The organism is Mycoplasma sp. 332 (assembly GCF_052378275.1).
GTDB lineage: Bacteria > Bacillota_I > Bacilli_A > Mycoplasmatales > Metamycoplasmataceae > Metamycoplasma.
On sequence record NZ_CP198998.1, the window covers coordinates 692,058 to 749,728 of the forward strand.

General features: G+C 27.0%; 40 protein-coding genes (2 of these 40 cut by a window edge). 15 read left to right on the forward strand and 25 right to left on the reverse strand.

Going from position 1 to position 57,671, the window contains the following annotated elements:
- Together ACT1UH_RS02815 and ACT1UH_RS02820 are read right to left on the reverse strand one after the other, a co-directional pair.
- On the reverse strand, positions 1-1,507 hold the 5' end (the start) of the coding sequence (locus ACT1UH_RS02815; RefSeq protein WP_444704901.1) for a PolC-type DNA polymerase III. Its footprint begins 2,828 nt before the window's first position; only the first 1,507 of its 4,335 coding nucleotides appear in the window; it begins with the start codon at positions 1,505-1,507; the stop codon falls past the left edge of the window.
- A 17-nt stretch (positions 1,508-1,524) separates the two neighbouring features.
- Positions 1,525-2,493: a phosphatidate cytidylyltransferase gene (locus tag ACT1UH_RS02820; protein ID WP_444704902.1), complete on the reverse strand. Its 969-nt coding sequence runs from the start codon at positions 2,491-2,493 to the stop codon at positions 1,525-1,527.
- A 122-nt stretch (positions 2,494-2,615) separates the two neighbouring features.
- Between ACT1UH_RS02820 and ACT1UH_RS02825 the strand changes: the two genes are divergently transcribed.
- Together ACT1UH_RS02825 and ACT1UH_RS02830 are read left to right on the forward strand one after the other, a co-directional pair.
- A complete protein-coding gene (locus tag ACT1UH_RS02825) occupies positions 2,616-3,566 on the forward strand; it encodes a hypothetical protein (protein ID WP_444704903.1) in 951 nt (316 codons plus the stop codon).
- A 228-nt stretch (positions 3,567-3,794) separates the two neighbouring features.
- Positions 3,795-3,884: a hypothetical protein gene (locus tag ACT1UH_RS02830; protein ID WP_444704904.1), complete on the forward strand. Its 90-nt coding sequence runs from the start codon at positions 3,795-3,797 to the stop codon at positions 3,882-3,884.
- 434 nt (positions 3,885-4,318) lie between these two features.
- Here ACT1UH_RS02830 and ACT1UH_RS02835 read toward each other — a convergent pair whose 3' ends face one another.
- From ACT1UH_RS02835 to ftsY, 4 genes are all read right to left on the reverse strand, one after another.
- Complete coding sequence (locus ACT1UH_RS02835) at positions 4,319-4,870, reverse strand: ribosome-recycling factor (RefSeq protein ID WP_438340511.1); 552 nt, start codon at positions 4,868-4,870, stop codon at positions 4,319-4,321.
- 7 nt (positions 4,871-4,877) lie between these two features.
- The gene (pyrH, locus tag ACT1UH_RS02840) at positions 4,878-5,606 is read right to left on the reverse strand and encodes a UMP kinase (RefSeq protein ID WP_438340512.1); all 729 of its coding nucleotides are present in this window, start codon (positions 5,604-5,606) and stop codon (positions 4,878-4,880) included.
- A 91-nt stretch (positions 5,607-5,697) separates the two neighbouring features.
- Positions 5,698-5,916 (reverse strand): sigma factor-like helix-turn-helix DNA-binding protein, encoded by a 219-nt coding sequence (locus tag ACT1UH_RS02845; RefSeq protein ID WP_438340513.1) that lies wholly within the window; start codon positions 5,914-5,916, stop codon positions 5,698-5,700.
- Positions 5,916-6,971 (reverse strand): signal recognition particle-docking protein FtsY, encoded by a 1,056-nt coding sequence (ftsY, locus tag ACT1UH_RS02850; RefSeq protein ID WP_444704905.1) that lies wholly within the window; start codon positions 6,969-6,971, stop codon positions 5,916-5,918. The genes ACT1UH_RS02845 and ftsY overlap by 1 nt, the downstream gene beginning before the upstream one ends.
- A gap of 90 nt (positions 6,972-7,061) precedes the next feature.
- On the opposite strand from ftsY, the gene ACT1UH_RS02855 reads away from it, so the two are divergent.
- Positions 7,062-8,651, forward strand: a complete 1,590-nt coding sequence (locus ACT1UH_RS02855) for an MATE family efflux transporter (protein WP_444704907.1) — start codon at positions 7,062-7,064, stop codon at positions 8,649-8,651.
- Positions 8,652-9,140: 489 nt separating this feature from the next.
- Here ACT1UH_RS02855 and ACT1UH_RS02860 read toward each other — a convergent pair whose 3' ends face one another.
- Positions 9,141-9,986 carry a leucine-rich repeat protein gene (locus ACT1UH_RS02860; protein WP_444704908.1) on the reverse strand — a complete coding sequence of 282 codons (846 nt, stop codon included), beginning with the start codon at positions 9,984-9,986 and terminating at the stop codon, positions 9,141-9,143.
- Positions 9,987-10,064: 78 nt separating this feature from the next.
- On the opposite strand from ACT1UH_RS02860, the gene uvrB reads away from it, so the two are divergent.
- From uvrB to ACT1UH_RS02910, 10 genes are all read left to right on the forward strand, one after another.
- Positions 10,065-12,041, forward strand: coding sequence for an excinuclease ABC subunit UvrB (gene uvrB / locus ACT1UH_RS02865; protein ID WP_444704909.1), 1,977 nt, complete (start codon positions 10,065-10,067; stop codon positions 12,039-12,041).
- A 134-nt stretch (positions 12,042-12,175) separates the two neighbouring features.
- A complete protein-coding gene (locus tag ACT1UH_RS02870; protein ID WP_444704910.1) occupies positions 12,176-13,501 on the forward strand; it encodes an MnuA family membrane nuclease in 1,326 nt (441 codons plus the stop codon).
- 112 nt (positions 13,502-13,613) lie between these two features.
- Positions 13,614-15,269, forward strand: coding sequence for a ribonuclease J (locus tag ACT1UH_RS02875; RefSeq protein WP_438340519.1), 1,656 nt, complete (start codon positions 13,614-13,616; stop codon positions 15,267-15,269).
- A gap of 278 nt (positions 15,270-15,547) precedes the next feature.
- On the forward strand, positions 15,548-16,492 hold the full coding sequence (locus ACT1UH_RS02880) for a hypothetical protein (protein WP_444704911.1): 945 nt from the start codon (positions 15,548-15,550) through the stop codon (positions 16,490-16,492).
- A gap of 14 nt (positions 16,493-16,506) precedes the next feature.
- On the forward strand, positions 16,507-18,387 hold the full coding sequence (locus tag ACT1UH_RS02885; protein WP_444704913.1) for a hypothetical protein: 1,881 nt from the start codon (positions 16,507-16,509) through the stop codon (positions 18,385-18,387).
- A 29-nt stretch (positions 18,388-18,416) separates the two neighbouring features.
- Positions 18,417-19,082: a LemA family protein gene (locus tag ACT1UH_RS02890; protein ID WP_444704914.1), complete on the forward strand. Its 666-nt coding sequence runs from the start codon at positions 18,417-18,419 to the stop codon at positions 19,080-19,082.
- A 625-nt stretch (positions 19,083-19,707) separates the two neighbouring features.
- Positions 19,708-21,675 carry a DNA topoisomerase (ATP-hydrolyzing) subunit B gene (gyrB, locus tag ACT1UH_RS02895; protein WP_438340523.1) on the forward strand — a complete coding sequence of 656 codons (1,968 nt, stop codon included), beginning with the start codon at positions 19,708-19,710 and terminating at the stop codon, positions 21,673-21,675.
- A 9-nt stretch (positions 21,676-21,684) separates the two neighbouring features.
- Positions 21,685-22,440, forward strand: a complete 756-nt coding sequence (locus tag ACT1UH_RS02900) for a phosphotransferase family protein (RefSeq protein WP_444704915.1) — start codon at positions 21,685-21,687, stop codon at positions 22,438-22,440.
- A 9-nt stretch (positions 22,441-22,449) separates the two neighbouring features.
- Complete coding sequence (locus tag ACT1UH_RS02905; RefSeq protein ID WP_444704916.1) at positions 22,450-23,922, forward strand: hypothetical protein; 1,473 nt, start codon at positions 22,450-22,452, stop codon at positions 23,920-23,922.
- Between the two features lie 20 nt (positions 23,923-23,942).
- Entirely contained in the window at positions 23,943-24,773 is an 831-nt protein-coding gene (locus tag ACT1UH_RS02910; RefSeq protein ID WP_444704917.1) for a hypothetical protein, read from the forward strand.
- A 364-nt stretch (positions 24,774-25,137) separates the two neighbouring features.
- Here ACT1UH_RS02910 and ACT1UH_RS02915 read toward each other — a convergent pair whose 3' ends face one another.
- From ACT1UH_RS02915 to ACT1UH_RS02975, 13 genes are all read right to left on the reverse strand, one after another.
- Positions 25,138-25,626: a hypothetical protein gene (locus ACT1UH_RS02915; RefSeq protein ID WP_444704918.1), complete on the reverse strand. Its 489-nt coding sequence runs from the start codon at positions 25,624-25,626 to the stop codon at positions 25,138-25,140.
- Positions 25,627-25,678: 52 nt separating this feature from the next.
- Positions 25,679-26,668 carry a tyrosine-type recombinase/integrase gene (locus ACT1UH_RS02920; RefSeq protein WP_444704919.1) on the reverse strand — a complete coding sequence of 330 codons (990 nt, stop codon included), beginning with the start codon at positions 26,666-26,668 and terminating at the stop codon, positions 25,679-25,681.
- A 346-nt stretch (positions 26,669-27,014) separates the two neighbouring features.
- Positions 27,015-27,668: a hypothetical protein gene (locus ACT1UH_RS02925; protein WP_444704920.1), complete on the reverse strand. Its 654-nt coding sequence runs from the start codon at positions 27,666-27,668 to the stop codon at positions 27,015-27,017.
- Between the two features lie 44 nt (positions 27,669-27,712).
- A complete protein-coding gene (locus ACT1UH_RS02930; RefSeq protein WP_444704921.1) occupies positions 27,713-29,482 on the reverse strand; it encodes a hypothetical protein in 1,770 nt (589 codons plus the stop codon).
- Positions 29,473-30,891: a hypothetical protein gene (locus tag ACT1UH_RS02935; protein WP_444704922.1), complete on the reverse strand. Its 1,419-nt coding sequence runs from the start codon at positions 30,889-30,891 to the stop codon at positions 29,473-29,475. The genes ACT1UH_RS02930 and ACT1UH_RS02935 overlap by 10 nt, the downstream gene beginning before the upstream one ends.
- Complete coding sequence (locus ACT1UH_RS02940; protein WP_444704923.1) at positions 30,891-31,778, reverse strand: hypothetical protein; 888 nt, start codon at positions 31,776-31,778, stop codon at positions 30,891-30,893. Before ACT1UH_RS02940 ends, ACT1UH_RS02935 begins: the two co-directional genes overlap by 1 nt.
- 21 nt (positions 31,779-31,799) lie before the next feature.
- Positions 31,800-32,333: a hypothetical protein gene (locus tag ACT1UH_RS02945; protein WP_444704924.1), complete on the reverse strand. Its 534-nt coding sequence runs from the start codon at positions 32,331-32,333 to the stop codon at positions 31,800-31,802.
- Between the two features lie 56 nt (positions 32,334-32,389).
- Positions 32,390-34,540 (reverse strand): hypothetical protein, encoded by a 2,151-nt coding sequence (locus ACT1UH_RS02950; RefSeq protein ID WP_444704925.1) that lies wholly within the window; start codon positions 34,538-34,540, stop codon positions 32,390-32,392.
- A complete protein-coding gene (locus ACT1UH_RS02955) occupies positions 34,512-35,651 on the reverse strand; it encodes a hypothetical protein (RefSeq protein WP_444704926.1) in 1,140 nt (379 codons plus the stop codon). Before ACT1UH_RS02955 ends, ACT1UH_RS02950 begins: the two co-directional genes overlap by 29 nt.
- A gap of 3 nt (positions 35,652-35,654) precedes the next feature.
- On the reverse strand, positions 35,655-35,909 hold the full coding sequence (locus ACT1UH_RS02960) for a hypothetical protein (RefSeq protein WP_444704927.1): 255 nt from the start codon (positions 35,907-35,909) through the stop codon (positions 35,655-35,657).
- Positions 35,893-36,459: a hypothetical protein gene (locus ACT1UH_RS02965; RefSeq protein WP_444704928.1), complete on the reverse strand. Its 567-nt coding sequence runs from the start codon at positions 36,457-36,459 to the stop codon at positions 35,893-35,895. The genes ACT1UH_RS02960 and ACT1UH_RS02965 overlap by 17 nt, the downstream gene beginning before the upstream one ends.
- On the reverse strand, positions 36,446-38,125 hold the full coding sequence (locus ACT1UH_RS02970; RefSeq protein WP_444704929.1) for a hypothetical protein: 1,680 nt from the start codon (positions 38,123-38,125) through the stop codon (positions 36,446-36,448). Before ACT1UH_RS02970 ends, ACT1UH_RS02965 begins: the two co-directional genes overlap by 14 nt.
- 117 nt (positions 38,126-38,242) lie before the next feature.
- Positions 38,243-39,136, reverse strand: coding sequence for a DnaB-like helicase C-terminal domain-containing protein (locus tag ACT1UH_RS02975; RefSeq protein ID WP_444704930.1), 894 nt, complete (start codon positions 39,134-39,136; stop codon positions 38,243-38,245).
- 161 nt (positions 39,137-39,297) lie between these two features.
- On the opposite strand from ACT1UH_RS02975, the gene ACT1UH_RS02980 reads away from it, so the two are divergent.
- Complete coding sequence (locus ACT1UH_RS02980; RefSeq protein ID WP_444704931.1) at positions 39,298-49,854, forward strand: hypothetical protein; 10,557 nt, start codon at positions 39,298-39,300, stop codon at positions 49,852-49,854.
- Positions 49,855-50,822: 968 nt separating this feature from the next.
- Positions 50,823-52,517: a hypothetical protein gene (locus ACT1UH_RS02985; RefSeq protein ID WP_444704932.1), complete on the forward strand. Its 1,695-nt coding sequence runs from the start codon at positions 50,823-50,825 to the stop codon at positions 52,515-52,517.
- A gap of 116 nt (positions 52,518-52,633) precedes the next feature.
- Here ACT1UH_RS02985 and ACT1UH_RS02990 read toward each other — a convergent pair whose 3' ends face one another.
- The 5 genes from ACT1UH_RS02990 to ACT1UH_RS03010 form a co-directional block, all read right to left on the reverse strand.
- Entirely contained in the window at positions 52,634-53,446 is an 813-nt protein-coding gene (locus ACT1UH_RS02990) for an HAD family hydrolase (RefSeq protein ID WP_444704933.1), read from the reverse strand.
- A 7-nt stretch (positions 53,447-53,453) separates the two neighbouring features.
- Positions 53,454-53,756 (reverse strand): thioredoxin family protein, encoded by a 303-nt coding sequence (locus tag ACT1UH_RS02995; RefSeq protein ID WP_444704934.1) that lies wholly within the window; start codon positions 53,754-53,756, stop codon positions 53,454-53,456.
- 17 nt (positions 53,757-53,773) lie between these two features.
- Positions 53,774-55,207: a proline--tRNA ligase gene (gene proS / locus ACT1UH_RS03000; RefSeq protein WP_444704935.1), complete on the reverse strand. Its 1,434-nt coding sequence runs from the start codon at positions 55,205-55,207 to the stop codon at positions 53,774-53,776.
- A gap of 69 nt (positions 55,208-55,276) precedes the next feature.
- The gene (locus ACT1UH_RS03005) at positions 55,277-56,461 is read right to left on the reverse strand and encodes a phosphopentomutase (RefSeq protein ID WP_444704936.1); all 1,185 of its coding nucleotides are present in this window, start codon (positions 56,459-56,461) and stop codon (positions 55,277-55,279) included.
- 9 nt (positions 56,462-56,470) lie between these two features.
- Positions 56,471-57,671 carry the 3' portion of a DUF1846 domain-containing protein gene (locus ACT1UH_RS03010; protein ID WP_444704937.1) on the reverse strand. 263 nt of this gene lie beyond the right edge of the window, so only the last 1,201 of its 1,464 coding nucleotides appear in the window; its start codon lies off the right edge, out of view; its stop codon occupies positions 56,471-56,473.

Here is a 57,671-nt window from a genome sequence, read left to right on the forward strand (position 1 = left end):
ACGCAGCATTGTGTGCTACACCAATGCGCCCGTTTAAAATAGAATGGATTTTTTTAATTCCCTCTTCAGGGGATAGCCCCCCTTCTAAAAGTTGTTCATTTATTTTGGTTAGTTCTTTGATTTTTTGGCTTAGTGTCTTTTTTGTTTTGATAAAAAACTGAATTTTTTCTACTATTATGCCATTTTTAATTATTGTAGCTCCAAACTCAATAATATCGTCAAAGCGGCATGATAGTCCTGTAGTTTCGAGGTCAAAAACAACGTACTCAGCTTCTTTTAAATCAAAATCCTTAAATTTTTCATATCCCTTAAAAATTAAATTTTTCTTTGAAATTGTAGATAGTGTTGCTCCGTATATAGGTTTAATTCTTTTTTCTTTTTTTAAGGCATTATAGAAAGATGGGAAACTTTGCACATTATCTAAATCCGTAATTGCGATAAATTCATGGCCATATTTTATGGCAGCTTTTATATATTCATTTGGGGAAGAAATTCCGTCTTGAACACTCATGTGTGTTCTTGTGGCTAAATCTATTCTTTTTTCAACCTCATTATCTTCGGCTAATGAAGTTATTGGCTCTGTTTTGGTAAACGCTTGCGCACCGTATGCCATTATAACCTTAGCTTGTGTAAATTTGTCATCAGTTAGCATACCTGTTACATAAATAGTATCGCCTTCATTGATAGAAGGTTTTTCTTCTGATTCGTTTTGAATAAAATTGACAGAAATAGCTTCGTTATAATCTGAAATTTTTAATGTTAAAAGGCGTTTGTTATTTTTTAACGATTTCCATTCTAAAAAATAAATTTCCCCTTTTACAATAACTCTTAGTTCTTCAAATGTTGTTAAGGCGGTAGCAATATCCATTTCAACTAATTTAGCCTTAGGTTTTGCGTAATATTTTTGACCGCTACTATTTGTTGTATTTTTATCTGGATTTTTTTGTGAAAAACTTAATTCCTCTTTTTGCTGAATTGAGTAGGAGTTTATTAAATTGTTTATGGTTTTTTTCTTACTATTATTTGAATTATCAGCTAATTTATAAATAGGTTTAAGAAATTCAAATCCTATTTTTTCTAGTCCTTGAACAATTAGGTTATTATTTTGTTTGAATTTCTCATATGCAGTTTTTAATGGAATAAGAAAATTTATTTCATTGTCAGTCACTTCTATATGAGCCGAATTTATAAAACCAGAAATGTCATTCAATGAAGGAAAACTTTTATCAATAACATATTTTAGATAGTCAGCAATGTTTTTTTTATCTAAAATAACATTTTGAATAATTAAATTAATGCGGCATTTTGGAAATCGAGACTCGACAGCTTTATGAAATTTCTTATATTCATTGATGTTAATATGTTGATCAAATTGTACATCAAAAACTCAGTTTTCAAATCCCTCTTTAATAGCAGGATGTACTAATAAAAGTTTAGCACCATCAAATTCATTAGATGGCTCAAATTTTACCTCTTTACATAGTTGTTTAAAATATTCATCCATCATATGAATTACCTCCAAATCTAATTAATAAATAATATTATTGAAGTCATGATTACAACAAATGAAGTTGAATCAAAACGATCCATAAAACCACCATGCCCTGGTATTAAATTTGAAAAATCCTTTATTCTATATAATCTTTTGATTAGCGAAAAAACAAGATCGCCTAGAATAGATATAAATGGTAAAAGGAATATGCCAGCTACTAATTGTTTTCAATTAGTAAAAATAGAAAATGTTTTGTTTTGTGTTATATGGCCTAAATACATTGTTATAAATACAAAAATCGATCCAAATATAAAACCTACAAAAGCGCCCTCTCATGACTTCTTTGGACTTATTTTAGGAGCCATCCCTCGTTTAATTAATTTTTTTCCAAATAAAGAACCGCCGACATAGGCCATTGTATCAGTGATAACTGGTATTATAATAATGGCGAAGACAAAATATAAATTTGCAGCGTTATATATAAACAAGCTTTTAAAAGCAAGTGGAATAAATCATGTTGAAAAAATAGCAATAAAATAAGAAAAAATAAAGTCTCTTTTTATGGTTTTAGTAATGAAAAGATTTACTAGAAATATGCAAGTTATAAAGAGAATTATTAGCAATAGCTGTAATGCTCTAAATTTAGATAGACTATCATATCCAAAAAAAATTGATTTTTTTATTTGTTTTGTTACTATTAATATATTTGAACCAGTTGTTTTTGCAAGACCTATAAAATTACTATGTTCTGGTTGCGCTGAGAACCAATCCAGTGGAAAAGCCCAAACTAATACTGTTAAAATAGCTATAAGAATATTTTCCCATCTTTTTAAAATGTTATGAGAAAGAACCTCATAAGTTGCTCATGCAGAAATGATAGCAAAGAAGGAGAAGCCAATAACTTTTCCTGGTATTTTTCCAAAATATGTTATAAATAAAAAAGGCAATAAAATTAATGCTAAAATCATTGCTGACTTTATTCTTAGCTTAATATTTTTCATATTTAATAATTATAGACACTAACAGTTTATTAATGATGTAAAAAAAGTTTTATATTTATATTTTTTATAGTAGATTTTGTAATAGAGGATATTAAAGTTACAAATATATTAATTTTATTAATTTGCAAATCAATAATATAACATCGGGTGGTTCTAAATCTATTTATGTTCCTTTAATCATATCAATCCTAAACAAATTAAACTTTTTTCCAAATGTTGATTTAGATGAAGAAAATCTTATTATTTTGTCTAAAGTACTATACAAAATTGAAAAATTTGACACATTATGGGGACTTGATTTTAAAGGCCAATCTCTAGGTAAATCAATAATTAATAAAACAAATAAATTGTTATTCAAAGGTAATAAACCTGTAGATGTTGAATTTGCTAATCAAATTTATAAAGAACTTATTAAGATGCTATCGTTAAATGATGAAGACGATAAAAATATTAAATTATTGCGCGAACATCTTAATAATAAATTTAATTATGAAATAACTGATGAGAATTCATCATTTAAACCAGTGTCAAATAAACTATATAAATTAATTATTGTACGCGTATTTAGCGGTTTCAAAAATATGCGCGAACAGCCGTTTTGATACGAAAAGTTTAGAAGTGAAGATGAACGTCAAAATGATTTAAGCTATTTAAAATTAAGTTATGAACACATAATTCCTCAAAAAGCTTCAAAGGAAGTGCGCGAAGATTCAAAGAAAATGAATAAGGATTTCAATACAGACTATATGACATTAGTTTACAAGATTGGTAATGGTGATTTAATGTTTAAGTCGGATAACTCAAGATTAAGTAATGAAATGGTTAAAGATCCAAGTAAATATAATATGGTATCAAAAACAAATTTTGCATTAAACACACCAATAATGTCCTTGCTACCGGATAAAGATGGTAATTTTACTGAAATATCTTTTAGTCCAACACTTGACTGAAAAGATATTAAAAGTGAAGAAGATTTTAAAAATCGAAAAAAATCTATTGATGAACGTACAAATCAAATTATTGAAGCCTATATTTATATTATGTTTAGCGATAAAGCAAATAAATTAAAGTAACATTAATAGAAAATGCACTATATAAAACATTAATTGTAAACAAAACAAAAATATCTATAGTCCCTAAGATGAAGTATCTAGATTCCTAGATATTTTCAAAGAAAAATGAGATTATAAGTATCACTATGTGCTTAAAAGTTGACAAAAAAACATCGATGAACTAATTGCTTTTTTAATTTTCTAACCGAAATTAGAAAGCTCATTTATACAACAAATATCATCGAAAATTTGAATAGAAACATTAGAAAAATATCAAGAAACAAAACTTCATTTCCTACTGATGACTCTTTAATAAAGATAGTTTATTTTGCAATCTAAAATCAATTAGAAAAATGAAATAAAGTTGTTTTTAATTGAGGTCCTGTTTTTGTATAATAAATTTACATTTGTGTAATTGCTATTCTCAAATCACTTACTAAAAAGTAAGTCAGGGATTAACTTACACATTTTTTTACACTACCTTTAGAATTTTGCGCAATGTTTTTTATTAAAAGAGACAATTTGTTAAAATCCCGTTTGTGAATTTATTAATAATTTAAGTTTAATTATTTCTTTTTTTATTTTTTATAATTAAAAGACCCTTCCTAATAAAATTTCTTAAGAAAGGTCTAATAGATTTACACAAAACTTTTTTAGTTTTAATGAGATACATTAATCTTTTATTATAGTTTTGCCTTTTTGCACAAGTATACTTCTTATAAATTTACTTATTTTTTTATTCTCAGTAATTCCGATGAACTATTTTAATTTTATTAAATTGTCATTAAATCTTTTTCTTTTATTTTGGTTAGTGAATTTATGTTTTCAATTGATTTGTCTATCTCTTTTTGGATTTGGTCCAAATAATTCTTTTGTAGATCTTCTGACAGTTCTTTATCTGCTTTGATGTGTTTATTAATATCCTGGCGGATTTGTCTTATCCCCACCTTTGCTTGTTCAGCGATTTGATTTAATAATTTAGTCATTTCCATACGTTTTTCTGTTGTCATTTGCGGATAAATTAATCTTAATTGATGTCCCATATTAATAATAGTAATATTTAGTTTTTGGTCTATAAGAGTTTTTTCAACTATTTTTAGAATTGCCATATCATAAGGTTTAACTAATAATTCTAATGGTCCATTTGAACTTATTGAAGCTAATTCATCTAAATTCATTCACGATTCATAGTAATTAATTTTAATTTTATTAATCAAAGCGGGGTTTGCTTTTCCGACAGCAACTTTTAATGATTGCACTTCAAAATTGTCGATTGTTTTTTTAATATTCTTTTTTAAATCTTCTATATAAAAACTTAACTCCATAATTCCTCTATTTTTTATTAGCAATGATTGTATTTGGTATCTTATTTTCAATTGCTCTTAATAATGCTTCATTTTCATTAATATCAAAAACTATTATATCAATATTATTTTCTTTTGCCATTGATGCAGCGGTTTGATCAATAACCTTAAGGTCTTTTTCAAGCAATTCATCATAAGTTAATGTATTGAATTTAATTGCATTTTTATTGAATTTAGGGTCACTATCATACACACCATCAATATTGTTTTTACCCATTAATATTGCATCAGCTTCTATTTCGGAAGCATATAATGTTGAAGCGGTGTCTGTTGTAAAAAAAGGTCTACCAGTTCCGCCAGCAAAAATTACTACCTCGCCACTTTTTAGGTATTTTTTAGCCTTTTCGTTTATATAAACCTCGCAAACCTTGGGATCTAGTGTTAATGAAGATAATACTCTAGTTTGTAATCCGTTATGTTCGAAACCTGATTGTAAGGCAAGTGCGTTCATAGTCGTTGCTAGCATACCAATGTAATCAGCTCTAACTCTTTGAATACCATTTTTCGCAGCGCTTGTTCCCCTTCAAAAATTACCGCCGCCAACAACAATTGCAACCTCGACATTATTGGCAATAATAACTTTAAGTTGTTTAGCAAATTTTTCAACTAGCTCATAGTCAATAGCTAAATGTTTTTCTTTATTTGCCAATCCTTCTCCTGAAAGTTTTATTAAAACCCTTTTATATTTATAAGACATTAAATAACTCCTCTAAAAAGTTTTACTATTTTTAAAATTATATATTTTTTAAAATTAATATAACTATTTTAACTCAACAAAATAAGTACTTTTAACCCAGTTTCTTATCAAGCAATATAAGTTTTTGCCTTGCTTTTTTAACAGCATCAAATGCGCCCGGTCTTGACATTGCCAACTCATCGGCAATTTCAGCAAAAGATAAATCTTCAATTAAATGGAGATATAGGGCTTGCTTTTGTGATTGTGGTAATAATTGCCCATATTTATCAAACAATTTAATAATTTTTTCTCTTTCTTCAATATCTTCCATTATTCATTTATACCCTTCATTAAACCATAAATATATGAATCAAGATCAAATTCGGCTAAATCATCTATCCCTTCCCCTAAGCCTATGAATTTTACGGCTAGATTAATTTCATCTTTAATTGTTAATACAATCCCTCCCTTTGAGGTTCCGTCCATTTTTGTCAAAATAATTCCAGTTAGATTTGTCGCTTCGCCAAAAGCTTTTGCTTGTGAAATACCGTTTTGGCCAGTTGTAGCATCTAAAACTAATAAACTTTCATGAGGAGCGCCTGGTATTTTGGATTGCAGTACTTTATTAATTTTAGCTAATTCATGCATAAGGTTAATTTTGTTTTGCAATCTTCCTGCAGTATCAATTATTAGAACATCATAATTATCGTTTTTAACTTTATCAATTGCGCGATAAACAACTGCCGCAGGATCTGTTTCATTGTTAAGCGGTTTTACTATATCTGCGCCAACTTTATTAGCCCATATCTCCAACTGTTCAACGGCTGCAGCTCTAAATGTATCCGCAGCAGCAATTAAAACTTTTTTTTGTTCTTGAATTAACTTGTGAGCGATTTTAGATATTGAAGTAGTTTTACCAGAGCCATTAACACCGACAACCAAAATTACATTAATTCGGTTGTCTTGAACATTAAGACTTGTATCAATAATTGAATTAGAGGCGTAGAAAGTGAATAATTTGTCTGCAATAATTTCATTAATCAATTTAGGGTCTTGAATATTTTCGTTTTTAACTTCTTTTTTACATTCGTTAATTATTATTTGAACTAATTTTATTGAAATATCTGACATAATAAGTAATTCTTCGAGTTCATCAAAGAAATTATCATCAATTTTATTATGCCTATTTTGTATTTGTTTAATGCTTTCAATGAATGAGGAATTTGATTTAGATAAACCTGCTATGTAATTTTCTAATTTATTTTTTTTGTTTAATTCTTTTGCAAGATTTTTCTTTTCCTTACTTTCTATTTTAGCTTGTTTTTTTGCAATTCTTTCCTCTTTTGTTCCAAAAAGTTTATCTTTTAGTTTTGACCAGAAACCCATAATTTCTCCTATATGTTTTGATATGATTTTATCTATATATTTTATTATAAAAATTATAATTATGTTTTTAGTAAAATTAATAGATAAACTATGAATATTAAAGCAATTGAAAACGACAAGTATTTTAAACAAAAATATAACTTCAAATATCTTTTAAGGTTATCTTTTCCCATTTTTATTCAGACATTATTTTTTGCCACAGTCACCATTGCGGGATCATTAGCTGTCAGTTTTTATAATCGTGTTTATCATGCTGATGGGTCTTACAATGGCTATTATTTTTATACTTTTGCAAAGATATTTGTTGTATATAAAATAATAACTTTCTTACCATTATTATTCCAACTTGGTGTTTTAGTTGTAGCATCCAATCTTTATGGTCAAGGAAAGCAAAAAGAAATTGCAAAACTTCTTTGATCAGCTTTTTATTTATCACTAATTTTGAATGGCGTAATATATTTAATTGTATTTTTTAGTGCTCCTAAACTTTTATCACTTTCAGGTGCTAAAAATACTTTTATTATTGGTTGAAAAAAGGAAGTTGACTATAACAATTTTATAAGTAATTTAAAGAAATCTAACTTAAAATTAGAGCAGGTTTATCAACTTGATTTAAATCATAAAATATTTGTTGGTGGATTTGCTGATGGGATCAATTATATTCCAACTAATGTTGAAGTAGAAGTTAAAAATGAACATAGTTTTGCTATAAAATTTTTAAGAATTGGTACTATTGATATTTTTATAACTTCCATTGCCTTTATAATGAATTCTTCATTACAAGCAATAAAGAAAAATAAACTTGCTATAATTGGCGTAATTGTTGGAACAATTGTTAGAACAATTTGAATTTTTATGATTCTATTTGTAATAAAAAATGCATTCCTAGCCTCACTTGAAATTATCATAGGTTCATTAATTAATATTGTGATATCTAGTATCTTAGTGAAAAAATATGTTGTCAAGAACCATAAAATTAAGTTTAAAGAAACATGGAATAATAAATATATTAAGGAAATTCTTAAAATTGGTTTCCCGATCTCACTAGAAACAGGGATTTGATTTGTTTCGCAATATTTATTATCCAAGGCTATTCCGGACGCTAAATTAAATGATAGGTTTATTGGTCTTTGAAGGGCTCTGAATAATATCTATGATTTATTCGCTGCTTATTTGCTAGCATTAAGTTATGTTACCTCATCTGTTGTGGCAACACAAATCGGAAAAAATAAACTTGAAAAGGCTAAAAAAATTGGTAATTTGGCTTATAAAACGGGTTTTATAGTTCAGCTATTATTCGGCATTTTGGGAATTATTTTAACTTACCCTTTGTTTAAAATATATTCAATAGAGACAAAATTAATAAACCAATATTGTTACATTTTAATGAGCATTTTTGCAATTAAATCATTGATGGATGTAGGGCCATTAACAACATTAAGATCTTTGTGGGGAGCCAATGATGTTTGAATGCCTAATTTAATTTCTATATTCACAATGATTGGATTACAAACTAGTTTTGTATATATTTTAATTCTTTTTGGAAGCAATAATATAAGTCAAGAAATATTTTTAATAAGTTTAAGTTCTATTGCAATAATTGATCCACTATTTAGGACTTTATTATATTTGTTACGCTGAAATACAGAAGCTTGGAAGAAATTTGCAAAAAAACTTTAAAGCAGCAAATATCTAAAATTAAATTATTGATTTTTTAAAAAAAGAATTATTATGTTATGTTCATAGTATAAAATAAGCGTTAATATAATAGCGGCGCACTATCTTTTTAAAAATACTATAATGTGCAAATGTTATTTTTCGTGGATATTTCCTCACCTTTTTGGGGAGCAGCATAATATAAGTGCCTTCTTTGTTATGCAATAGATAATAAAGATTAATGAATAATTTTTAAGAATTAATAGGCAAATAAAGCAAGGATATTTTTATATTGTTTCTTAATATTTAATTATGAAATTATATCGTTTAATAAAACAATCTTTAAGATTAAAATTTTAATGCTTATGATCAAATAAATTAAATATTTAATAAAGTTATTCCTAATTAATTTTGGATAATTAGGTTTTAGCTTAAAATCAGAATAATTAAATAGTTTTTAATCCGAAAAACAAAAAAATAAATAAAAAAATCAGCCATTTAGCTGATCAAAAATTATTTGATTGAATAGTGAAGATCATTATTTTCTTTAAGCGCGTTAGTTAGTTGTTTTTTAACAGTATCATTTTCAATGGTTAATTCTACGCTATGAGCATCACTATTTTTTCCAAAGAAGAAAAACATTTTTTCTGAAACACGAGTAACATTTTTTGGTAAGTTAAGCATTGCAAATTCATTTAGCGCCAATGCCGAGTCTTCAATAGTGTTAATGTTCTTTAAATTTATTTGAGTTAATTTATTTTTAGCGAGAACACCAAAACTTAGTTTTTTTAGTCTTGCCGCGGCTTCGATATTGATTGAAGTTATTTGATTGTTATAGAATGCTTTTTCATTTATTTCTGCAATTGATGATGGTAGTTCTACTTTAGTTAATCTGTTGTTTGCAAAAGCTTCATCTTCAATTTTTGTTAGGTTATTTGAAGAAATATCAAATTGAATTTCTTTTAATCCTAAATTGGCAAAAGCACCTTTTTCAATAATTTCTAAACTGCTAGGAAGAATAATTTTTTCTATATTAATCTCATTTTTTTTAATATCAAAGATTCCTGGTGCAGCAAGAAATTCAGGAGCTGCATGCGATTGTTCATTAGTGTTTAAAAACAAACCATGTAATGAATTTCCTGAGAAGGCTCCAGCTGGAATAACCTTTAGATTAGTTTTGCTTAAATCTAGTGTTTTAGTATCTTTTTTATAGTTTTCTCTACCAGCCGTTCCTAAAACGAATGCTTTCGCAAAATCATTCAATGATTCGCCTCTCGAACACGAAACAACAAGAGCAGTAGAGATGCAAGGAACAGAAATACTTGTTAATGTTAATAATATTTTTTTTGCTATCTTCATAATTAACTAATTGTATCATAATTTTATATAGAAGGGATGTTTCTGATAGATAAATATGCTTAGTATATAATTTAAATTATGAAGAATTTTAAACTTGTTTCTGACTATAAGCCATCTGGCGACCAACCCCAAGCAATTGATAAATTAATTCAGGGGTTAAAAGAGGGCAAAAAACATCAAGTTTTATTAGGCGTTACAGGGTCTGGTAAAACATTCACCTTGGCCAATGTTATTCAAAATAGCAATAGACCCGCTTTAGTGATTAGTCATAATAAAACTTTAGCTAGCCAATTATATAACGAACTTAAAGAACTATTTCCCGAAAATAAAGTTGAGTACTTTGTTTCATATTTTGATTATTATCGTCCTGAATCTTATTTGCCTAAAGATAATTTGTTTATTGAAAAGTCGTCTACAATTAATAAAGAAATTGAATCAATGAGAATTTCAGCTTTTAATTCATTGCTCAATAGAAGGGACACTATTGTTGTCGCATCTGTTGCAGCAATTTATGGCGCTTTTAATCCACATGAGTACAAGAAATATTTATTAAATATTTATGTCGGAATGGTCATAAGCATCAAGGAAATAAAATATTCATTAGTACAAATGGGCTATCAAAATAAAAAGATCTATCCTGATATTGATTTTGGTGAATTTTCTGCATATGGTTCTGTTCTAACAATATGCCCTGGTTATAAGCATAATGGCCAAATAAGAATAGAAGTTAATGAAAATAATATAATTGAGAGTATTAAAATAATTAATTCTATAACTAAGGATGTTATTGAAATTATTAGCAGTACTACCATTTTTCCATGTACCACTTATATCATGAATAAAGATTGAATTCAAATGATATCTGCAGAGATTAAAGATGAATTATCTAGCCAGCTAGATTTTTTCAAATCGAATAACAAACTTCTTGAGTATGAAAGGCTAAATGAGCGCATTAATGCTGACATTGCTTCTATTGAAGATTTTGGTTATACAAAAGGCATGGAAAATTATTCAAGATATCTTGATCGTAGACTGCCGGGTCAAAAACCTTATACAATGTTTGATTATTTGCCAAAGGATGCTGTGATTTACATCGATGAAAGTCACTTATTATTACCGCAATTGGAAGGAATGTATCTCGGCGATAAATCAAGAAAAGATACTCTTGTTGAATATGGTTACCGTTTACCATCTGCTCTTGATAATAGGCCATTAAAATATGAAGAATTTTTTGAGTATGATTTTCCTCGCATTTATATGTCTGCAACACCAAGCAAAAAAAGAGAAATTGAATATGCTAATGGTGAGGTTATTACACAGATTATTAGGCCAACTGGGCTGTTGGATCCAGAAATTGAGATTATGCTTAAAGAGAATCAACAAGCCAAAATATATGATTTACTAAAATCGCAGATTCAAAAAAACGAAAGAACATTAATATTAACCTTGACAAAAGAAAGCGCAGAAGAATTTTCGGATTTTTTAAAAGAAAAAAAATTTAAATCAGCTTACATTCATCATGAATTAGAAATTTTTGAAAGAAATGCTATTCTAGCGGGTCTTCGCATGGGAAAGTTCGACGTTGTAATAGGAATTAATTTATTGAAAGAGGGCATTGATTTACCTGAAGTTAGTTTAATTATTGTTTTGGATGCTGATTTAAACGGATTTTCAAGAGATACATCTTCGCTTATTCAAATTGTTGGTAGAGCCGCAAGAAACGACCATGGAAAAGTAGTTTTCTTTGCTGATAAAGTTTCTGAAGCAATGAAAGAAACTATAGATGATAATTTAAAAAAGAGAGAAATTCAAATAAAGTTTAACAAAGAACACAATATTATTCCAAAAACAGTTATTAAACCGATTCCCAAAATTAATGTTGATCTTATTTTAAATTCTAAATTTGGTAATGATTATAAATTAAAGGCTAAAAAGTCATACATTAATGAATTAATTAGAGAGATGCAGCTAGCTTCAAAGAAATGAGATTTTGCAAAAGCTCAGGAAATAAAGGATTTGTTATTTGAATTAGGTTATGATTTTGATAAAAAATAGCTTAAATTAAAAACAAAAATTTATAATTTTATTTTTTTAAAATTTTATAGTAAATATTGCAAATTTAAAAGAGGGCAAACCTAAACTATATATCTCCTAGATGATATTTTTTATAAAGTAGTAAAATTTATATTATGAAAAATAAAAGCAAAAAGATGAAAATATTATTATCACTATGTGCATCACCACTTGTGTTGTTGCCATTGATTGCTGCAAGTTGCGGTAATAAAAATAATAATGATGTTGATCATAGCAAAAAGCCAGAAGAAAAGGAAAGCCAAGAAAAAGATAATGGAAATAATTACCAGGACTTAAAACAAAATCCTGAAAAAGAAAAAAAAGAAGAAGAAAATAAGGATACAAAGGATCCTGGCCAAGGTAAGGGCAACGATAGTAAAGAACAAAATAATGGATCAAGTGATTCTTCATCTACTCCACTACCAAAGAATCCTGGTGAAACTGAGCATAATAAAGATGATGAAAAGAAAGACAAAGAACCTTTGCAACCTGATCCAAGTGGCGACAATAAGGTTAAATATGGACATTGAAATATTTTAAATTTCACGGGTGATTTAACAAAACAAGAAAAGAAAACCAAAAGAATTGCTTATCTAGCAAAACAAGAAAATTTTGATGTTTTGGGACTAACTGAGGTTGATAATGCCGATGGTGTTAAAAATATTGTTGATGAAATGAATAAATTATCAAGTTCAAATATGTATGCATACATAGCTTCAAAAAAATTGAAAGGCGATAAATTTGGACCTAATGTTGCAGAGCATGTAGCAGTTATATATAACACAAAGGAAATGGAACCAGAAGCATTCTCAAATGGCGAAATTGGTTATAGTTATACACAAGAATTCACTATTAATTCTAATAGTGAAAAGGCCCAATATGCAAGACCTCCCTATGGTATAAAATTTAAATATAAATTAAAACCAGATGTTAAACTAACTTTTGTATTCGATCATTTTGACGCTCCAGGGGTTTCTAGATCAAATAAAAAAATCGGTGAAAAAACAAAAAAAGGGGTTGGAACATTCGAATATAGAGAGGGCCAACAACTAGTTAATGTATTAGATTATTTTGATTCAATAGATGGACCTCAAAGCAATATTTTCTTTGGTGGAGACACTAATATAAAACACGGAAAACAATCATTTGTTTTTAGTACACTTGAAGGAAAATATAAGTCTGTGTTTGGTGACACTGAAAAATTCAGCACATCACTTGGTACAAGCAAAAGATTCTCAGAACCATATGATAAACTTTTTTATAAAACTGATTATAAACTTGAAGAATCTGGCATCTTTGATATTTATAAAACAAAAGAGGATAGCAAACTTGTTGAAGAATTAACAAAATTGGGAATTGAAATTGGTCAAGATGAAAAAATTCGAAACGGTTCTGTGCTTTCGGATCATACTTATGTGTGGGCTGAGTTCCTAATTAAATAAAGCGTAGACCGCTTTATTTTTTTTAATTTCTTATAGAAATAAAAAAAGTTGCTAAAATTATTTTAATTAAATTCTTATAAGATTTCAATGAATAATTTTGATATGGGGGAATATGAACAAAATAAATTTTTTTGCACTAGGTGGATTGGATGAAAATGGTAAAAACTCTTATGTTTTGGAGATTAATGAAAAACTTTTTATTATTAATTCAGGAACTAAGGTGCCAATAAATTCGCATAACGGGATTGATACTTTAATTTGCAATTATGATTACCTTGTAAAGAGAGAGAAAGATATTGTCGGAGTGTTTATAACCGACGTTAAAAATGAATCATTTTCTGCTATTCCTTGATTATTAATGAGAATTCCCAACCTAAAAATTTATACAAGTCCATTTAATCGTATTGTTATTATGGATAGAATTTCAAAATATAATATCAATAATCATAGTTATGATGTAAAAACAATTAGCATGCCTATTGAATTTAATGATGTAGTTGTTACTCCTTTTGATCTAGCTGGTGGATTGATTGGACAAATAGGTTTTAACTTCGAATATAAGGATGGAAATATTCTCTTTATGGCAAATTTTGTTGATGGAGACTTGGGCCCTTATGGGAAAACTGATGTTCCTAAAATTAGACAAATTATCAATAATGGAAAGAAATTGCAGTTATTAATCTTAGATTCCGGGCATTCGAATTACCCTGGAAGAAGTATAGATAAACTTTGAATTTCAAAAAAAATTGAATATAAATTCAAGGAAACCCCTAATAACAAGAGAATAATAGTTGGTTTGTATGATGAAGATATGATAACAGCACACGAAGTTTTAGTTCTAGCCAAAAGATATAATCGTCCTGTTGTTACATATGGAAGAAATTATTCGCAATTTATTAATTTAGTATCAAAAATTAATCCAGATCTTCAATTACCAGAATTCATTGATTATCGTGTTGCTAATGAAACAAAGAATGCAGTAATTCTTGTTACTGGTGCTATTGAAAGGCTATATTTAAGATTTATTAGAATCGCATCAAATAATGACGTTTATTTAAAACTTAGATCTGATGATGCAGTAATAATAATTGCGCCTCCTGTAAATGGCCTTGAAGTTAATTACGCATTGACATTAGATGAAATAGCCAGAAACACACCAAATTTAATTGAATTAAGCTCAGATCAGTATTATTCATGTAATCCTGCTAAAGAAGATATATACAATATAATCAAAACATTAAAACCAAAATATTTTATTCCTATACAAGGACTTTATCGTTATTTAGTGGTTGCATCTCATGTAGCGCGTGATGCAGGGATGAATTTTGGCAATTGTATAATTTTACAAAATGGTAAAGTGGCAGAATTTTTAAACAATGAGCTTATATCCCAAAAACATTCTATTAAATCTGTTGGGGATACAATTATCGACGGTTTTGGCGTTGGCGATATTTCTCAGGAAGTAATTAATGAACGCGAAAATCTTTCGAGAGACGGAGTTATTGCAATAAGCACTTTAGTTGATTATAAAACCAAACAACCAATTGGCCAACTTCATATTTCTTCTTATGGGATAATCACTAAAGACAACAAAGAAACTATTACCCTAATTGTTAATGACATGGTTTCTAAAGAATTTAAGGATAAAAAGGCTAATGATATTGATTTAAAAGAAATACAGGAAAAATTACGGAAAAGTATAAAAAGAAAAATATTTAAGGTGCTATCAAAAGAACCAATGATTGTTATAACTTTATATGAAATTTAGAGGATAATATGGCATCAGAAGCAAATATTGAAAATGATACAAAACAAGAGCAAATTCCTAAAAAAATAAAAAGAAAAAAGACATATTTTTGATCCAAAGACAAACCTTTTATTTGGACTATGATATGTTTTATAGTTGTGTTTTTTACTGTTGTATCTTTTTTAAATGTTAAGGGTTTGACGACAATACATACATACACTTTTGGAATGTTTTTTGGTTTATTTTCTCCTATTTTTTTTCTATATTTGTTTTTTTTAGCAATTAAGAATATCTTTAAAATGAAAAACACATATTCTGTTGGTGTTTTCCATTTTAGCTTATGGCGGCTTTTGTTTATTTTTATTGCGCTAATTTTATTGGGCACATCAATTTATTATGCTAAATTGAAGCCGGCACCATATAATTCTAAAAATGCTTTTTTAGCAATATTTGATAAATGGTATTCTGATTTTAAGAATGAACAAAATTTATGATTGCCAAATAAATGAAATGCAGGTTTGATTAATTCATTTATATATGTGGCGATGGCTTTTCCTGGTAATAAGATTGGAATCGTTTTATCGTTTATCATTCCTATCATTATTTTGGTAATTAGCTTATGTTTCTTTTTTATTAGTGATTTAAAATTGAAGAAAATATCACTAAGAAATAAAAAGCTAAAAAGAGATATGGAAGTAAATAATCTTAATGTTAACTTAGATAAGAAAGATATTTTTTCTGAAGATAATGCCACCAAGGAGACAATACTGATTGATGATACATCAATAGTGCAAAGTCAAGAAGTATACATTCTTGATGGTAACGCCTTAAGTGATTCGAGAGAGGTAACTGCTGATAGTATATGTATAATTCCAGATGAACCTGATTTTAGCACGCAGGAATTTGAAGCATCAATGTATGATGATCAAAATCGAGAAAATATTACTAATGGCTTAATTGATGAGCGAAACATTAGTACTCTAAATTCTGGTGATTTGGATATTAATCCGGCGGGCCTAAAAAAAATTGATGAGCAACAAAAAATATTGATTGATAAACAAGAAGAATCTGTTGTTTTAAAAAATGAGGAAGTTAATAAAAAAGAAAATATTTTTGATCAGGATGATCTAGGCATTGAAAAAAAGAAAGATTTTAAAATTAATAGTGCTATTAATAATAAGAAGCAATATGAAAAGCCAAAACAAAACTTTACTTTGATAAAAGATAAAGAGGATCTATTTTAAGGAATAATTAAGATATGAATGCAAGTACTTTAGAACAAAACAAATTCAAGAAAATAGACTGAAATAAAATTTTTTCCAACCAGATTAATACTTTATACGAACCATTAGCATTTAATATTAAGCCAGCTCTTGATAAAATTTTTGAGGAAGAAGTCTATAAGAATAATGAAAACGAAATTAAAATTGTTGATGAAAATATTAATAAAATAAAAGAACTAGAGCAAGAAATTATCAAGAACAAGAAGGAAAACAAAATTAATTCTAGGAAATTTGTTAATGGTTTGATAATTTTTCTTTTCTTTTTAATAATAGGTTTATTTTTTATCCGTATCTTTAATAATAACAAAAAAACTATTAAAGATTTCAAAGAATTTAAAAGTAAAAAGCTATCTATTATTCAAACAAAAATAAATGAAAATAATAGTATACTAGCAACAATTTTTAATAAGTATTCAATGTTGGAATGAAAAAATAAAGTTTTAGCACTAATGGATATTAAAAAAATATATGGAATTTGTGAAAAGGAATTTAGTCCTATTTTTAATAGAGATGACTTTTACGGTTTTAGTGCGATAGAAAAATATAAAGTTAGAAATTCTTATTTTTATGATGTTTTATATAACATTGAAGAATGAAGAGATGTTGTAACGCGAGGCGTTGGATATATTACTGTTAGGACTAAGGATTCGTGAGTAGAAGAAGCTGTTTATGCCTATCATACAGAGCCTACACCATTTATAGTGCCCATGCATGCCTTAAATATTCCAACAAATTATCGCTCTGATCTAAGCTTTATTGAAACTCGAGAATATTTAAACGAGAAAGAATATAATAAGCTTTTTAGAAAAGGAGAATTTTTACTCGAAAGACCTGAATTTTATAAAAATTACAATTTTAATTATGATAATCAAATTGGTTTTATAGACTATTTTAAGGTTAAAACGCAAGAAAATTTTATTAACTATGCGCAATATTTTGGTTATCCAGGACCACTATTTAGTAAGTATAAAAATAATATATTGCTTTCAAGAGTTTATAATGAGGAAAAAATCGGTTATTCCTCATTGCATAATTGGATGGGATTTTTATTTGATTTAAATAATCCGATTACTATTGGCGACATATATTCAAGAATGCTTTTAATCATTGCAAATAATTTAATACCTGTATTTAAGGCAATAACTAAGGCATACTTAAATCCAAATATTGCATCAGAAAAATATGAAAAACGGGGCGAGAGATATTTATCCGATTATGTTTATGAAGATGCTAGTGTTAGTGAGGATAAAACAGACTTTTTTAATTATTTTGATGTAATTAATAAAGCAATTACTGGAAATAAGTTTTCAATGAAAACAAAAGATAATGCTCGTGAATTATATGTTAAATATGTAGAACAAATTATTGATAGAGAATATAAGAAAGATACTGGAATAAAGCGCTCAAATGCCCTTATTTTAAAGATTAGTATTGATTCATATTGAAAAGAGCAACTTATTGATGAAGTATATAAAAGCGGGATTATTATTAAGGTGCCATTTGAAAGGTTTCATTTATTTACAGAAGAAAAATTCATTATTTGAATTCCTTCTGTTTCCTTAAATGAAGATAATGATTTTGTATCATATGGTGATCTGTTTCGAGAAAATTCAATTTCAAATTCATTTATGGATGCAGCGAAATATACAGATAAATATTTAGCCTTTAATAAGAGCTTGCATAATAATAGAAGTAATGAACTAGATGATTGCCTTTTGTTTGTTAACAGAATAAAAAAATCGCTTATTGCTAATAAAGATTATAAAATATCAATTGATAGCAACGGTACATATATTTATATAAATGAAAAAATTAGTGAAGATGAGATAAATAAAATTTTTGCTATGTTTAGATAGTATAATTATTTAATCATAAAGGAGGCAATATGCTATTTGATTCAAGAACACCTCAATCAAATGAAGGGTTTAAGCCTAATGTTGATAATTCAATCAAAATTCCACAACCAACTAAAGGCGAAAGAACGTTATTTATAATTTTATGTATTATAACAATCGGAATAATACTATTAGTTGCCATTCGCAAAAGAAATGAACTACTTGAAAGAATGAATAGAATTCAAGAGGCATCTTCTCTTATTCAAGCGGCTGAAAAGAAAAGAAGAGCAACATTGATTAAACAACTTGATGTTGTTAAAGGATATGCCGAATATGAACAATCAACTCAGAAAGAAATAATTAAACTACGTTCACAATTAGTTGACATAGAGGGAGAAAAAGACGTTGCAAAAGTATCAGATACGTTAAATTCAGTTCAAAGAGCAATTAATATTCAAATTGAACAATATCCAAATCTAAAAGCTGATAGATCATATCTTCAATTTCAAACCGAAATTGCTATTCAAGAAGATGAAATTTATGCAACTATTAGAAACTATAATGCTCAAGCAAGAAGTTTTAATGCTGAAATTTATAAATTTTGAACAAACATTGTTGCTAATAAGAACAATATTTATAACCAACCACTATTTCAAGCCAGTGAAGTAGAAAGACAAGATGTTGATACTAGCAGTTTAACAGGCGCGTTTAAATAATAAAAATATCAAAACAAATCAAACACGGTCAAAAAATCCAGACACACTTGTGCCCGGATTTTTTTAAATTAAATTTAATCATGTGCGATAGTCAAATATAAAAGAACAGATTAGATCTTTTTAAACAAATAAGGGATTGCGCCCATGGCATTTAAAAGCGCTATTTAAAAGAAGCTAACAGCTTTAATATATAAAAAAATATGTAAAAAATATATATTTTAGCAAAAGGTAATTTAATATAAAAAGTGACAAAGTCCTAAAAAGGAACTGGTTTCGAAAAGGCCAATAACTAAAAAATAATAACAATTTACGAAAAGTAGGAGAAGAAAAGGGTTTAAATTTTGCACTTGTTGATTATGCAAAGATAGATATATGTTAAATATTGTAGTTATTGATGTTTTTGTATATTAGAATACTAAAAAATATATTAATAAAGTTATGTTTATTTGCATTTTATTCCTTAAAATGAAAAGAAAAATATCACTTGTTAGGCGGAACAACATATTAATTAGAAAATTTTACATTTATTAATATTAACCATGCTTACATAAAACCATTTTTTCATGACTTTTTGATATAATTTATTTATTATAATTGCAAAGCAATTATATTGTAAGGAGAAAAAATGCCTGAGGAAAAAAAATATGTTGCTAGTGATATTCAAGTTCTTGAAGGGTTAGATCCTGTACGTGTTAGACCAGGAATGTATATTGGCTCAACCGGCTATCGAGGAATTCATCATCTTATTTGAGAAATTTTAGATAACTCGGTTGATGAGGCGATGGCTGGTTATGCTACTGAGATAAGCGTTACCTTGCATAAGGATAATTTTATTGAGATTGAGGATAATGGACGTGGCATGCCTGTCGACATCCATCCTTCAACACAAAAATCTGCTGTTGAAACAATCTTAACAGTTTTGCATGCTGGCGGAAAGTTTGACTCAAGCAACTATAAAGTTAGTGGTGGATTACACGGTGTTGGAGCCTCTGTGGTTAATGCCTTAAGTGATTCTTTTGAAGTTTGAGTAAAAAGAGCAGGTAAATTACATTATCAAAAATATGAAAATGGCGGAAAACCCATTGATGATTTAAGAGTTATTGGTGAAGTTCCTATCGGTGAAACTGGCACAAGAATTAAATTCCATCCTGATTATACAGTTATGGATAAAATAGATTTTGATTTTAGTACTATTAGCGATCATATTAAGCAGGTGGCTTATTTGAATAAGAGCCTTATGTTTAACCTAATTGATTTAACAAAAGATACTAAAAAAACTTTTTGTTTTGATGGGGGTATTGTTGACTACGTCAAAGAACTTAATAAAGGTAAAAAGACTATAAACCCAGAAGTTATTTATGCCTTAGGCACATTTAGTGATGTTGACAAACCAACTGAGGAGCAGATTGCTAATAACAAACCGCCAAAGCAAGTTGAAATTTTAGTAGAGGTTGCTTTTCAATATAATGAAGCCTATCAATCAACAGTTATTTCATATGCTAATAATATTCAAACTACTGAGGGCGGGACACATGAAAATGGGTTTTATGATTCTATAGTAAGAATCTTTAATAAATATGCTGAGGAAAATAGATTGTTTAAGGGAAATGAAAAAATAAGCAAAGAGGATTCTAAAGAAGGACTTATTGCAGTTATTTCTATTAAGCATAGTGATCCTGTTTTTGATGGTCAAACAAAATCAAAATTTGGCTCAGCAAATGCACGTTATGCAACGAACAAAGTCGTTTCAGAGTCTTTAGAAAGATATTTAGCTGAAAATCCTAATATTGCTAAAAATATTATTAACAAATGTTTGCAATCACAACGTGCTAGATTAGCTGCTAATGCTGCCAAGGAAGCTTCAAGAAAAAAAGATGGGTTGGAATTTAGCGGTCTTCCTGGGAAACTTGCCGACTGTTCATCTAAGAATGCGGAAATAAGAGAATTATTTATTGTCGAAGGGAATTCTGCTGGTGGCTCAGCGAAAGGCGGAAGGGATAGATCTATTCAAGCTATACTGCCTTTAAGAGGAAAGGTAATAAATGCTGAAAAAAATGATAAGGTTAAATTTTTATCAAATCAAGAAATTCAGACCATTATTCATGCTTTAGGTACTGGTATTGGACATGATTTTAATATTAATAAACTAAAATATCACAAAATTATTATTATGACTGACGCTGACGTTGATGGTGCTCATATTTCAACATTGCTTTTAACCTTCTTTTATCGTTATTTAAAACCGTTGATTGAATATGGTTTTGTATATATAGCCTTACCTCCACTATATAAAATAGTTGCAGGAAAGAGAGTTGAATACGCCTACAACGATGCTCAAAAAGAAGAAATATTAAGCAAATTTGATGATAGAAAAGCTATCTCTATACAACGCTATAAAGGGCTTGGAGAAATGGACGCTGAACAGTTGTGAGAAACCACTATGAATCCTGATGCTAGAAAAATGCTTCAGGTACAAATTAATGATGTAGCTGTTTGCGACCGCGTATTTACAACACTAATGGGTGAAGAAGTTGAACCAAGACATGACTTTATTGAAGAAAATGCTAAATATGTATCTAATATTGATTTTTAAGGAATAAGAATGAAGTTAGTTAAAAATCAAGGATATACCAACACCACATATTTTGATGAAGAAAATAAACAATTCATTAAAATAAAAAAGTTTGATTCTTTCAATCATAAGACACCTAATAGTATTTTAAATTGTTTTAGTTTTGTTCCTAAAACAATATCCGAAGATGAAACCATGGTTATTAATGAATGAATTCCAGGAGATATCCTAAATCCAAATACATTAACAAATGAACAATTAAAAGAGATAGGTAATAAATTGATTACTCTTCATAATTCGAAATTAAAGTTTTATAAGGAAAATCAAATAGCTAGAAGGTTTAAGGTTTATCGCGAAACAATATCTAAGTTAGGTCGTAAAATTCCAATTTTAGACAAACATTACAAAAAAATTAACTTATTTTTAAAAAATATTGATAATTCAGCTCCTGTTCATAATGATTTATGATTATTTAACTTTATCGACAATGAAAAAGGGATATTTATAACAGATTGAGAGTATGCAACAATGGGTGATGTACATTTTGATTTAGCATATTTTATTGAATCATCAAATCTTAGCAAAGAACAGGAAAAAATTTTTTTGGATGCTTATGGAGATGATTTTGAACATAAATATTTACTTGCTCATAAAATTATAGTTAATGCATTAATTGTTTTATGAATAAATAAACATGCAATAAAACCATTTGATGACAAACTTTATCTAGATAGGGTTGATAAGTTAATAGTTGAATATGATAAAGAATATAAGGCAAATTTATAAAGAAGATCTATGTATTTAGAAGAAAAAAACAATCATATTATTGATAACTCGCATTTGTTCGAAATTGAAAGAATGTTTGAAATGATTAGAACTACTTTTGATGAAGAAGTTGCAAAGAGAATTTCTCATGTCCGTTTTTATCGTCATGAATTAAATAAGACATATTTTATTGCTAAGTATAATAATCTTTGAGTACAAATAAGAATACCTAAACATAAATTTGATGCTGAATGTGAGAATGAATTTATTGTTATTAAACATTTTAAGGATTATATTTTTGCTAAAGACGGAATATATATAAAAAAATGATTTCCGGGTGAAGATTTATTTCATATAAAATTTAAAAAGGTCACTATTTATTCAATATTTAATTGTGTAAAGAGTTTTCATGAGTGTAATATTGAGGTGCAAAAATTTAATTGAAATAAGTTTATTATTCAAGACAAAAAATATCATGAATTGCTTCATAAGTACAAAAATGAAGAACAGGTTTTGAGCCATAACAATATCCAAAAACATAATATTATAGTTAACAAGTATAACTTTGTTAAGTTGGTGGATATGGATAGCGTATCTCTTAATTCCCCATATTTTGTTTTTGTACTACTGCACATTAACATTGGAATTGATAAAAAAATGATTATTGACTATTTTAATTTAGACAAGGATGTTTTTGATGATTACATATATTTGGTTAATACATACCGCGAGGCAGAATATAAGAGTGATTATCGTTATTTAACAATTAATAAGGATATAATTCCTGAGTCCCTAAATGTATATAAAACTAGAACCTCAATAATTAACAACAAATTTATTGTGCATAAGCACCACAATCAATTTGATAACCGTCTTAAAATTAAGACAATTGAAGATTTTTATTTTGTTCCAACTTTTATTTATGAAGATGAGAATAAAATTATTTGAAGATGGTTAACTAGAAAGGATAAATTTCAATTAACTCATAGAACTATTAAGATATTGGCTAAAATTATGAGAACCTATCACGATTCAAATGTTCAATTCCCTAACTACATATTGTATGAAAAAATAAAGTGATATTTGGATAATGTAAATAAAAAAGATTTAGTTATTGAAATTGGTAGTAATGATCTCATCTCTCAGATTGTAAACTGAATAAAAGAAATTGAGATTGATGCAAATTGTCATAATAATCTTAATTTTGAAAATATTTTATGAGATGATAATCAAGGTATTTATGTGATTGACTGATCAATTGCTTATCGCAGTTCTAGATATTTAGATATTGCATTTATGTTTGAAAATTTAAAAGTTAATAAAAATATCGAGGAACAATTTTGACGATCATATAATAAACATAAACCACTAGATTTTTATAGATATCGTATTATGGCATTATTTGTTCATTATTTGCAAAATAAGGTTTTAAATAATGATGATAAATTAGTTAGAAATATAGCTAATAGAATTAAAGAAATTTTAATTGAAGATAAGAGCTAAAACATATATAGGAGTAGTTAATGAGAAAGAATAACAAAAAAATCGAGTCTAAAAGTGATATGAATAATTCTTTATCGGCAAAACCTAAAAAGAATATTAAAAAACTATTGACAACTATTTTTATGTATTCTGGAATAATTGCATCAATTGGTGTAATTTCTGGTGTTTCGATATTTTATTCAACAAATCAGTCGAGAAGTGTAAATTACTTATATGATAGCGAACGTGATGTTAAATTCGAAAAGAGCGAAAGATCTGAAAACAACACAATTTCAACATTTGTGCTTGAAAAGGAAATACCAGCAAGCGAATTGTTTGATTTGGACAAGAAAGTTGAAATATCGAATCAAAATGGAGAATATGGAGTTCATCTTTTGACAAACTACTCGTTTTATAAGACTGGCTATAATTTAGATAGTTATTTTGATAACAAGAAATTTGTGTTTGCTTTAGATAAAAATTCCGATAAGGAAATTGCAGTGGTGAAGCTGCAAGATGAGTTTAAAAAATTTAAAGATAAAAATAAATATGACATTGATTTTAAATATTTTATTCAACAATTAACTAGTTTAAAGCTAGCTATTTCATATTATTTTACTATGAACAATAAAACATTTTTTATTGAAAATAAGAAGAATGTTACTGGTTTTGAAATAAAGACATTATTTTCTAAAATACACGAATACTTTAGAAATGTTGTGGCAAAAAAAGAAATTAAGAATGAAGACTTTATTTTCAAAATAAATGTTATCAATAAAAACGGAATAATAGATAAGGTGAAATTTTTAGTGAAATTTTCATTTGAAACAATAGAATCTAAAAACGATTCGAAGCAAGAAAAAAAGAATTAAAAAGCAAGGCAAATATACCAAAAACAATCTTAGCATGTAAACAGAAAACCTCTTAATTAAGATGGTTTTTTGTTTATCATTTCTAAAATTTTATTTTTTCATATATGAAAATATAGTGCTTATTTTTGATGTCTATGCTATATAAATAATAAAATGTTCATAAAAAGAATAAAAACCAAAAAATATGTTTTTTGTTGTTTTTGTTGATTTTTATCATAAAAAAGTTTTTATCTAAGCAATATATATATATATATATATATATTGTCCCAAATATAGACCCTTTATATAGTCCCTTAATAAAGCTTTCAAGTTTGCTCTTATTTTTAAGAAACTATATAACTTCATATATATATTATAATATTTTCTAGATTAATTTAATTTTTTGTTTAAATTTATTTAAAAAAAATCACTTTTCTTTTCTTTTGTAAGCAAAAACTACCAAATAGTTTCTTTTATCGGCGAATTTTTGGATGAATTTGGCATTTTCAAAAATATTATTCGGTTTAACTTGAATTACATATGTTTTATTATTTTTACTTGCTATTAAATCAACGCCTATAACTGCATCCATAATCATATATGTCGGCCATACATTAAAATCATTTTTTGACAATATATCCATTAATTCTTTCTCTCTTTTATAATTAATAAAACCATAATAAAAAATTATGTTATAGCACAAAGAAAAGAAATCCTTATTATGTTTTCCTACTGAATTCAAAAAAAAGCCTAATTTAGCACAAAAAATAGCACTATAGGCTTTTTGAAATTCCTCGAAATTTTTAAAATTATTTTTTCATAAAATATCTTTAATATTAATTTTTAAATCCTTATAAGTTGGTAGGTTTTTCATAAATAAAATTTTATAGCAACTAAAATTTTATTTATGAATTATTAAAATCAAATTAATCGAAATCTATAATTTCATTTAATTTTATGGTATTTTTTGAAAGTTTTTGTTTTAAAAATTCATTTTCTACCTTTAATTTTTGAAATTCCTCAATTCAATTAAATTCTTTTAAAGAAACATTGCCATTATCATTTAAAAAAGATGATATTGTATCTTGCATTTTTGAAAGTTTTCTATTTGACAATATGGGATTATATGTAATATACGTTGAAGCCGTTACATTAGAATTAACATGCCCTATAACCTTGGCTATTTCTTCGACCCCGGAACTTTCACTAGCTAAGGTTACAAATGTATGTCTTAATATATGTGCGGAAATTTTAGCTTTAAAATTTGGATTTCTTTCAATAAATCATTTATTAAAAAGATGAAATTGATTTTTAATAGTTTTTGAACTTCAATTTAATTTTAATCCTTTAATTATGGAATTTTTAATATTTAAAAACTCAATATTGTTGCTTTCAATTATTTTGAAGGGACGTGGATTATTATTTTTAGCTGTTTTTATCATTATTTGAAAATTATTAGCTCGCAATTCTTTTCAATCTATAAAATCTCACTCACTAACTCTTATTCCAGTAGTTAGTAGGATTTTAAAAATTACCTCAAATTTATAATTATTGTAATTTTTCAGTTCTTTAAAAAGAATATCTAATTCTTCCTTAGTATATGCCCTTCTTGTACCTCTTTCAATTTTGTATTTATTGATGCGTTCAGTAAAAGGAATATATATTTGGTTTCTTTTTGAAAATCATTCACAAAAGACTTTAAAAATTGCTCTTTGTCCAAACAATGTGTTTTGGCTTAAATTTGAATTATTTAAAATAAAATTTATCTGTTTCAAAAGCTCATCTATCGTTTCTCAATTTTGTAGCTTATTTAAAACATATTTATAAGTAATTAGTGTTTTTGAACTTCTATTTTTTGTTTCAATCAATTTCTCAAATTGTTCATAAAATATTTGAATTTGCTCAATATTTCGCATTTTAACTCCTTAAATTAGAGAAATTACCAAAAATTATTTAAAACTCTTAAAAATATGTTAAAATAATTATGCAATTTCTCGCGTGGTAATGAATTGGAGAAATTGCCTTTTTTAATTTCTCTTCATATTTGCTAAAAAAAATAAAAAATGATGGTTATTTTACAACCACCACGCCTTGTTGATAGAAAAAGCTTTAAAATTTAAAAAAGAACTAATAGTTTGCTAATAAAAAAGGCGTGGTGGTTTATTGCTTTTTTTAGCATAATTATTATATCATAAAAACGCACAATTTATATTTATTAAAATAAAACCCGGTAGCTATTTATATTAGTTAGCGGGTTTTATTTTAATAAATAGTTGCTTTAACTTTTTTTTGAGAATCCTGTGAATTATTAGTTTCTTCAGAATTTGTTTTCAGAGCATAATCCACAATATCATTTGTTGTCTGCGATGGATTAAATTTAATTTTATTAATTAAATCTTGGGCTTTTTTAATTTGGTCTAAAAAGGCAAGCTGTTCAACTTTTTCCATTTCAAAAAATTTAATTTTTTGATTTAAACGCTCATTTTCTACCTTTAATGCAATTAATTGTTTTGATTGCTCAGCATATTTTTCTTTTAAATCCAATAATTCATTAGACAAAGCATCAGATTGCTTTAAATATTCATTTAATTTTTCTTCGAGTTCACGATTATATTCGATATTCGAGCCATGTTGATACATTTCCATTTTTTTAAGCAATAATATATTTTCATCTGTTGCTTTTTTTAAATCTATCTTCAAATCAAAAACAAAAGCATCCGTTTTTTCTTTATATAATTTAAAATCCAGTTTTGTTTCACTGTTTTCTTTTTCTAAAAAATCCAGTTTTGTTTTAATGTATTTATTTTTTTTGTTTTGTTTTATTATAGATAAAATCAAAGTTAGAATTAGCCCTAAAATCAATGAAATAACAGGCATTAAAACCGGTGCTCATTCTTTAAAAAAGTTTACATTCATTCATTATTCCTTTCAATTTTAATTTTAATTATTTGCAAAAAACTTTAATTAATTTGCAAAAGTATAACATCAAACACAGAAGGTTTACAGAAGTGTTCACGGGCGCAAGAGAGCGATGTATCCCTCCAGGTTGTGTTTTTATAAAGTAGAATATAACTTTGACCATCATAATTCACAGTTTTACCTACTTCTGAATGATACAATTCTACATATTGATTAGATGAAAGATTGTGTCTTATTTTTATCTTTTCTAATAGCTTATTAAATATTTCTCTCTGATCAGAAGAAAAACCAGAATTAGAATTATTTAATTTGGTTAAACTTTCTAGTTTATTATCAATTTCATGTTTTAAATATACTGATTTATTTAAGTTTTGCAAATCATCAACAATAGGTTTTACTGTTTGCTTAAAAAGAGTTAATACTGTATTTTTAATATAATCTTGAAAGTCACCATTTATATAATTAGATAATTTTTTTAGATTATCCGTAAAATTATTATTATTTGATTCTAAATCGTTTATTTTGCTGCTATTTTGTTCAACAAATGTTTTAACTTCTTTAAGTTTTTCATCTACTATATTTTTTTTATAAAAGTTATTATCTAGGTCAGAAATTTTTTCATTTATGGAAGAAATGTTATTAGAATGTTCGCTTATAGTTCCTTGCGTCTTATTGTTTCAATATGCTATATTTCCTAATTCGAGTTTTATGCGAGTATCGAGGTTTTTTATTTCTTCTTTATTGTTATTTATTATTTTCTTTTCTTCTTCTAATTTTGCATCTACTATATTTTTTTTATAAAAGTTATTATCTAGGTCAGAAATTTTTTCATTTATTAAAGAAATATCGTTAGATTGTTGAAGATTTACTTTTATTGCGTTCGCTATTTGAGTTGCAACATTTGCATATTCATTAGCAAAACTCTCATTCATATTATTAAATTTTTTTAATAATTCGCTATCGGCGAGTGTATTTGACTGTAAAGCCAAATCTATTTGATCTAATTTTCTTTTATAATTGGATATTTTTGGTTCTAAATCGTTTATTTTGCTGCTATTTTGTTCAACAAATGTTTTAACTTCTTTAAGTTTTTCATCTACTATATTTTTTTTATAAAAGTTATTATCTAGGTCAGAAATTTTTTCATTTATGGAAGAAATGTTATTAGAATGTTCGCTTATAGTTCCTTGCGTCTTATTGTTTCAATATGCTATATTTCCTAATTCGAGTTTTATGCGAGTATCGAGGTTTTTTATTTCTTCTTTATTGTTATTTGCAGTTTTTTTAACTTCATCCAATCCTCCATTCAAGGATTCGATAATAGGTATCAAATCAATATTATTTGATTCATCTACTTTTAAATCATTTCAGGAAGGATCACTTAAATAGGCTATGGATTCTGGACATAAAAGACTTTGCAAATTATTATATTCTCTGCCGATGGTTGCTAGTGTGAAGTTCGAAGTAATTAATTTATCTCTTTGTGAAAATTCAGGAAATTTCTCTGTTGCCAAACGATATTTAATTTCTGTATAAATTGCTGATATAAAATTATTAATTCGTTTGATGCCTAAAAGATTTTCTAGTTCATCTACTGTTAAACTTACTTTCATAAACTCGCTCATTTTTTGATTAATGAAAAGGTCGCAAGTTTCGAAAACATTTAATAAAAGTTTATTAAAAAATTCTTCTTCCGTTATATTTGGTTCTATATTCTTAATAAACTGCGGGATCTCTATTGTTTTTGAATACCAATATTTATTTTTAAAATATTCAATATTTAAACCAAGTTTGCTAATATTTATTTCCATTTTCTCCTTCCTCGGTGTTTCTTATAGGTGTATTTTTTTAATTTTTGGTATGCTGAATGATAAAAAAAGGCTTTACGGGTACCTTTTGCAAAGGATTGAATAACATAGTTCGGTCTTTTTTCGATAATAGAACGCCCGAAACTGACAGCCGGTCTTATATATTTAAAATTTCAACCTTTTAATAATCCCTCTTGTGCTCCTTTTTTAAATTCTTCAATTAAACTTTTTTTATTTTTATTTCATAACCATTTTTCTTCCTGTAAACTTTGATGAATAGCATTAATTGTACGGTATGAACTGGCTAATGTATTAATTAAATTAGAAAATAGCGGGATAGTTGTTAAGGTAATAAAAGAATTATATTTTCTTAAAATTTTGCCAATATCCCAACCTCAAGCAAAATATTTTAAATAATGTGCACCAGGTGATGAGGTAGTTAAAAAATCAAATATTAACTTTGAATCTTTTTGTCATAAAACAACTGGCTTTTTATTATTAGTTGCATTTTTATTAAATTTAATAACAGCATTTAAATTTTTTAAATCTCAGGGCGAATTAGTTTGGAGAATTGTAATCGAATCAATTCAAGATGAATTTAATGGAATGCTTCGCAAAGATTCTTTTAAAGTTTTTCTTCCCTTATAAAATATTTTTTTAATTTTGTCACTTGCAAAATTGTTAAATGTTTTTACTATTTTTCTTCGAGGAATTTTAATAGCAAAATCAACAGCTTTTTTAGCTGCAAACCTTGGAGAAGTCAATAAAGAAATAAAAACCCTTATTTTTGTAAAAACCTTCGTTGCACCATCAAGAATTTTTTTTGTTCGGTTAAATATTTGCTTTGATTCCACAAAAGTATGTTTAAATATATTTTCTGAATTATTAACTGTTTCTAAAATCGCAGAAGTTGTATTTTTAATACTTTTATAATTGGCAATTTTTAGTGTATCGCCTTTTGCCCCAAATTCTGCTATAGTTTTTGCGGTTTGCTTAAATTGATTTTTAAATTCCGTGTTTTTTGCAACTATATTATCAGCTAAAGAAAGAACTTTATTCTGTGTTCTTAAAGCTTTAAATACTTTAAAACCTCTTGAAATAGCACTTGCACTATTAAATCCTGCTGAAATACCAAAATCCACCCAATCTATTTTTCCGTCATTTTCAATCAAATTAAAAATTAAATCGGTTAGCGTATTTACTCCAAATTCTATCGCAACACCTAGCCCAGGCAGTATTCCGTCAACCATCCTAGCTATAATTGCAGTCAAAACTGAAATAATAATTTGTAAAAAAATTCTAACAAACTTTCACCATCAGGTGTTTTTAACTGAATAGACGTCAAATTTTTTTGCCGGTTCTGCTTTTAAAACCTGATATGAGTCTTTATTTTTTCCGCCATAAAAAATCATTACGAATTAAATATAGTTCTAAAGCATGTTGGATATGCAATGCCAAAAAGTGACATTGCCTCATAATACATGCCATAATCATTTGTAGGTGCCAAGCGTTCATAGTTTGCCGCATTTACATTAATCATCGATGCAACTGAGAAATTAGAGCATGCAATTGCATCAATTTCATTTAAATACTTATTAGCAATCACTTTATAACCGCCAACGGTTGCGATTGAATATTGCCCTCCTACAAACATTTGCTCTGCAAAATTTCCAACTAAACCTGCTTCAGAAAGTCGGTCTAGAACCTCAGGTTTAACGTGTATTACAATATCTGACTTTCTGATTCCATTAATGCCATCTTTATCATCTTTATGCTTTGTAAGAGCTGTCCCCAAGGCTACCACAGCTTTTCTAACGTCCTTGTCACTAATTGTTTCAGAAAGTAAATCTTTTGTAATTTTATGTGTATCCGAAATTTTAACTTTCTTTTCTAGTTCTGATCATGCGTACGCTTCAAAAGCATCATTAAAATCAGCTGATGCTTTTTCGATTTTTATTGCAGCAGCAGATGGAACGCCTAAAATCGTATCCGCTTGAGTAAATGCTAAGCTTTGATATTGAGGTAAATTCCAATTAAAACTTATTTTAGCATAATTACCCTTTTCGAATTCGCCAGGTCCAGGTTGTGTTTTTTGGTTTCATGTTTGACCAATATTTTTAATAAATACTGCTGAAGCTTCTGATACAGATCCTAATGTTAAGTTAGTACCTAATGTTCCAATTAATGAATATTCAACAATATAAGAGTTTATTTCATTTCTAATTTTTTGATTTAATGAGAATGCCTCATCTTGTTTTTGATTTGCAAAAATTGCATTTAAATATTGTCTAAATTCCATTTTTCTTCCTTATCTATATAATTATTTAACTCTCCGTGCCCCAATCTCAAAAGACTGCGAACCATTTCTAAAAGTTGCTATATCTTCGAGTTTTTGAATTTGTTGTGGTTGCAGGATTTCGGGAGACAGTTTTTTTGATTTTGCTATTTTTAAAACTTCGTTTTTTAAATCTTGTAGATTTAAATCCACAAATTTTATATCTTCAAAATCAGTTTTAGGTAGTTTTAAATTTGCTCATTCACTATCAAATTGTTTTTTAATTTGCGCGCTAATATTTGAAAGTTTTGATTTTAATTCATTATTTACCTTTTCAAAATCAATAGTTTTATTTTTACTCTCTTCAAGTTGAGCTTGAAGTTTTTCAATTTCTATTATTTTGTTTTGGACTTTTGATTTAATATAATTTTCAATTTCATTTTTTTCTTGGAAAAGTCCATAAACCCCAAGTGCTTTTGCGATTTGTTTCGAATCTGAATCATTAGTTATATTTAATTTATTTTTAACTTCATCTTCCGACACTGAAAAAGCATCAGCTATTTTTTTAAGTATTTCCATTTAACTTTATCCTCCGTCTTTTTTTATGGCAGCAGTTCCATTGATCTGCTTACTAGCTATTCAATATATTTAATGTGTATTTGTGTTTGATTTTTAATTTTTGGAATAGCAAATAACTTGTTATTTATTATTATTGTTTGAGGCAAAAATAAACCCTTTATTATTAATTTATGGCCAGGCATAACTTCAAATTTTAAAGATTCTATCTCACCTAATGAATTTGCAAAATCCTTTCAAGTTGTTGAATTTAAAATAAAATTATTTTTAAAAAGAATTTTTGTAGAACTAGGGTACTCTTCAATTTGGGTTTCGGCATCTTTTTCGATTCAAAAGGAAACAGTTTTTACTTCAACAGTATGGTAATAAATCGGCAGTGATTTAGTAATTTTATCAGTGGATAATCAAAATGCTACAACATCTCAATTTCCAGTGTGATATCATAATTCTTTAACTCTTACCTTAAATTCATAATTAAAATTCTCAGTAACTTCTTTTCAAGACGAATCCCCTAATGATCTATAGTTTATTCAACGATTAAACGATTCTGGTACATAATTATTTACATTAACATAATGGTTTGACGCGGTAAGGCCATGATATGTATACATAACATTCATACTAGTTTCAGCTTTGTATACCTTAAATTTTGAAGCTATTTTTCATTCACTGCCATATTTATCTTTAATATATTTATCAAAAAACTCGGGACTATATTTTTTGTTTAATTCAAACATTGAAGGATCTAGAAAAACCCTGATTCTATTTTTTGGTTTTATCTCCTCACCTTTAGAATTTAATACTGGCTTGTTATTAAATAAAAATTCATATGGGGAATTAATTTTATTAGGAATTATTAAATTTAATTTATATTTAATATAATCTGGATTCGCCTTTGAATAATCTAAATCAATATTTACTTCTTTCAAATTTAAAGGTAAATCTAAATAATCAACGCTTTGATAATTTCTATATTTTTTATTTAAAATTGCCCCTGAAATATTAGCACGATATCATTTTTTATAATTTTCTAAATTAATTGATGAACTTTCGCCAAACAACTCATTTGTGTTTAATAATATACTATCTTTTTCTGCTTTATTAAAACTCATAATTATTCTACTTTTTTTAATCTCCTCAATTTTAGCAATTTCGAGTTCGTCCTCTAAACTATAAAATTCACTTCTTAAATATAATATTTCTCCCTTCATTTCAAAATAAAACGGCAATAAGAATTTATGAAAATTTGAAAAACCACCATTGAAGCAAAAAATTGATTTAAGAAAGCCAGAGCACATCAAAATGAGTAAATCAATCTGTTCACTAGGAAAATATGATGAATTGCGCAGAAAGGCGAGCTTTGCATTAACATACTCTTCAGCATTATTTCCGGAAAATGTTCGTTTAAATTCTTCAATTTCTTCTTTAGTCTTGTTTGCATAGCCTGACATAATTAGATTTTGATAATTATATATTTCATATATTTTTTTAAAAAAATCTTTATATCCGTTATTTAATTGGTCTTCAGCATAAATCCCGTAATGCTTATTTACATTAATTTCTCTAACATCCACAATGCTGTATTTTGATAGAAATGCCATAAAAACTCTGCAATTTTCTTCATTAACCTCGATAGGGTTAACAATCATTGGTAACATATTCCTATATTGAGGAATCTCCTGCTGAAAATTATCTGGTGTTTCTATTGAAGCCTTTTGAAATAAAAAATTTTCTCTTATTTCAACATTAATGGAATTTGCAGTATCATCATTATTTTTTAATGTGTTTGGACATATAAGAAATTTTTTATTGTTTACATAATCTTCTAGTTTTTGAGCTATTGTAACATTAACTACTTCATTTAATTTTTCTGGTGAAAATGTTGTATTTATATTTTCTACAATATAATATTCATTTTCTGTTATAGCATTTTTTAAAATTAAAAATTTATTTGTAAAATCAATTTTTTCATTAAAAATTATCGTATATTTAGAATCCGAATCAATACCTTCCGTCAAGGGCGATTGATTGTAAGTAAAATCTGAAACCATTGCTGATATTTTTGTTAATTTTGACGTATCAAAATTAACATAGTTAATAGATCCTGGAATTGTACAAATTTCGTTAATTTGAATAGCTTTTACATAAAATGACTGCAATACCGATTTATCAACTACTTCATTAATTTTCGTTATTTCCATTTTCTTCATTAACCTCAGTTTCTAAGTTTTTTTCTAAATTTTGTCCAACAAAGCTCCCATTCATGTTAACTACATATTTTTTAGCCTCCGTAATCAGCCATTCAGTTGATCCATAGATTAAAACTTTATTAATTCTTAAATCAGGGTAAAAACTATCTAAAAATTCTTTAAATTGGAGTTCCCTTAAATTTGCTTTTGCCTCTATATAATCTTCGAAATCACTATTAATTTGTTGTGCCTCGACATTATGCATATTTTTTGTTCCAAAGTCATTGCTGTCTTGTTTCATAAAAGCAAATTTTTTTATTCAATTAATATTTTTTTCAATTTTTTGAATAATAATTTGCGATTGCGATTGACTTTGCAAAATTCTCAGTGGGTCATAATCGTACATTTGTAATTGCGGAGAAATTCCGATAAATCTTTTATTTAAATCAGAAAGACCTTCTTGAATTTGCTTTTTAATACCATTGTTATCTGTTGCAAAAATTCAGGGTGCTGATAAATAAGAATCCTTAATTAAAACCTCTATATCTTTATCTAATAATTTAAAATATTCATCATTAACTAAAAATAAATCTGGTTTTTTTGATTGATTATTATAGAAAATCTTATATGGTACTTCTATATACTCAGTTGGCTTGTAATCAAAACAATTAAAAAGCATTTCTTTAATATCATCGTCAGAAATTTTTTCAGGCTTAATAATCGAATAATCAAAAAGCAGTTTATTTTTTTCAAACCTAAATGTTTCAAAAACATAAATTGGCGTTTGCTTGTTACTAAATTCTAACTTTGTTTTTAAGAATTTGATTTTGCCGTTTACTTCAATATATTCCAAAACATCTGCCACAAAAAAATTATTTCTTAAGGCTCCGATTCCCTTTTCATATAAAATAGATTCAAGCTTTTGTAATGCTAGCAATTCCGAGGAACCAAAAGGTATTTTATCAAATCCCAAGCTGTCTAATTTCGGAAAATTTGACCAAAGAGTTTGGATAGTGGACTGAACTCCATACTTTAAAAATTGTTGCCTAGAGTTTATGGTATCTTTTTTATTTGTCAATTTTTCATTCACAATATTTAATTTAATTTTTTCTAATGCTTCTTGTGTAGTCATTTTTTATTTTCACTCTATTTGTTCTTTTTTTGCATAAATTTTATTTTCTACAAATTCAATTTCAATTAAATTATTTGAATTAAAAACTATAGTTTGTGTTGGCGAAATTAAAAGGTTAAAAAAGTTTTTTGAAAACTTATCTACAACCAAAAAACCTTCTTCCACTTTTTCATTATTAAAATATACTCTTACAAATTCATTTAAAAAATATTTAACCGGCATTCTTAATGTACCAATTTCATTAATATTTCTTCTCATTTTTTTCTCCTTTTTGTTCTATTAGATTTAAAACTGCATTTTCAAATTCTTCGATACTTTTTCAATTTTTATTAAAATTTGAAAACCTTTTTATATTAGATAAAACACAAAAATCTTTTTCTTCAATGTCATTTTTTATTTTAAAAACTTTTCTTGTGACTAAAAGCGAACAATGATTTTTTAAATAACTTCAAAAAAATGATTCACCTGTTGATTCATAGATTATTAAATAATTTTCAAAAAACTTTGATGCTATATTTGCTGCAATTGTTGAAGCTACTCATTCATTATGAATTCTCATTATTTCTAAATTTATATTTTCTTTACAAGCAAAATCAAATTTTTTTATGTTTCATCAATTTCTTTTTACATAAATATATGGACAAAATTTAGCATTTTTATTTCAAAAATCAATATCAAAATTTTTATAAACAACTAATTTTTTATTTCTATAATGATTTTTATTTAAACTGTCGATTGAAACAGTTACATAATTTTGTGAATTACAGTTAATTTGTCGTATTTTGTTATCGCTATTATTTTTTTCCATTTTCTAGCCTTTCATAGAGAAGGGCATACTGGTAGCGAAATAATAATGAACTAGCCATTTCAAAAGCATTTATAACGTCATATATTTCTGGATTTATTGATTCGTCCCTTTTTTCTATTTTTTCTAAGGATTTATTAGGATTTTTTATAACAACTTGTTTTGCTAAACACTTAAGCAAGGTTTCATTATTTGGAAGTAAATTAATTAAGTTATTTTCAAATATATTTTTTTGCCACATTTGTCGGTCAACTATCCCGAAGTTTTGTGTTGGTTTTCTAACTGCCTTTAATGCACAGCAACTTATTTGTTTTTCTTCAAACAGTAAATTAAGTGCTTCTATACTTGCGTGATTATCACAAAAAAGAATAGAGGTTTTCCCATATATAAAATTATTTTTTGAAAATGAATAAGGTAAAAATTCCTCAAACTTCTGACTTTGTTTTTTAATAATTTCTACTATTTTTTCATTAATCGCCTTGTTTTTTCATATTGTATTTTTCGGAATTAATTTTTTAACATCATTAATTACTTCGATAATAATTATTCTACCATCCTGATGTAGTCCAACAGTTACAAAAGAGGCATTATCATGAATTCCAGGATCATAGCCATGGTATATTCCTATTATCTGACCATGAGATAAATAATCGTAGAATTGTTTTTTTGAAATTGTTTTTATTTTTTTTCTAATATTTCCAGTTTCATCAAAAATAATATTTTTCATAAAATAATTTAACTTGGTATCTTCAAAATTAAATGCAAATCCTGCAACCGTTATAACCCATAATCTATAATTTGTTTTTTTCAATAAATCTAAATTTTTTTGTTGTAATTCGCTAAAAAATTTTTTCGGTATAAAAAATTTAGAAAACATAGTTACCACAATCCCTAGACCATTATTAAATTCTTTATTTTCTCTTTGAATATAAAAATTTTTTAATAATTCATTTAAGACCTGATTATTAATAGTTCCGTCATCTTCTAGAATTTTAACAGCTTCTTGATGATAGTTCTTAATCAAAAAATGTTGAGTAGTAAAAATATTATATAAAAATGTAACATTAACTTTGAAATCGATTGGTGCCACTTCTCTTAAAACGGTATTAGAAATTAATAATGGTAATTTTTCTTCCTGTAACGAATATATTTCTTCTAATTCATGGGGTAATTTGTTACTATCTGAAGTATCTTCTAATGGTTCATCTATAACTAATTCTCCAAATCTAAAATTAGAATTTTTTAATGTAAAACCTTGAAAAGCTTGTATTTTTTCTCAATTTTGAAAGTATATAGCTCTATCTAACCCTCCATCGTCATACTTCCAATAAGCTGCATCATTTGTAACATAAAAATAATCTCGATAATCTAAGTCGTGCTCCTCAGCTAAATAAAAGAGAACTTTCTCTAACATCGGTCTTAAAGTATTTTTAATATGATTAAATTGGTTTCGGCATCAAACACTACAAAAATTCTTTTCATTTACCAAACGATAAATGGTTTCAATCATTCTACTAAACGATTTAGACACTCCCTTAGCACCGGAATAGATTTTATAAAATGCAGATGATTTAAATGCTTCATAAGAAGGGTTTGGTTCTTGATCAGTATAATGTAATAACTCTTTTAATTTTTCTTCTGAAAATACAGGTAATTTGCTTTTATTCATAATTTTCCTTACGTACCTTACGTATAAAGATTATTATTAACTTGTTATATGTATATAATATTCTCTATATCCCTTTAGGGGATAGAGATATATACATATCAAGTAATAAATAACCTATTATTTTTGAATAATTGCAAAATTATCTTTTTCAAAAAAACTTGCATTAACCGTATCGAAGAGAAAACTTGATGTATTACATAGACCATTACGATTTTTGGCTAACGTTAAAGATAAATCTAAAATAGGTTTATTATTTTGAATATTTAAATCTTGTGTATATAAAAACATAACTACGTCTGCGTCCTGCTCTATAGAAGAAGTACCTTTTAAATCACTAAAAGTTGGAATTAAAGTTTTTCGTTTTTCGTACTCCCTGCTTAATTGGGCTAAACAAAAAATATTAATATCATACATTTTGGCAATTTGCTTTAATTTTCTCGAAGTATCCTCTTGTGCCTTATATTCAACAGAATTAATTAAATTTGAATCCAAAAGTTGAAAATAATCTATAAAAATTGCTCTAATCTTTAAATTTTTTGAATTCAAGTCTTCTATTAAATTTTCTATAAATAAGGGATTAATGTTTTTATTTTCATCATTATCAAAAATTAATATATTCTTTTTTGAAAACTCTTCTTTAACTCTTAATAATTCATTAGAAATTTCGGTAGAAGGATAAAAATTTTCTATATCAGATTTGTTTAATTTTTTACTTTCAATTTGTAAAAACCTCTTATAAATATCAAATATCGATAGTTCTAAACTCAAAAATAAAATATAATCATTTTCACTTAACTGTTTAGATACGTTTAAAATTATGTTTTGTAAAAATGTAGTTTTTCCAACACCTGGTCTTGCAGCTAAAAAGAAAACTTGCCTATTCTGTAAACCTTCAGTATATTTATCAATTGCCTCAAATCCTGTTAATAACTTAAGTTTATTAAATTCATTTTGTTTAATCTCTTTATATTTTTCATAAAAATTTCCAATTTTGTAAACGTTAAAACTCACAATATTATTTAGTCCTTTCTTAAATACTATTTAATACATTAAATAAAGTGGGGGGGGCATTTTTTTCAAAGGCTATCATTCCCCGCCCTTAAAAGTTTATTTATTTAATTTTGGGATATATATTGTTATATATAATACTTAGTATATTATAGAGGTGATATATGGCTAAAAATTTGAATAAAAAAAGACGTAATGTATTATATGCAATGGCTGGATCGGCAACATTAATGACTGCTGGGACGTGAACATATATTCTTTTGGATTCGCATTTAAAAAATCAATTGGATTTAAAACAAAACTATTTTTACTTAAAGGACATATTAAAAAAACAATCCGATTCTTTATATAATGATAGCTCTCTTAAAATTGAAGTGCAAGCATTTCTAAAAAATGCTTATTTCAATAAGTATACAAAACAAAATCAAGAAAAGATTGCTTTACTGATTAATAAGGTAATAGCAGAAAACAAAAAGGATATAGAAGAAATAAAAAATCTTGCTGATAAGATAGTTTCAAAATCTCTTAAAAATATTGAAAAAAATAAAGCAGATGAAATTAATTCATTAGAACAAAAAATCTACACAAAGAAAGAAGTTGTGGACTTTATAAAATATGAAAATGAAATTATTTTGTTAATTAAGAAGGTTGTTCTAATCGATAAAAATAAAGCTAAAGAATTTTATATAGAACTAGATAAAGTAGCAAATAATGAAGATTTAGCTAGACTAAAATCTAATATTTTGTTATATCTTGCTAAACGTGGTGAGCGGGGAACGTTTGAAAAAATTAAGGAGGATTTAATTGAAGAAATAACGAAAAATTCTAATTTTAGTAGTGAAGAAAAGGCAGACTTAATTAATAAAATCAAGGATACAAAATCATTAAATTACATCGAACTTATTAAACAAAAAATAGCCACACTGGATACTCTTTCAGCCCTATCTTACGGATTAGAAAGAAATAATTTGGTTAAAAAAGCAAAGGATTCAACGACAATTGAACAGCTTAACGATATCAATAAAAAGATTGAAAAAATATTGAATGATAAAAAGAAAAAACTTTTGGACCTTGTATCAAAATTGATTGTTGCAAGAACGAAAAACTATTTTTATAACAAGCAAAATAAGGCAATAAATCAAAATGAAATTGAAGCCTTAATTAAGACAGTAGAAAATGAAATATTTTTTGAAAAAGTGTTTAATACATTTGACAGAGCAAAGAAAATTAATAAAAATGAAGCTCAATTTTTGTTATCAAGAGTATCCGATCAATATATAAAAAAAATGTATGTAGCCTTGTTAAAAAGTGATAATTTTGATCTTAAACAAATAACTGATATTAAGGATAAATTCTTTCAGGCTTTAGAGTTTGAAAATAAAGCTGATTTTATCAAAATAATTAATAGTTCCTTGATACAGAAAATTAATGATAGTTCAATTTTATCTCCTATGATCGAAGAATTAGTTAATAAGGTAAACAATTTAGATAATAAAAATTTAGATGAAGTTATGGTTGAAGTAAACGATACAATAGCTCTTTCTATTTTGCAAGCAGAAGCTAAGGATTTGATTAAAAAACTAAATATTTCAAATTTCAAGACTGCTATAGAACAAAAATTAAATACCGAAATTCATAATCCTTCACAAATTTTTGATGTTATTAATCAAATAAATACTTATATTAAGGATTTTAAGGATCGTGTTCAACATAAGGCCGATAAAATAGAAAATTCAACAACAAGGGATAAATTTAATGATGAATTAATTAAAGCAGAAACAGAGAATGAAATCAAAAAGATAGAAAAAGATATTGATGCATTATTAGCAAATACAGAAGATTTGAGAAAAGTTGCTTCAGAAATAGTTATGCGTCTTGCACAAAGTGACAAAAAGTCTAATTTCGAATCCATAATTGCTAATAAATCAAGCACTGAAAATGACCTACGTAACGTTATAACCGAGGCCCAATCTATATTAGAAAAGGCAAAGAATGAAGCATTAATGAGCGTTTCAAAATCATATAATTCTTCACAATATCATGTTTTTAAAGAGAAAATTAATGCTGAAAATACTACGCAGGATGAGTATAAAAATATCGAAATTGAAGCATTGAAATTATTTAATGATATGAAAAAGCATCTAATAAATGAACTTGGCTCATTAAGTTTTAGTATGCAATTAAGCGACTCGATAAATGATGAAATAAATGAAGCTGCGAATATTTATCAGCTAAATGTTATACTAGAAAAAATCAAAGCATATTTGATTAACAATAAAATTAAAGATGTTGGCCAACGCGAAAAACAAAATGATTTAGTTAAGAAAATTAATAAAGCCTTAGATATCGCATTGGATGAAATAAAGAAAATTATTGTTGACTCAGAGCTTATTATTGCCTTGGAAGCAGGGGACGAGATTGAAATTATTAAATCTGAGATTAATAGCCTTCCTTATCCTTCTGGTAAAGATGCTCCTGCAATAAAAGAAATGATTAATGAGATAAATAATATTGAAAATGATTCTACATTAGGTCAAAATCAAAAATTAGAAAAAATTAAAAATATAGCTTCAATAATTAATAGTTTAGCTGATAAAATAAATCGCTATAAGGATGATATTAAAAAAGTAAATCCGCAAAAACAGACACGTTTAAACAATAAACTTGATAACTCTAATTTTTTACCTCCAAATAATAATGAATTTGATGAACTTAAAAGAATAATTCAAGATGCTAAAAATGAGGATAAAAATGAGGCAATTGCCGAAATAGAAAAACTTAATTTATTGACATCTGATCAATCCAAAGAGTTTAAGGAAAAAATAAATGATAGTACTTTTAAAACATATGATGAAATTCAAAAAGTAGTAATAAACGCTAAGTTGCAAAATCAAAAAAATAAATTAATTAACGAGGTCAAGAAATTTGAATATCCGCATAAGGATAAAGCCCCAGCAGTTCTTGAAATAATTTCTCAAATTGAAGCCTTACAAGATTTGCAACAAGTAACCAATTACCAATCTATAATCGAAAAAATAAAAAGAAATATTGCTATTGTTAATACAAAACTATCTAATTTGCTAGTAATTTCTAATGAAATAAAAGAAAAATTTGATGAAGCAAATACAGATGAAGAATTTGATAATTTAAATACTTTGGTTCAAAATGCACTTGATAACCAATCAAATAAATTAGCGCTTGATAATAAGGTGGAATCTCTCCCATATCCAAAAAGCGATGGCGTTTTTAACATTGGAAGCAATGATGCCCCAGCTATTTCCAAGATTAAAAGTTATTATACTGATTCGAATGGTGTTGGAATTTCTGAAAAAATTACTGAAATAGATAACAAAATTATTAATATAACAATTAACATTGAATCAAGTAAACAAGCTATTAATAAAATATCAAAAAAGAATCAATTAGAACTTTGGAGCAAATTAAGAGATTCTTACACCGATCAAGAATTTAATGAATTAATTAAAAAGATTGCTAATGCACATGCTAGCGATGTGGTCGAGGCGAAGACAGAAATAACTAAGTTAACCAATTTAAGCCAAGAATTAGTTAGTGCATTTAATGCTAGAATAGAGGCTAATGATGACTATGAAAATATAAAAAAGATAGTCAATGAGGCAAGGTTAAAAGATAAAAAAGAAGAAATTAAGAAACTAATTTCAATGAGCGACTATGTTAATGATAGTAATTTAGATGTATCGATTAAAAATAATTTTAATACAACAAAAGCTCAATTCGATAATGTTATTGATCAAATAGTTATTGATGATAATTCTTATAATCAAATTAAGGAGCAAACTAAAGATTTTGTTGCCGAACTTCATAAGGCTAGAGACTTAATTGATTCTTTAAGTTTGCAAGATGTTATTGATGCAAATAATGTTAAATTTGAACTTAAAAAGTTAATTACCACAATAATTAATAAAAGTGATCTTGAAAAAGTTGAAGTCGAGATTGCTAAATATAAATTAAAAAAACAAATTTTAGAACTTGATTATTATAAGGATACTCCTCAGCCGGCCCCTGCAACTATCATATTGAATTCGAAGATTGATTTAGCTAAAAATAGTAATGAAATTGAAGTACTAGAAAACCTGATTAAATCAATTCCAGAAAAAATTAAAAAGGCAAAGGAAGCAATTGATAGTTTAGATAAAAGCCCATTAAAAAATAATATAGCACAAAGAAAACAAGCTTTAAAGGAGGAATTAAATAGATCTGTTGATGGAAATAACTTTGATCTTTTGTTGAAAAACATTAATGCAGCAAAAAATGAAAATGAGTCTCAATATCGTCAATCTCGGAAACAAAATTTAATTGAAAAAGCTAAAGGATTAGAATACCCATCAGTTAAATCAGAACAATCTGAAGCAATTACTTCAATTATTAAAAAGATTGAAGTTGATTTTAGTACTATGTCTAATGATACAAATTTATTAAATAATAAATGAGCACGAGAACTGGAAGAAATTGAGAAAAATATTTTTAATTCTAAAGGAATTTTGGGAAAAATAAATCCTAAGCATTTAGATAATTTAAATATAGAATTCAATAAGGCTGATGAATCAAATAAATTTGAAATATTTAACAAAAAAATTAATCAAGCATTACAAGAAGATAAACAAGAAATAATACAAAAAATCAAAGCTTTATCCAATCTCGATAAGACAACAAAATCTTCTGAATTAATCAAAAAATTAGATAACAAATCATACAATGAAATGGTTGCGGTTTTGAATGAAGCCTACAAAATTGATCTTATTGCTAAGATTGACAAATTACCTTATCCTTTAAGTAACGCCAAAGCTAAAATTATTTTAAAATCACAACTAACCAATATAATAAATGAAAATAGTTATTACTTAAAATTAAAGGAACTTAGCGAACTAGAAGTAGCCATTAATAACGCTAAAAATAGAATAAATTCTCTTTCTTATCCAATGGAACCTAGTTTGGCTAAGAAGAAATTAAATGATAAATTAGATGAGTCAATTAATAAAGACCAAATAAATAAATTAGCTAATAATGATTTAAAAATCAAGATAGAAAAATATAAGGAATTAATTGAAGGCATTAAGTATCCTATTTCAGTTGAAAATCAGGCAAAATTACTTGATGAATTGAGTTCTCTAACCAATGAGCAAGAAGAAGAAGTTTTAAAACTAAATATATATAATGCAAAACGTGAAACCGCCCATAAATTAATTGATGGACTAACCGATTTAGATAATCTAGTTAAAGAAACTAAAAAGCAAGAAATAACCCAAAAAATATCTGGAAATAGTTTGGATTTACAACAAGAGTTAACTGATATTAATGCAAAAATATTTGAAGCTCAAAAACAAAATTCCAAGCAAAAGATTCAAAAAATACCGTATCCTATTAATGATGTGACTTCACAGAATTCAAGAAATTTATTTAATACAAAAATTGATTCTGTTCAGAGCGAAGAGGGCTTGTATCCTATTAACAATATTTTAGATTTATTAAAAAATGAAATAACCACAATAAATAATGAGGTTTCATTGATTGTAGATGCCTTTCGGAAAGATAAAATAAATAAGTTAATTAATGGTGTTACTGACATAAAAAATCTTGAGAATATTAGATTAGAATTACTTAGAGCCAAAGCAGCTGATGTCATTGATAATTTAGTTGATTTATCTGTCAAACAAAAAGAAGACTATAAAAGTGAAATAGATAAAAAAACTAATGATATTGGCATTAATTTAGTAGTTGAATCTGCAAAGTTACAAAATAAAAAAGAAGAAACATTTAAGTTAATTGATCGGGTTTCTTATCCTAAGAAAAATAATGATTTTGTTGCTAAGTCAATTAAAAAAATTAAGGATGAAGTTCAAGCTTTAAATAACAATAGTGAAGTTACAATAAAGAAGCAAGAGATACAAACATTTGATACTAAGCTCAAAGAATTGATAGAATTAGCAAAAACCATTGAATATAGCGAAAGCAATTCGCATGCACTAGTTAAAATTTTGGAAGGTTTTGATTCTGCAACCTCAGTTGCCGAATTAGAACAAATTCTTCCTAAAAGTTGACCTCAGCATATTAAAACACTCAAGAAATTGGCTGAGAAGTGCTTTGGTATTAATTCTTATTTTGTAACTAATAAATTAGGTCATACATATCCTCAAAAGAGCGCAACTGATAGCGAAGGTTTGAGTTTGCAAGAATTTTGTCAACTATTAATAACCGAATTTAAAAAACAAGCAAAGATTAAAATTGATAGTTTATTAGTAGCCGATGAAGGTAAAAAACAACAATTGCATAAGCAAATTAATGATATCTTAGTTGATGGTATAATTTTTGCTATAGATCAAGATATTTTTGAAAAACCGCATCAAATTATTAATAAAGCTATTGCTGATGATGCGATTGAATTTATTCAAAATCTTGCTTATCCACAAGATAGTAATTCCGCCCAATCAAAAGCAACAATTAAAACTCAATTAGTTGATTCGTTTAAGATAAATCAAGTTATTTTGGTCAATGAAGAAGTCACAATTTTGCATGATAAATTAAAGAAATATAAAGAGCAGGTTGATGACTTAAATAGCCTGATAAATTTGATAACAGATATTACTAAAAAAATGTTCTACAATGATTTGTTTTCAAGAGCAGATAACTTAGAAAAACTAAAGGAACTTAAAAATAAGATTAAGCGGTATGTTGAACTACAAAGAGATATTTTATCCATTATTGATCTCGAAAAAAATGAATTTGACATTAGCTACGGTAGCAAGGTGGAAGATGTTTTAGATGTAAATCAAAACATAGTAAGTTTAAGAGAAAAATTATTAAACTACATTTTTAGCGCTAATAATCAATCTGAAATAATGCAGTTAAAATCTATTGTTAGTGAAGTAAAGGCCGCATATGATAAGTTAAAAATGTTATTTGTAAAAAGAGATACATTAATGATGTCAGTATTTTTAAAGCAAATCAAAGAGGCTATTGGCGTAGGTTCAATTGAGACCATAATGAATAATGCATCTGAAGTTAAAAATAAAATGGATGTATTTTGAAAAAAGACATCCCCATATATCGGTTTTTATATTTTTAATCATAGAGACAAACTTTTAGAAAACGCTGCCAAGCCCGATAATGAAAGAATAATTGACGGCACAAAATTCAAAACATTTGATGAATTCATTAAACATATAAGAACTCAAACTAATCCAAATGAATTGCAGAGCATAATTGAACAGGTGGTTCCTTTATATCATGGTGTTATTGATTATTTATTGATTGCCAAAGATAATCTAACTCAGGCTGCTCATAAGTATTATAGGGATGAAATTCTTAAAGCAACTACGAAGCAACAAATTGAGCTCCAAGTTAATGATGCTAAAATATTTAATCAAAAAGTACTTGAATCAAGAAATAAACTAGCCCAAATTGGAAAGGTTGGGAATAGAGCTAAATTAATGATGGAAATTGAAAATGCAAATAATGCAAGCAATATTCAAAATGTGTTGAATAAGATAGAACAATTTAGAAATCAATTTAGCAATGCTTCTTTAAAACTTAACGAATATAAGTCACTAAATGAGAAAGAAGAAATCAAGCTTAGAGATTTTGAAACGAGATTAGATAAATTGCAAGAAGCAGATACTTCGTCGCAACTGGCAAATGAAATTGAAGTTGAAATTGCAAGAGCAAAAGCAATTGCACAAGTAAAGCAATTGATTTTTCTAAATATCAATCAACAAAATAAATATATAATCTTACTTAGACAAGAAGGAATAAATTATTTAAATTATCATAGTGAAATAACTAGGATAACAAATGAAGCTAAGCAATTTAATGAAAAAGTGAAAACTGCCAAAGACATTCTTTCTTTATTTGCTAAGGATAGTAACAAAACAACATTTAATAAAACAATTTCAAATGCTTTAGATATCCAAACAATGCAAAACATAATAGTTCGAATTAATGATTTTAAAATTAAGTATAACGAATCTAAAGAGTTGGTTGAAGCCTATAAAAATCTTAATAACAAAGATGCTACAAGGTTTGATCAATATAATAAAAAACTTGACGCTATCCAAGATGGTGATGAAGCTAACTCTTTGATAAATGAAATTAAATCTGAATTTAAGAGTAAATTAAAATTAATTATTAATAATATTCCTTATCCAAATAAGAATAGTAGTGAGGCGCAACATTCAATTAATGTATTAAGTGTAGGTGTTGATAATTTAAATACAATTGATCAATTTATAAATAAAGCAATTGAATTAAGCGAACTTAATGATGAGATTAGCAAAAAGGCTCCGCAAGTTGATTTATTACAATATAGTGAAAATAATGCATTTGCAAAACAAGCAATCAAAACTGAATTAAATAAAGCAACAACTATACTCCAAGTAAAGACTGCTTTTCCAGATGATTGAAGTCAAAAAGTTGCTTACTATAAGCAAGTGTTAGAAAAATATTTTGAAGCACAAAATAAAACGAATCTTGCAGCAAGATTTAATAGAACCCACCCTAAATCTTCTGACCATACGGTTAGTGAATTGGAAAAACAATTATTGCTAACAATGAAAGTATTAGCTAAAAATCATATCAACACTTTCAAACATTTAGGTGATTCCAAAAAAGTGTTTATAGAAAGAATCGATGCTATAAATGGCTTTCCAGACGAAAATAGGATGCAACAAGTTGCTTTAATTTATATTGAAGCAGTTAAGGCGAATTACAATAATTTCATTGATAAATTAGCTTTACCTAATGATAACCATAATCAAGCAAACTCCTTGAATTCAAAGAATAACTTAAAGAATATTTTGGTTAATAGTTTTACAAAAATAAGTACTAAAATTAATAATCATCAAGAAGTGCAAGCATTGGAAAGCAAACTAAATAATCTCAATGAATTGGTTAATAATATTAAGACTAAAATTCAAAATATTGATGTAGCAACCAAAACATTCGTTTGAAATGAAGAATTTTCAAAAGCTGATACATCAGAAAAATTAAGATTATTACTTGCTAAAATAAGTAAATTTGACCAGGTTTTAGAAAAGATTAATAGAATTACGGATTTACAATCATCTGATGTTGGAAGCGGTAATGAATTAGTTCATAGTCAACAAGTAAATGAAGAATTGTCTAAGCTTCGTGAATCTTATAAGGATAAGTTGGGTATAACAAAAGAAAATGATATTGATAAATTAAATCAATTTGTAGAAAAGGCAAATGAAGTGGTTAGATTGCTAAAAGATTCATTTAAAACCGATTTATTAGTAGAAAAAGCTTACATTAAAAAGATTGCATCTGCAGGCGATGCAGCACAGCTAGAAGAAATTAGAAATGATCTTCTAGAGTACAAAAGAGAGTTGACGAGATTTTGAAGTAGTTCTGAGAATCTTGAAAAATATATAAGAGACAACAAGAGCTTACTAAGCAAAAATGTTCTTAATGGAATTAAACGATATGAAGAGTTAGTTAATGATGCAAGAACATTTAATAGTGCAGCGGAGTTAAAGAAATTTAATGATTATACAATTCCTTTATATCATGGATATATTGATTATTTAATAATTGATAAAAGCGGAATACCTAAATCAGTATTAAATATCTTTAACCAAAGAGTTCAATTAGCTCCTGATAAAAATACAATTGAAAATGTTATTATTCCTGAGCTAATATCATATCAAAGAAAACTAAGTGATTTAAAAACAATGATTAGTAAACTAAAAAGTAATGATTCAAAATCAAAATATAACGGTATGTTAGATGATGCTGATTCCTTAACTAAATTAGAAAATATTATATCAAATGCTAGAAAAGAATTAATTGTACAAAGGGTTGAAACTAGATTAAAACAGTTAAAAACAAGCAATTCTGATCCAGAAAAAAATAAGAAGCAAATTCTTAATGCTCCTGAAGAACAATATATAAAGGAATTTAAACAAAAGATCGAAAGAGCTTCTAACGTACAGCAAGAAGAACAAATTGAACGTGAATTTATTTTTAGCAGATACTATGAATCAAAGCGTCTTTACAGTGTACTCAATTCACTTGAGTTCATAGGCGAAATTCTTATTAGTAAAGCAAAAAAATCTTTAAATCCTAAATATATTAATTTAATTAATAAATTTAAAGAAAAGGATTTTATTAAAGGATTTAAAAATAACGGCGAAACAAAGTATCAAAATAATTATACATATACAGAATCAAATAGTTCGGATAGAACACTAGCGCAATTTGCACATATGTGAGTGCAAATTAGCAACGATCAAACTGGATATTTTAATCAGCAGGACACTAAAGATATATTCAGCGCCGCTACGCAATGAAAACCAAATTTATATAATGACAGTTATGTTCAAAATCATAAATGAAATCAATTTCCGCTAGACAATTACCATAATTTAATTGATCAGGCAATTAGTTTAGCTAAAAAAGATAAAAAACTTACAAGTATAGAGGATTTATATGCAACTGTAGATACCATTGCAGGATTTGGCTTTGCAAAATTTAAGGAAAATCCAAATAAAGATGGAATTTTTTCCGTTGCTGCTTTATTAGATAATGCAAGAACTCATCAAGAAGTTAAAGGAAATGAGTACCTTGTAGCCGCTTTTGTAGGTGGAGCAACAACATACGATTATTTCCGTAGGCAAAATAAAAATAGTAATTTATTGACGCATTACGATTTAGGTTGAAAAATATAAAAAAATGATTTATGTTTTTTTAAAAAAGAATAAGAATAATTCAAAATATTAATAAGTTTGTAAGTTATTTTAGTAGTGCAAGCAAATTCAAAAAACTAAAAAATCAAGAAGTTTTTAGCCTTATCATTGATTTATTTTTATAGATAATCAATATATTAGTGGGGGCTAATGATAAATATTGAGCAAAATAAAAAGAATTTGTTATTGCTTAAAATAATTTTAAAAAATGGCATAAACAATTGTTTTAATGAAAAAAATATTATATTTGGATTGTGATTACCTAAATGAGACGCTTTTATGCTACCTTTATTTATATTACCACTTTTTGCAATTGCCAGGATTCTTATATTTGTGATAGAACATTACTATTGGTATAAAAAGAAATATTGATATAAAAAAATGCTAGTGCAAAAAATATAGAAGAAAATAATGATGTGTAGTATGAATGTGGATTTTTAAAATAAGACATTATAATTTTTGCTGCTTTAAATGGTTTTTTGGCAAAAATGTTTTTTGCAATAACTTTGATATTAATTTTTTTATAAAAAATAAACCTATATTGATGTATACAGTTTAAAAATCTAGACAAATTAATGTCTAGATTTTTGTTATTAAAAGGAATTAATTATGAAAAAAATCGAATTTTTTAAAAATCCAAAAGAATTTTACACAAGAGAAAAATTATAAAAATGCAAAAAACAAGAATTAAATTTTAAAAAAAGTTTAAAAGCATAGTTTTAAGGTTTGAAAATTTTATTTTTTATATTTTCGCTATTTTTTTTTTTTTTTCAAAAAGCATAAAAAATAATTTAAAATTTTCGCATATCTATCGGTGAAAACTAGATAGAAAAATCCATTAGTAAATAAAAGAATAAGTTTGTAGATTCGTTTAAAAAATAAGCGTTATTTTATTTTCGAATATCAAATATTAATATAAATTGCTAATAAAAATGAAAAGGAGAATATATATGCAAGATGGAAATGTTTCACAAGAAGAAAGAAAAAATAGAAAAAGGAAAGCATTAGCTATTGCACTTCCGCTTATTTTTGGAACGGGTGTTGTTGTTGGCGCTTTGCTAGGTGGAATTAGGATAGGTCAATCCTATCAAATAAAGAAAGAAACTGTGCTACCAGCGAAAGAAACTAAACCTTCAATGGATAGACAAAATAGTGTGGTTTTAAAAGAAGAAGTTCCATTTCAACCAGAATTATTTAAAGATTTAAAAGATAATACTAAGGTTTTAAAAATAACAAATAAGGATGAGTTAGAATATAACGAGATCAAGGTTGTTGATAAAAATTTCATTAAACAATTAACAGACGAAAAATATATTATTAATGATCCTAGTGCTGAATTATACATTCTACTAAAATATAAGTACAAAGGCGAGGATAAACCAACCTTAAAATTTTTTGCTCTTAATTACGATGTTAAGGAACTTAATGAACAATATAATTACTTTAAAGAAAAATATAAAGATTACTACCAAAGTGACTATAGATTTAGCAAGTTTCTTAATGATAATCAAGAATTTAATGATGAAAAATTCAAAATCTCAGACGGCTATTATAAGGCAGAATACTTAAATAATATTTTTAAGAATAAAATACTGCCAATTTATCTAAAAGATGTTGAAGAAGTTAAAAAAGCGGGATTGAGACATTATTATAATACCGAAGCATTTATAGAAAGATATGAGCAAGGTGTCAGACAACAAATCAGCCAGCATTATTATAATCCATATGACCCATCCCCACTTTATCCTAACGAACTTAAAAATGTTTTTGTTTTTAATGATAAATTAAAAAAAGTTCTAGAAAAGGATTATAACGACAAAGGGCTTTATTGAAATTATGAAAAATTTATTATTAATAGACAATTAGTTAAAAATCTTGATACACCTTTATTAAAAAGATTTTTAACACTTTTATATACCCATTTTAATAGAAGTAATTCTATTGATGACTTTACTAATCCTTTAACTTCTCAAGAAAATATCGAAGAAAAATATCAAAAACCTTATACATCTCAAACAATGTTTTTTGGCGAACTAGAAAAAGCGTTTTCAGATTTACAACTAGAGTTAAGAATACAAAGATATGGTTTATATGATGATAATTTAAATATTGATATGCCTAAATTGCAAAAATTTTATGATTTACATGATTTGTGATGGCAAAAAAGAGAAACATTTAATAAACAATTGATTGACTTTTTATTATCTGCCAATAAATTAATAGACGTTTATAAGAACAAGGTTCAAAAGGGTAGCCTTGGTAAAGAATATTATGAAAAGTTTTTATTATATCCAATCGAAATAAATTCATATCATGATGTTGTTAATATTTTATTAGATAAATTCCTTTCGACTGATGCTAATTATCAAACCGTAAAAACTAGAATTGATTTGCTTGGAAAAATTGATGAATTAGTGAATAATTTTAAAAATGATTTGTCTAATGCATTTAAAGATTTAAATATTGAAACTAAAACAAAAGAAATAACAAATTATTATCTTCAAACATTTATAAAAGATATCGATACAGATAAATCCCTTCTTGAATCACAAAACAGTCTTGAAATTTATTTTGAAGATAAAATTCTAGATTTAACAAATCATTACAATTTAGATTTTGAGGATTTTATTAAAAATATTGCTTAAAATTATGGGATTTAATATTACCATTGTATTAGTTTGCTAGAAACAATCAAAAAAATAAGGTACAACCCATTAAAAAAGGTTGTGCCTTATTTTTGTTTTTATTAATAAATATAAAATTAGTTATTATTACCTTCGATCTTTTTTACAGCCTTAGCAACCCCAGATTTTTTATAAGAGCCAGCTACTCATTTGGCTTGAATTTTAATGTTTTTTAACGCATTATTCATAGCGATAAATGCCCCTACATAAGGGATTGTTGAAGTGTCATTACCCGAGTCTCCAAAATGTACAGTTTCAATTGGATTAATATCAAGAAGTCTGCAGACATAATCTATTGCTTTTCCTTTTCCTGCGTTTATGTCATTAATTTCAATCGCATAACCCTTTGAAACAATATGAAGTGAAAGGTTTCTGAATTTCTTGGCTAATTCTTCTGCTAACATTCTTATATATTTTCTGCTTCCGCCAAAGGTAATGATTTTTGTGGCATTAGTAATATGAGGAATATCATCATAAGTTTTTTGAATTAAATTTTTAATTCAAGGTCTGAATAACTTTAGTTTAGAGGATGTACCGTAGATTGTGTTACCACTATTGAAAATGAAAAATAATTTTTTTTCTTTTAGAATTTCAACAATAGACATTACAGTGTCTTTTTGAATTTCGTTTTTTAATATGGTTTCACCATTTGAATCAACAATCAAACCACCATTTTGACATATTACATATGGCGAATTTGTTTGTTTAGCTAAATTAAGAACAAAATCTGATGCGTAACGTCCAGTGGCAATGATGAAAGGTATTCCCGAGTCGTTTTTGCTTTTAACTATTTCAAAATTTTCTTTGCTTAGTCCTTCTTTTGTTTTAGGTAAATCTAATAATGTACCATCTAAGTCTGTAAAATAGGCTTTTGGTTTAAAATTAATCATATTTTATTTAGTTGTTAAATTTTTTAATTAATTCTTCAGCAGGCATATATCCTTGTGAAGTATTAATTAATTTTCCATCAACATAGAAGAACAATGAAGGTATGCTTGATACGTTCATTTCACGTGCAAAATCACGATTTTGATCAATATCAAAGTCAAAAACATTAATTCCTTCATTTTCTGTGCCTAAACGTTGGATTTCTGGGCCTATCATTTGGCATGGTGGACATCAAACCGCTCTAAAAGCCAAAACCGCTTTGCCTGTCAAGTGATCGTCGTTTAATTCGTTTTGTAGTAATTTCTTGTACATATTTAATCTCCGTTCATTTAGTATGCTCTAGCAAAAATAACAACTTTATCAGTTTTTTTGTTTGTATAGAAACAATTTTCATACTCTGGCAATATATTGACATTAAAAGGTATGCAACGTGTTGAAGCTCCGGTTTCTTCCTTGATTTTATCTTCATCATCGCCGTTGCCATTAAATTTAGTTATAACTCAATACCCATCTTCAATCAGTTTCTTGAATTCTGTATAGTTTGAGGCTACTCTTATATTGTTAGTTAATCTCTTTTTTGCTTCACTTAATAGGTTATTTTGTATATCAGTCAATAACATTTGAGTTTTATTTATTGCCTCATCAATAAAGACACTAATCTTTTCGAGTGTATCTCTTCTGACAAGTGTAACCTTATTTTCGTTTAGATCTCGAGGACCTATTTCAATTCTTAAAGGTGTACCATGAATTTCGGAATTGGCAGCCTTATACCCTGCACTTTTATTAGTTTTATCTATTTTTGATTCTATATTTAATTCATTTAGTTTTTCATGAATTTGTTCAGCAACATGTGCCACTCTCGGATCTTTCGAGGCAAATAATTCAAGAATGTCGACTTTTATTTGAGCAATTTTAGGTGGAATAATAATTCCTCTATCATCGCCATGAGTCATTATTAACGCGCCTAGCAATCTTGTCGAAACACCTCATGATGTTCCATAAGCATTTTCGAGTTTGTTTTCCTTATTTTTGAATGTGATATCAAATGCTTTTGTGAAATTTTGGCCCAAATAATGACTTGTTCCAGCTTGCAATGCTTTTCCATCTTTCATCATTGCTTCAACAGTAAAAGTATAATTGGCGCCGGCAAATTTTTCATGCTCGGTTTTTTGCCCCTTAACAACAGGTATTGCTAGATATTCTTCAATAAAGTTGGTGTATACATCCAACATTTTCTTAGTTAATTCCTGTGCTTCTTGTGAATTAGAGTGTAGTGTATGACCTTCCTGTCATAAAAATTCTCTTGTTCTCAAAAAAGGATTTGTTGTTTTTTCCCATCTAAGGACATTGACTCATTGATTGTAAATTAAAGGTAAATCATTGTATGATTCAACCTCGTTTTTAAAAAAATCGCCGAATAAAACTTCACTTGTTGGTCTTATATAGAATTTTTCATTAAGTTTTTTTCCACCAACTTCAGTGATTGTTGCTAATTCTGGATTGAAACCTGCAATATGATTTTTTTCCTTCGCTAATAAACTTTCCGGAATCAAAAGAGGTAGATTGACATTTTGAACACCCAAGGTCTTAAATTTTTTGTCAAGGATAAGGCGAATATTATCTCAAATTCCAAATGATAATGGTTTGAATATAATCGAACCTTTCGAAGAGCCATAAGCCATTAAGTCGCCATTTTGTATGACATCGGTATATCACTTTGCAAAATTCTCTTTTTGAGTTGTAATTTTTTCTAGTTTTTTCACAATTTATAATTTTATAGTTTTTTTTGTTTTTATATTTTTATTTATAAATAAAAACAGCCAGATAGGCCGTTATATTAAATCATCAAAAATATCATCGCCGGTTGCTACAGTAGGAATATCAAAGTTTCTAGCAACAATATTACCAGCTGTTCCTAATCCTCTTAGTGACCCTAAAACTTTCGGATGCATGAATGATTTTGAATAAACTGTTAAAGGTAGAGCTTCTCTAGTATGGTCTGGTCCAAAGGTTGGGTCATTGCCATGATCAGAAGTCATAATTAATAAGTCATCTTTTTTCATAGCATTAATTAGTTTTGCTAGTTTAATATCTAATCTTGAAACATTTTGACTATATCCAATTGGATCTTCTCGGTGCCCATAGTGGCTATCAAATTGGACTAAGTTCACAAATATAAATTGATTCTTTGATGAAGATGCAGCGATATTGATAGCAATGTCCATATTTTCATCATCAGAAGCAGGGCCGTACACTTTATCAATACCAACACCACTAAAAATGTCGTTAATTTTTCCGATTGCAATAACCTCAATACCCTTTTTTTGTAAGTCCTCAAGAATAATGTGCCCTGTTGGTTTGTTTGCAAAGTCGTGTCTGTTGAATGTTCTTGTAAATTTTCCGTTTTCATAAACGAAGGGTCTCGATATAACTCTTGCTACATTCCATTCTGGTTTTGAGGAACAAATTTTTCTTGCTCTTTTTGCATATTCGGTAAGTTTTTCAACACCTAATGTTTTTTCATCACCAATAATTTGCAAAGTCGAGTCAGGAGAAGTATAAATAATCATATCTCCTTTTTCCATATGTTGATGACCAAGTTCAGCTAAAATAACTGTACCAGAAGCGTTTCTATTACCAATAATTTTTCTTCCATCAAATGCTTTTGATAGTTCAGCTACCAAATCATCAGGGAAGCCTTTTTGAGTAAATTGAGGGTTTGGAACTTCTGTATAAATTCCCATCATTTCTCAGTGCCCGGTTAGAGTATCTTTACCATTTGATATCTCATGTATTTTTGCAACATATGCAAGCGGTTTTTTTACTTTTTGATTATGTCCTGCAATTTTGGCTACTTCGGTAACACCTAATGATTTTCATGTTGGAATTTCTAGTGGTAAGGCTTCAGAGGCATGCAATAAGCTATTTGCCCCTTTGTCACCAAATTCTTCTTGACGAGGCTCAGGCCCAATTCCTAAACCATCTGTTACAATAAAAAATATACGATTAAATTTCATAATTTCTCCTTAATGTTTTATTACTTCAACTTGTTCGGTTAAATATATATCCATACTTTTTAAAATTTCTTTATCAGATTCGCTTGATATTGTGGTCCTATGTAAATATAAACCAGCAAGTTTATTAATTTGATCATATGCTTTTTTAGCTATTTTAGATGTTAGCGCACTAATTGAAAGGGCCATAAGCGTTTCTTTAACATCAAGTGATAGATGATTGTAATGTAAGTTTTGTTTTAAATCCTTAACTAATTCTATGACATCAGGATTTAGAACGTCAATTGTTGAATCAATTTTTGCAAAGTACTTTAAGGCATTTAGAACTACAGCACTATTAGAATTTAATAACTTAGATTCTTTCCCTAACAAAACATGACCAGAATTTATTTCAATAGCTGAGCAAACTAAATTATTTTTGTTGGTGTATTCATTTGCAAATTTTATTGATCCTATAATATTAGGGTCAATATTGTTATTTTTGATTATTTTATTTAATCTATTTAGATAGACTTTTGGACATTTATCTTGTTGGTAATTTACTTTGGTTTGATAATACCTACATATTATTTCTTTTTGAGAGGCTATGGTAACTGCTTGATCGTTGGTAATACAAAATCCTGCCATATTAACACCCATATCCGTTGGCGATTTGTACAGTGATGTATTGTATATTTTTGTTAACAAATTATTTAATATTGGAAATGCTTCAAGATCTCGATTGTAATTTGTCGCTTTGATTTTATATGCGTTCCAATGAAATGAGTCGACCATATTTATATCATTTAAATCAACTGTAGCCGCTTCATATGCTAGGTTGGTAGGATGATTTACTTGTAGATTTCAAATGGGAAAAGTTTCAAACTTAGCATAGCCAGATTTTATATTATTCTTATTGTCGTGATATAGTTGTGAAAGTATTGCACTTAATTTTCCAGATCCCGGTCCTGGCGCCGTTACGACAATGATTCTTTTTTTAGTAATAGCGTAATCATTTTTGCCAAAACCGCTTTCAGATACAATATGTTCAATGTCGTGGGGATAGTTTTTTATATGATATTGCTTAACAACATTAATCCTTCGTTTAGTTAGCCTATGAATAAAGGACTTGATTTGAATAGAATCTTCATATTGTGTTATTACAACATTTTTAACCTCAAGGTCATATTTTTTAAATTTATTAATAATTCTAAAAATATCCTCTTCATATGTA